The organism is Actinophytocola sp. (genome assembly GCF_036402745.1).
Taxonomy (GTDB): Bacteria; Actinomycetota; Actinomycetes; order Mycobacteriales; family Pseudonocardiaceae; genus Actinophytocola.
This window is the reverse complement of the sequence record NZ_DASWSJ010000408.1, coordinates 1-48,770: the sequence shown is the minus strand read 5'-3', so window position 1 is coordinate 48,770 and position 48,770 is coordinate 1. Positions and strand designations below refer to the sequence as shown.

Here is a 48,770-nt window from a genome sequence, read left to right as displayed (position 1 = left end):
ATTCTGAACTATGTAACGATGGCCGACAGCGCATTTCGGTCGGTTGAAGAAGGACGCCCGCTGACCGTCAGCATGCTGAGCGAACTGCAAGCCGTCCTAGTTCGCGGAACGCGAAGCGAGAACTCGTCTTCCGGCACCGTTCGAGACCATGTGGTTGTCGTGGGACAAAGAGAGGGCGCCAGTCCACGCGACCTTCCTATTCACTCGGCGCGCTTTGTCCCTCCGCCACCAGGCGCCGATCTTCGCGCCAACCTCCAGGACCTCCTCGACTGGATGAGTCGCAAGGGGGCCAACCGAGAGATCGACCCGGTAGTAGCTGCCGCACTCGCACACTATCAATTCGAAACTCTTCATCCGTTCAACGACGGAAATGGTCGAATTGGTCGCCTCTTGATTGTCGTGAACCTTCAACAGCAAGGAGTGCTCCTGGAGCCAACCTTGACGGTTTCACCTTGGTTTGAATCGCGGCGAAGTGACTACTACGACCGACTTCTTTCGGTTAGCACGAGCGGTGATTGGGACTCATACGTTCGCTTCTTCGCGAAAGGCCTGGAAGCGTCGGCTCAGACAACCCATGATCGTATGATCGCGCTGGTAAATGTCCAGTCATCCATGAAAGATACCGTGCGCGAATCCACACTCAGGGCCGACACTGCTCACGCGCTCGTTGATTTTGCGGTGGCAAATGTTTCTTTCACTGTTCGGCAAGTCGAGCGCGACCTGGCCGTATCGTATGGTCGAGCTAACGGACTAGTTAATCAGTTAGTACAGCTTGGAATACTTGAGTATCTCGAGGACAGCAGTGCCGGTGGGTCGAGGCGCTTCTTCGCACCGGCAGTGTATAAAGTCCTTGTAGGAGAACAGACCGGACTATGAGGTGCGGTAACCAAACCGGGCGATTCAGCGGCCCTTCGAGTTGTATTCCGTGGTCCGGGCGCGCTTTCTACGCAGGCCCCGCAGAGCACCTCAGTCGTTCGTCAGCACACCCACCGGCGACGCAGAATGACGACAAGCGACGAGGGTCGTTCGCACAGTTCAGCGCACAGGTCAGACTGTGCGCGGCCGTGGACCCCGCAGGTGGGCGCGACTTGATGATTCGTTCCGCTTCAACGTCTAGACCTCGCCCGGGAGGTGGCGTGACGAGCCTGGTGTCGTTCCTGTCCGCGGTGGTGCCCGCGGTCGTCACGTCGGTGCTGGGGCTTCCGTTCCCGATCGTCGTGCTGGCCACGGTCGTCGGTGGGGTGGTGGGCCTGCTGGTCGCCGGCTCGGCGCGGGTCGACGAGCGGCGCGACACCGACCGGGTCCAGGTGGCGGCCGTGACGCTCGCCGAGTGGGCGCACCGCAACGACGGCCGCTGCGAGACCGATCCCGACGCCCTGCTCGAGGACGGCTGGGAGCTGCCCACCACGTCGTGGTTCTACGGCTCGGTGCTCGCCGTCGGGCGCCGGGACGGCTTCGAGGTGGGCGTGACCTGCTTCCTCGAGGCCAACACGGAGGGCGCGACCACGCGCAACACCGGCCACCTCGTGCGCCTGCCCGAGCCCGTGCCGGAGCTCCGGCTCAGCCGCGGACAGCTGCGCCGGATCCGCCGCGGCTCGCCCCTGCGTGAGCCGATACCCGACGGGGTCCTCGAGCGGCTGGCCGCGGTGCCACCGGACACGGAGTCGCTGGACGTCGTCGACCAGGTGCTGTTCCTCGTCCGCCCCCGCTGGCCGGAGTTCAGCCGGCCGGACGAGTACGTCGACGCGGCGGTCGCCGTCGCGGCCGCCCTCGGGCGCGGCTAGCCCTTGTTCCTCAGCGGACGGCGCGGACCGGCTCCGTCGGGGTCGGGGCCATGCCGGCGGCGACGAGGGCCGCGGCCCGGATCGCCTCGTGCAGCTGCCAGATCGACTGCGGTGGCAGGTAGAAGCCCTCGCCGGGGGGCGGGAGAACGGCGACACGTCCTTCGGAGACGGTGACCACCAGACTCCGCTGCCGGTCCAGGCCATCGACCACGGGAACATCCCAGATCATCTGCGGCTCCATTGGCCACCTCCGAATTGCGCTGTGACGTTCGGAGGGTCGCCGGGAGGGCGGTCGGTGTTACGGGTCGCCGTCGAGCGTCACGCTGCGTCGACCCGCCACTCAGCGCAGGAGGGAGCGCGCGGTGGGTGTCAGGTGGAGCTGCTCGGGCGGCCGCGCGAGGTGCTTGGTGACCAGCGGCAGCAGGTCGTGGGTCCACCGGGTCGACCGGCCGAGCCCCCGGACGTGCTCGAGGTGCGCGTCCTGGTCGGCGAACGCGGCGACCCAGGCGAACACGTTCTCGCCCGCCCGGATCGGCAGCGCGGGGAAGTTGTTCTCCGCCGGGTCGGTGCGCAGGCACGCGAGCGGCGGGGCGCCGGTCTCGGCGAGCAGCGGCGCCACCTCGCCGAGGAAGAGGTCGGCGAACTCGTCGCCCGCCCGCGGCGGCAGGTGGTAGAGCGTCACGGTGACGAGCGAGGTCGCGTCCTGCGTCCGGCGCTCGGCCGGGACGTCGAAGCCGGACTCCGGGGTGGCCGGGCGCAGCAGCAGGACGTCGGCCGAGTCGATCATCGTGGCATTGGCCGCGTCGCGGTGTGCCTGCCACACCGGCCCGCCGTAGAACGCGCCGAGCGCGCCGGCCCGGCTGGCCAGGTCGGGGAACCCGCGCAACCACACGAAGCGGTCGTCGTCGTCGAGGTCCCGGAACTGCCCGTACACCCGCATGCCCACGGCCTCCTGCGGCTCGACGAGCTCGCGGTCGAAGAGGTCGATCAGCGTGTCTCGCCGGCCCGGATGCAGGGTGTACTGCCGGAGCTCGAGAACCTCGGTCATCGCGGCGCCGCTCCTTCTGCGATGGGAGAACTCGGGTGAGCGACACCCTATTGGGGGACACCGACAACAACGCGCGCGGAGGGCCGAACGGAGCAACCGGGTGCGCCGGACGAATCGCCGTGCTGTGCCGGTGGCGCCCGGGTGTTTGGATGACCGGGTGCCCGGACTGCTGCTCGGCCCCTTACTGAGACACGTCGACACCACGTCGGCGACGGTGTGGGTGGAGACGGACGCGCCGTGCGCGGTCGAGGTCGCGGGTACCGCCGCGCACACGTTCACCGTCGCCGGCCACCACTACGCGCTGGTCGTGATCACCGGGCTCGAGCCGGCCACGAGTACCCCGTACGAGGTTCACCTGGACGGTGACACGGTGTGGCCGCCGCCCGGCGGCGAGTACCCGCCGAGCCGGATCCGCACGTTCCCCGACGGCGGCGACCCCGCGTTCCGCATGGTGTTCGGCTCGTGCCGGATGCCGGACACCGACGACCCCGGGGAGCGGAAGGCGATGGGCACCGACGCCCTCGCCGCGTACGCCGTGCGCATGCACGACCAGGACGAGCGGGACTGGCCGGACTCGCTGATGCTGCTCGGCGACCAGATCTACGCCGACGAGCTCAGCAAGGCGACCCGCGAGTGGATCGCCGAGCGGCGCAGCCTCGACGAGCCGCCGGGCGCGGAGGTCGCGAACTTCGAGGAGTACACCCGGCTCTACCACGAGTCCTGGTCCACGCCGCTGGTCCGCTGGCTGATGTCGACCGTGCCGACGTCGATGATCTTCGACGACCACGACGTCCGGGACGACTGGAACACCTCGCAGGACTGGCGCGACGCGATCTCGGCGACGAGCTGGTGGCCCGAGCGCGAGCGCGGCGCCCTGGCCACGTACTGGATCTACCAGCACATCGGCAACCTCGCCCCGGCCGACCTCGCCGCGGACGAGATCTACGACAAGGTGCTCGCGACGGGACGCGACGGCGACGCGGCCGGCCTGCTGCGCGACTTCGCCGACCGGGCGGCGCAGGAGGTCAACGGGCGCAAGGGAACCCGGTGGAGCTACCGGCGCGACTTCGGCAACGTGCGGCTGCTGGTGATCGACACCCGGTCCGGCCGCATCCTCTCCGGCGGCGCCCGGTCCATGCTCGGCGACGGCGAGTTCGAGTGGATCGAGCAGCACGCCGACGGCGACTACGACCACCTGCTGATCGGCTCGTCGCTGCCGTGGCTGATGCCGCACGCGATCAACCACCTCCAGTCGATGAACGAGGTCGCGTGCCGGCGGCCGGGGTGGCGCGGCCGGCTCGCGGAGAAGCTGCGCCAGGCCGGCGACCTCGAGCACTGGCCGTCGTTCCGCGCGTCCTACGACCGGCTCAGCCGGCTGATCCTGCGCATCGCCAAGAGCGACGCGGCGACGGTGTGCGTGCTGTCCGGGGACGTGCACCACGTGTACGCCGCGCGGGCGTCGTTCCCGGAGCCGGTCAACGCGGCGGTGTTCCAGCTGACCTGCTCGCCGGTGCACAACAAGGTCGAGCAGGCGATGCGCCCGCTGTTCGTGATGGCCTGGTGGCGCCCGCTCGCGGCGGTGCTGCGCCTGCTGATGTTCCGCTCGCCGCGGATCGAGCCGCTGCCGGTGGAGTGGCGCAAGGTGTCCGGCCCGTACTTCGGCAACGCGGTCGCGACGCTGCGGACCGACGGCCGCAAGGCGGAGATGGTGGTGGAGCGAGCAGAGCCCGGCCCGCGCCTGGTCCCGCTGGCGACGGTGCCGCTGGCCCGCTGAGCCCCGGGCTGCCCTCCCGCCGGCCCCGGGCCAGAATGCTCACATGACTCAGCCGTACGGCTACCCGGCACCTGCGGGCCGGCTCGTGGTGGACAGCTCCTACGGGGCCGGCTCGTTCGTGCTGGCCCTCACCGGACCGAAGATCGAGATCAACGGCCAGCCGATCCGCGCGAAATGGGGCCAGTGGCCGGTCGACCTGCCGGCGGGCAACTACCACGTGCGGGTCAGCACGCGGTACCTCGGCGAGTTCGGCCCGGCCGAGCAGCCGGTCGCGGTGTACCCGGGCCAGCAGGTGGTCGTGTACTACCGAGCGCCGGCGACGGTGGGGATGGGCGGCTCGATCGGCTTCACCCCCCAGAAGACCCGCGGCCTGGGTGCCGTGGTGATCCTCTCCGTGCTCGCGTTCGTGCTCACCCTCGTGGTCGTGACCCTGGTCCTGGCCTGACCGGCGGTCACTCCGGCCCGGCGGCGATCGCGTCGACGGCGGCGTCGATCTCCTCGGCCAGCGTGACGTCGGCGGCGGTGATGCCGCCCTCGGAGTGGGTCGAGCAGCGGAAGGTCAGCGTCCGCCACCGGATGTCGATGTCCGGGTGGTGGTTCTCGCTCTCGGCGATCTCCGCCACCCGGTTCACCACCTGGATGGCCTGCGGGAAGCTCGCCAGCTCGACCGTGCGCACGAACGCACCCTCGTCCAGCCGCCAGTCGGTGAGGCGGCCGAGCGCCTTTCCCTTGTCTTCGTCACTGAGCAGTTCGGGCATACCCCCATGGTGGCCCCTGCCCGCCCGCGCCGCACCGGTAGGCTCTGCGTTCTCACGGGAGTCCGGTGCCGCCGGGCTGAGAGGAGGGCGCGCAGCCCTCGACCGTCGAACCTGATCCGGGTCATGCCGGCGCAGGGAGGAGGCTCGACATGCGCAAGCTCGCCAGCGTGCTGCTCACGGCCGCGGTGGCCGCGTCGCTCACCGGGTGCTCGCTGAGCAACGGCGGGGGCGGCGGGGCCAATGACAAGCGGGTGGTGCTCGTCACCCACGACTCCTTCGCCGCCCGTAAGGAGCTTCTCGACGACTTCAAGCGCCGCACCGGCATCACGATCGACGTCCGCAAGCTCGGCGACGCCGGCGCGCTGACCAACCAGCTGTTGCTCACCAAGGGCAACCCGGTCGGCGACCTCGCCTACGGGGTCGACACGACGTTCGCCTCCCGGGCGCTGAACGAGAACGTGTTCGCCGCGTACCGCGGCCCCGAGGCGGCCAAGGGCCCGCAGCGCTACGCCATCGACGACACGGGCCGGCTCACCGCGGTCGACGTCGGCGACGTGTGCGTCAACATCGACCCGGCCGCGCTCGCCGCGAAGGGCGTGCCGGAGCCCACGACCTACGCCGACCTCACCAAGCAGGCCTACCGGGACCTGCTGGTGGTCGAGAACCCGGCCACGTCCTCGCCCGGCCTGGCCTTCCTGCTCGGCACGATCGCCGCGCTCGGCGACGGCTGGCGCGAATACTGGATGGCGCTGAAGGGCAACGGGATGCAGGTGGTCAGCGGCTGGGAGGAGGCCTACACCCAGGCGTTCTCCGGCTCCTCCGGCAAGGGCCCGCGGCCGATCGTCGTGTCCTACGCCTCCTCCCCCTCCGCCGAGATCGGCGACGACGGCAAGCCCCGCACCAAGGCGATGCTCGACACCTGCTTCCGCCAGGTCGAGTACGCCGGCGTGCTGACCGGCGCCGCGCACCCCGACGACGCGAAGAAGGTGCTGGACTTCCTGCTGTCGGCGAAGTTCCAGGCCGAGGTGCCCGACCAGATGTACGTCTACCCGGCGCGGGAGGGCGTCGCGCTGCCCGAGACCTGGCAGCGGGCGGCGCCGCTGCCGGCCGAGGCGGGCTCGCTGCCGCCGGCCGAGGTGGCCAAGAACCGGGAGCGGTGGATCGACGAGTGGCGCGCGCTCGTTCAGGGCTAGCGCCTGGGCTGCTGCTGATCGCGCTGGTCCCGCTGGGGTTCCTCGCGGTCTTCTTCGTGTGGCCGGTGCTCGCGATCCTGCGGCTCGGCCTCGCCGAGGGCGGCGTGCTGTCCGTGCTGGCCCGGGCGGACACGTGGCAGCTGGTGGCGTTCACGGTCGGGCAGGCGGCCGCGTCGACCGCGCTGGCGCTCGTCGCCGGGCTGCCGGTGGCCTACCTGCTCGCGCGGACGTCGTTGCGCGGCCTGGGTTTCGTGCGGGTGGTGATCCTGGTGCCGTTCGTGCTGCCGACGGTGGTGGTCGGGCTCGCGTTCCGCACGCTGCTGCCCGACGGCGGGGTGCTCGCGATCGTGCTGGCCAACGCCTTCTTCAACGTCGCGGTCGTGGCCCGCACGGTCGCCGGGCTGTGGGCGCACCTCGACCGGCGGGCCGCCGACGCCGCGCGGTCGCTCGGCGCGGCACCGCTGCGGGCGTTCACGTCGGTGACGCTGCCCGCGCTGGCGCCGGCGATCGGCTCGGCCGCGGCGGTCGTGTTCCTCTTCTGCGCCACCAGTTTCGGCGTGGTGCTGATCCTCGGCGGCGCGCGGTTGCGGACCCTGGAGACGGAGATCTACCTGCGGACGGTCGAGCTGCTGGACCTCTCCGGGGCGGCCGCGCTGTCGCTGCTGCAGCTCGTCGCGGTGCTGGCGGCGCTGTCGGTCGGCGCGCTGGCCCGGCGCCGGCGCGAGACCGCGCTGCGGCTGCGGGGTCACGCGTCGGTGGCCCGCCGGCCCAGCGGCGGTCTGGAGTGGACGGTCGTCGGGCTGGCGGTGGCGGTCGTGGCCGCGCTGCTGGTGCCGGTGGTGGTGCTGGTCGCCCGGTCGCTCGACGGCGGGCTCGCGGGCTACCGGGCGCTGGCCGGCACCGGGTACGCGGGCTCGCTGCAGGTGTCCGGGGTCGAGGCGGCGCTGAACTCGGTGCGCGCGGCGACGGACGCGACGGTGCTGGCGGTGACGCTCGGGACGCTGGCGAGCGTGGTGCTGGTGTCGTTGTCGCGCAGCCGGGTCCGGCGCGGGCTCGTGGAGGCGATGGACACCGCGCTGATGCTGCCGCTGGGCGTGTCCGCGGTGACCGTGGGCTTCGGCTACCTGGTGACGCTGGACCTGCTGCCGGGCGACCTGCGGACGTCGGCGGTGCTGGTGCCGCTCGCGCAGGCGCTGGTGGTGACGCCGCTGGTGATCCGGATGCTGCTGCCGGTCCTGCGCTCGATCGACGTGCGGCTGCGCCAGGCGGCGGCCTCGCTGGGCGCGTCGCCGTGGCGGGTGTGGCGCGAGGTGGACGTGCCGCTGGCCGGCCGGTCGCTGCTCACCGCGTTCGCGTTCGGCTACGTGGTGGCGCTGGGCGAGTTCGGCGCGACGAGCTTCCTCGCCCGCCCGGACACCGCGACGCTGCCGGTGGCGATCGCGCGGCTGCTGTCGCGGCCGGGTGAGCTGAACAACCAGCTGGCCTACGCGGCGTGCACGCTGCTGATCCTGGTGACCGTGGCCGCGGTGGCGCTGGTGGAGTCGGTGCGCGTGCCCGGCCGCGCGGCGGTCGGGGAGTTCTGATGGCGCTCTCGGTGCACGACCTCACCGTCCGGTACGGCGACCTCGCCGCGGTGTCCGATGTGGACCTCACGGTCGCGGACGGCGAGGTCCTGGCCCTGCTGGGACCGTCCGGCTGCGGGAAGTCCACGCTGCTGCGCGCCGTCGCCGGGCTCGAGCCGGCGGCCGGGCGGGTGTGCTGGGACGGCGCCGACCTCGCCGGGGTGCCGGTGCACAGGCGCGAGTTCGGCCTCGTGTTCCAGGACGGGCAGCTGTTCCCGCACCGCGACGTCGCCGGGAACGTGGCGTTCGGGCTGCGGATGCGCCACCTCGGCCGCTCGCCGGAGCGCGTGGCCGAGCTGCTGGAGCTGGTCGGCCTGACGGGCTACGAGCACCGCAAGGTCACCGAGCTCTCCGGCGGCGAGCAGCAGCGCGTCGCCCTCGCGCGGGCCCTGGCGCCCCGGCCCCGCCTGTTGTTGCTGGACGAGCCCCTGTCGGCGCTGGACCGCGTGCTGCGCGAGCAGCTGGCCATGGACCTGGCGCGGGTGCTGCGCCTGGCCGGCAGCACGGCGCTGGTGGTGACCCACGACCACGACGAGGCGTTCACCCTCGCCGACCGGGTGGCTGTGATGCGGGCCGGCCGCATCCACCAGGTCGGCCCGCCCACCGAGGTCTGGCGCGAGCCCGTCGACGACGAGACCGCCCGGTTCCTGGGCTGCGGGCTCATCATCCCCGCGACCGTCCACAACGGACACGCCAGCTGCGAGCTGGGCGAGGTCGAGCTGCCCTGGGCGCCGGACGGCGCGGCCCGGCTGGGCCTGCGCCCCACCGCGCTGCGCCCGGCCGCGGAGGGCATCGAGGGCAAGGTGATCCAGCGCGTCCACCGCCGCGACCACGTCCGCCTGCAGGTGCGGCTGGCGAGCGGGCTGGTGGTGGACGCCGTGGCCGGCGTGCTCGACAGCCCGGACGACGAGCTCACCCTCGCGCTCGACCAGGACGGGATCGCGCTGATCAGCCGTCCCGGGTGACCATCCGGGCCAGGGCGAGCGAGTAGCCGATCACGATGTAGCAGGCCGCGCGCAGCACGCCCTGGGTGAGCGCGTCGGTGGGCATCGGGTCGCGGGCCACGTCGGCGAGCGACTCCCAGCCGTTGGTGATGAGCGCGGGGTGCAGCCAGTCGAGCGAGGAGATCGCGCCCAGCACGGTGAACACGATGATGCCGCCGAGCGTGGTGGCCAGCACCACGAGCGGATGGTCGGTGCAGGTCGAGATGGCGAGCGCGACCGCGGCGACACCCCACATCTGGATGGTGACGAGCACCGTCAGCAGCGCGATCCGGCCCAGCGACTGGCCGAACGGCAGCGACGAGCCGGACATCGTGAGCATGGTGTCGCCGCCGAGGATCGTCATCCCCGCGATGATCCCGACCACGGCCATCAGCGCGGCCGCCAGCAGGCACAGCGCCGCGACGCCGAACGCCTTGACCGCGAGCAGCCGGGCCCGGCCGACCGGGGCCAGCAGCAGGTTGCGCAACCCGCCCGTGGCCGCCTCGCCGGCGATCGTGTCGGCCGACCACATCGAGCCGAGCATCGGCAGCAGCATGGCCATCGACAGCAGCATCACGAACACCGGCAGGATGAGCCCGTTGTCCGCGACGATGGCCGCGATGCCCTGGAACGCCTGCTGGTTGGGGCCGCCGATGTCGGAGGTGGACGCCACCGAGATGCCGATCCCGGCGACCACCGGCACCAGGGCCACCAGCCCCAGCGCGATCATCGTCCGCGGCCGGCGGAGCATGAACCGCAGCTCGGCGCGCAACAGCCGGACGATCGGCGCCTTCGTCCTGGTGGCGGCCCGGGTGGCGGGCACGGCGAGCGCGGTCACCGCGGCACCTCCTCGTCGAGCAGCTCCCGGGTGTCCACATCGGACAGCCGGGCTTCGGTGGACTCGGCCTCGGTGAGCCTGGCGAACAGCTCCTCCAGGCCGGTGCGCTGCCGGCGCACCTCGTGCACGGCCACGTCGGCCCGCACCAGCGTGGCGACGACCTCGGGGGCCGTGGTGGCGGTGAGGTCGACGTGCACGCCGTCCGGGGTGACCCGGGCGGGCACCCGGTTGTCCCGCAACGCGTTGACCGCGACCGTGACGTCCGGGGTGGACACCAGCAGGCCGGAGTTGCCCGCGTCGAGCAGGTCGGCGAGCTCGCCCTGCGCCACCACGGATCCCTGGTGGAGCACGGCGACGTGGGTGCAGGTGGCCTCGACCTCGGCGAGCAGGTGTGAGGAGACCAGCACCGTGGTGCCGGCAGCGTGCAGGTCGGCGATGACCGCGCGGACCTCGCGGGTGCCGGCGGGGTCGAGCCCGTTGGTGGGCTCGTCGAGGACCACGAGCTTGCGGGGCAGCAGCAGCGCGGCGGCCAGGCCCAGGCGCTGCTTCATGCCGAGGGAGTAGCCGCGGTAGCGCCGGCCGGCCGCGGCGGCGAGCCCGACCCGCTCGAGCGCGTCGGCGACCGCGCGCGGGATGTCCGGCGTGGCCAGGTGCGGCTCGGCGGCCGCGCAGCGCAGGAGGTTCTCGCGGCCGGAGAGGAACGGGTGGAAGCCGGGGCTCTCGACGAGCGCGCCCACCTCGGGCAGCGCGTAGCCGAGGCCCGCCGGCAGCTGGTGGCCGAGCAGCTCGACCGACCCCGCGGTGGGCGTGACCAGGCCGAGCAGCATGCGGATGGTGGTGGTCTTGCCGGACCCGTTGGGCCCGAGCATGCCCAGCACCGATCCGACCGGGACATCGAGGTCCACGCGGTCGACCGCGACCGTCCGGCCGTAGACCTTGCGCAGGTTGCGGGTCCGGGCGGCCAGACGGGCGGGTGCCCCCGCGGTCGCTGCCGCGGGGGCCTCCTCCTGTCCGATAACCATGCCGGTCACGCTAGTCACTTACCGAGTGCCTCGGTGAGCACCTGCTGCGGCACGGCGCCGATCGCGACCCGGCCGTCCTCGGTGATCAGCGCGGTGCCGACCTTGGCGCTGATGACCCAGCCGGTGCCGAAGCTGCCGTGCACCTGCTTGCCGAACCTGCTGAGCAGCGCCAGCGGGTCGGCGTTGGCGTTGCCGTCGGACGGCGTGCTCAGCGCGCCGCTGGGCAGCTTGCCGGTGAGCACGGTGTCCCAGCCGGAGCCGGAGGTCTTGAGGTCCAGCTGGGAGAACAGCTGGTCCGGCGACTGGCCCTTGAGCTCGGTCTTCGCGTCGCGCTGGGTCACCTTCGCGCCGGCCGGCGGGGTGAACCGGAACAGGTTCGCGTCCTGCGGGCCGTCCTTGAACTCGGTGAAGCCGATCTTGAGCGCTGGGTCGGACTGGCCGTTGGCCAGCACCTCCAGCTGCAGCGGCACCCGCGTCGCGGAGTCGACCGACACCCGGATCTCGCGCAGCAGCGTGCGCTCGGAGGGCTTCGGCGCGAGCACGAGCTGGTAGACCGGCCGGCCGGCGACCCGCGCGGTGCCGTCGACGTCGACCGTGCTCTCGGCCCGCATGGCGTTGACGAGGTCACGCGCGGCGGTGGCCGGGTCGGCGAACTTGCCCTCGAGGGGGATGTTCTTCGCGTTGTCCGCGCCGTGCGGCATCTTCTGGACGGTCTTGTTCTGCGAGTCCCACACCCAGACGGTCGACCCGTCGTCGACGACGGTGGTCTCGCTGCCGCGGCTCGGCACGGAGATCCGGCCGCGCCCCTGGCCGTCGGTGTAGACCCGGATGCTGTCGCCGCCACCCATGGCCGACGGCAGACCGGGGACCGGAAGGCCGAGGTTGTTCTGCAGCTCGACCGAGCCACCCAGCGCCGGCACCTTGGTGGTGAGCACCGACTCGACCAGCGCGTCCGCACTGATCGACGGCAGCGCGGGCGGCGCCTCCCCCGCCCCGGCCGGCGACGCCAGCAGCACCAGGCCGGCGACACCCGCAGCGGTACCCACCGCCGCGAACGACAGCGCGGTCTTCTTGGAATTCATCACGCACCCCTTTTGTCAGCTCCATGACGTTCCCGTGACAGTGACATTGCCGTACCGCGACTGAGATGACGCTGAGAGTGAGTGCCGCACCCTGAGAGTCCGCTGAGAACCGGGACGCCCGCGAGCAAGCGCGCCGGAGCATTCGCCGTCTGGACCCGTGAGCGGGAGCGCCGGAGCGTTCGCCGTCTGGACGCGTGAGCGGGAGCGCCGGAGCGTTCGCAGTCTGGACGTAGGAGAAGCGCAGGCGCGCCAGCGCCGAGCATCGCACGGAGGAAGACGGCGAGTAGCGCAGGAGCGGAGCGAACCATTCAGCACCGTGAGCGAGAGCGCCGGAGCGTTCGCCGTCTGGACGTAGGAGAAGCGCAGGCGCGTCAGCGCCGAGCATCGCACGGAGGAAGACGGCGAGTAGCGGAGGAGCGAAGCGAACCATCCAACACAGGAGCGAACCATGACACAGTGAGCAACAATGGGCGCCGTGCAGTTGCCTGTGATGCCGCCCGTGCCGCCGATGCTGGCCAAGGCCGTGCCCGCCATTCCCGCCGACCAGTTCTACGAGCCCAAGTGGGACGGGTTCCGGTCGATCATCTTCCGGGACGGTGACGAGGTCGAGATCGGCAGCCGCAACGAGCGGCCGATGACCCGGTACTTCCCCGAGGTCGTCGAGGCCGTCAAGGCCAACCTGCCGCAGCGGTGCGTCGTCGACGGCGAGATCGTCGTCGCGAGCACCGAGAAGCAGGGGCTGGACTTCGACGCGCTCCAGCAGCGGATCCACCCCGCCGCCAGCCGGGTGAAGCTGCTCAGCGAGCAGACGCCGGCGAGCTTCATCGCGTTCGACCTGCTCGCGCTCGGGGACGAGTCGCTGATGGAGCGGCCGTTCGGCGAGCGCCGGGCCGCCTTGGAGAAGGCCCTGGCCTCGGCGAAGGCGCCGGTGCACCTGACGCTCGGCACCACCGACCAGAAGGTCGCCGCCGAGTGGTTCGAGCTGTTCGAGGGCGCCGGGCTGGACGGGCTGATCGCGAAGCAGCTGGACGAGCCCTACCAGCCGGACAAGCGGATCATGAAGAAGATCAAGCACGAGCGGACCGCGGACTGCGTGCTGGCCGGCTACCGGGTGCACAAGTCCGGGCCGGACGCGATCGGCTCGCTGCTGCTGGGTCTCTACGACGACGCGGGCAAGCTGGCGTCGGTCGGGGTGGTGGGCGCGTTCCCGATGGCGCGGCGCAAGGAGCTGATGGAGGAGCTGCAACCGCTGGTCACCTCCTTCGACGACCACCCGTGGGCGTGGGCGGCGCACGAGGCGGGTGAGCGGACGCCACGCAAGAACGAGGTCAGCCGGTGGAACGCGGGCAAGGACCTGTCGTTCATCCCGCTGCGGCCGGAGCGGGTGCTCGAGGTGCGTTACGACCACATGGAGGGCCCGCGGTTCCGGCACACGACGCAGTTCGTGCGCTGGCGGCCGGACCGGGAGCCGACGTCGTGCACCTACGAGCAGCTCGAGCAGCCGGTGCGGTTCGACATCGCGGACATCCTCAAGCCTTCCGGTACCTGAGCATCAGGAACCCGTCCTCGGTGAGCACCGAGGCGAGCCGCAGCTCGCGTGGCTCGGGGGACGGGACGCCCTCGGCGATCCGGGGCGCGCCCGCGCCGGTGAGCAGCGGGGACACCGTGAGGCAGAGCTGGTCGACCAGGTCGAGTGCGATGAGCTCGGCGAACAGGTGCGGGCCGCCCTCGCAGCAGACCCGCCGGAGCCCGCGCTCGGCGAGCGCGTCGAGCGCCCTGCGCGGGTCGACGGTGTCCTCGCCCGCGAGGACGACGTCGACGCCCGCGGCCTTCAGCGCGTCGCGCCGGTCCCTCGGCGCGCTCGCGCAGGTGAGGATGATCGGCGGCACGTGCGTGTCGGTGACGAGCGGCGACTCGGGCCCGACCGAGCAGCGCCGGGTGACGACGGCGATCGGCGGGACGTCGGACAGCCCGAGCCGGTGGCGGCGCTCGGCCCGCAGCTCGGTGCGCTTGACCCCGCGGTAGCCCTCGACGACGGCCGTCCCGGCGCCCACCAGCACGACGTCGGCGAGGTCGCGCCCCAGCGCGAAGATCTTCTTGTCGGCTGGGCTCGACAGGCCGTGCGACCGCCCGCCCGCGGTGGCCGCCCCGTCGGCGCTGCTGACGAAGTTGACCTGCACCCATGGCCGGTCGAGGTCGGCCGGGTAGGCGTAGAGGTCCTCGAGCTCGCGGTCGCTCAGGTCGGCGGCAGGCGCGGCCAGCGGCAGCAGGTGCATTGGATCATCCCAGCACGCGGGCCGGGCGCACGCGCGGTCGGCTCAGCGGCGTTTGCCCGCGCGGTGCTGGTTCACCAGCGACCACACCGAAACCGACTCGCTGGACTCGTCGGCGGACCGTGATCGTCGTGCGGTGAACGGCTCGGCTCGGCCGGCGCCGGCCTCGAGCTCCTGGCGGATCTGGTCGTAGATCGGAGTGTCGGTCAACCCAATCCCTTCCCGTCGCAGCAGCCCTCGCAGGCTACGGAGCGTACCTCCTCGCCTCCGCAGCGCGGCAAGGCCTCCCCCTTACCACGAAACAGAAAACCGTTCGCATCAAACGGAGTGATGCCGGACGATTTGCGAAATGGGCGCGGGATTTCTCGAGGCGAACGGGCTGGCTCACCGGCTCGACGACGGCCGTCAACTCTTCGATGACGTGTCGTTCCGGGTGAGCACCGGTCAGGTCGTGGCGCTCGTCGGCGCGAACGGCGCGGGCAAGACGACGCTGCTGCGGATCCTGTCCGGCGAGCTCACCCCGCGCGCGGGCGGCGTCACCGTCCACGGTGGACTCGGGGTGATGCCGCAGTTCATCGGCTCGGTGCGGGACGACCGGACCGTGCGCGACCTGCTGCTCGCCGTCGCGCCGCTGGCCGTGCGGGCCGCGGCCGAGGCGCTCGACACCGTCGAGCTGGCGCTCATGGAGACCGACGACGAGCCGACCCAGCTGCGCTACGCCGACGCGCTGCACGCGTGGGGCGAGGCCGGCGGCTACCAGATCGAGGTCCTCTGGGACACCGTCACCGTGGCCGCGCTCGGCGTGCCGTTCGACCGGGCGCGGTTCCGCGAGGTGCGCACGCTGTCCGGCGGCGAGCAGAAGCGGCTCGTGCTCGAGGCGCTGCTGTCCGGCGCGGAGCAGGTGCTGCTGCTCGACGAGCCGGACAACTACCTCGACGTGCCGGGCAAGCGCTGGCTCGAGGGCCGGCTGGCCGAGTGCGGCAAGGCGGTGCTGCTCGTCAGCCACGACCGGGAGCTGCTCGCGTCCGCGGCCACCCAGGTCGTGGCGCTGGAGGGCGGGACGACGTGGGTGCACGGCGGCGGGTTCGGCACGTGGCACCCGGCGCGGCTGGCCCGGTGGGAGCGGATGGCCGAGCTGCGCCGGCGCTGGGACGAGGAGCACGAGAAGCTGCGTGAGCTGGTGCGCAACCTCCAGCAGGCGGCCATGAACAGCGACGCGCTGACCTCGCGGTACAGGGCGGCGCAGACCCGGCTGCGCAAGTTCGAGGAGGCCGGGGCGCCACCGCTGCCGCCGCGGGAGCCGCCGGTGCGGCCGCGGCTGCGCGGCGGGCGGACCGGCCTGCGGGCCGTCACCTGCGCCGGGCTGGAGCTGACGGGCCTGATGAAGCCGTTCGACCTGGAGGTGTTCTTCGCCGACCGGGTGTGCGTGCTGGGCTCGAACGGCTCGGGCAAGAGCCATTTCCTGCGGCTGCTCGCCGGCGACGACGTCGCCCACGAGGGGTCGGCGCGGCTGGGCGCCCGGGTGGTGCCGGGGCTGTTCGCGCAGACCCACCAGCATCCGGAGTGGGTCGGCCGGACCTTGACGGACATCCTGTGGCACGGCGACGGCGACCGGCGGGGCATGGACCAGGGCACCGCGTCGGCGGCGCTGTCCCGGTACGGCCTGGCGCCGGCGCGCGAGCAGCGGTTCGAGACGTTGTCCGGCGGGCAGCAGGCGCGGTTCCAGATCCTGCTGCTGGAGCTGTCCGGCGCCACGCTGCTGCTGCTCGACGAGCCGACGGACAACCTCGACCTCACGTCGGCGGAGGCGTTGCAGGACGCGCTGGAGGAGTTCACCGGCACGGTCCTCGCGGTCACCCACGACCGGTGGTTCGCCCGCTCGTTCGACCGGTTCCTGGTGTTCCGCTCGGACGGTGTGGTGTCCGAAGTGGATGGTCCGGTGTGGGACGAGGGGCGGGTCCAGCGCGCCCACTAGTCCGCCTCCCCGGGATTTAAAGTGTGCGTTGCGTTCCGGCGAATGGTGCGGGTATCGGGGTGGGTGGTGGCTGGGTGCCGTCACGGTCCCCTGAGGTTCCGGTGGTCGGCGCAGGACTTCACCCGATGATCTACGAGACAGGCCTTAGTCGCTGGTGGCGGCGCTGGCACCGACAGCTCCGGGCGTGTGGTCGGGTTGTCCTCGGCGGCGGAGGCGGGTTGTCAGCCGGCCAGTACGTCGGCGATCGTGTCGATGCCGTGGTCCAGGTCGGCCCGCGAGACGACCAGCGGCGGCGCCACCCGCAGCGTCGTGTCGTGCGTCTCCTTGCACAGCACGCCGCGCGCCATCAGCGTCTCGCTGATCTGCCGCGCGTGCCGGCCCGGCGCGATCTCGACGCCGGCCCACAGGCCGCGGCCGCGGACCTCGGCGACCCCGCGGCCGACGAGCTCGCCGAGGCGGCGGTGCAGGTGGGCGCCGAGGTCACGGGACCGCTCCTGGAACTCGCCGGTGGCGAGCAACCTGATGACCGCCCGGCCGACGGCGCAGGCCAGCGGGTTGCCGCCGAAGGTTGAGCCGTGCTCGCCCGGCTTGAGGACGCCCAGGACGTCGCGCCGGCCGACCACCGCGGACACCGGCAGGATGCCGCCGCCGAGTGCCTTGCCGAGCGTGTAGAGGTCGGCCCGGATGCCGTGGTGCTCCGAGGCGAACAGCGTGCCGGTGCGGGCGAGCCCGGACTGGATCTCGTCGGCGATCAGCAGCACGTCGTGGTCGTCGCACAGCTGACGGACCTCGCGCAGGTATCCGGCCGGCGGCACGAGCACCCCGGCCTCACCCTGCACCGGCTCGACCAGCACGGCCGCGGTGCGCGGCGACAGGGCGGCCTCGAGGGCCTGCGTGTCGCCGTACTTCACGACCTGGAAGCCGGGGGTGAACGGGCCGAAGTCGTTGCGGGCCACCGAGTCCGTGGAGAACGAGATGATCGTGGTGGTCCGCCCGTGGAAGTTGGAGCCGGCCACGATGATCTCCGCGGTGCCGTCCGGCACGCCCTTGACCTGGTAGGCCCACTTGCGCGCGACCTTGATCGCCGACTCGACGGCCTCCGCGCCCGAGTTCATCGGCAGCACCATCTCGGTGCCGGTGAGCTCGGCCAGCTCCTGGCAGAACAGCCCGAGCTGGTCGTGGTGGAACGCCCGGCTGGTGAGCGTGACCCGGCCGAGCTGCTCGACCGCCGCGGCGACCAGCGCCGGGTGCCGGTGCCCGAAGTTGAGCGCCGAGTACCCGGCGAGGAAGTCGAGGTAGCGCTTGCCGGCCACGTCGGTGACCCACGCGCCCTCGGCTTCGGCGATCACCACGGGCAGCGGGTGGTAGTTGTGCGTGCTCCACTGTTCGTCGAGCGCGATGAGGTCGGCAGCAGTCATCGACATATGAACAGGTTAAGGCCCGAGGGCGGCGGTTTCATCCGCAGACCGTTGCGCGCAACGCGCCTTCGTTGCGTCGATGGATCCGGCCGCAACGCTTCGTTGCGTTCGGCCGGACCCAGGTCAGCTCAGCGGTCGGCGCGCAGTGCGGCGCGGGTCGGCGGCGTGCCGCCCACAGCACCGCGAGCCCGTCGATCTGCGTCTCGCGCCTGGGCGGACGAAGCCGAGGCGCGGCCCGGTCAGGCGGTGCGTGTCAGGCGGTGAGTTTGGGGATGATCTCGTTGCCGTAGGCGGCCAGGGTCTGCTCCTTCGCGTCGTGCATGAGGTAGATGGCGAACTGGTCGACGCCTAGGTCGGCCAGCTCGGTGAGCCGGTCGACGTGCGCGGCCGCGGGGCCGACCAGGCAGAACCGGTCGACGATCGAGTCCGGCACGAAGTCCGTGGACGGGTTGCCCGCCTTGCCGTGGTGGGCGTAGTCGTAGCCCTCGCGGTCGCGGATGTAGTCGGTGAGCTCGTGCGGCACCGGGCCGGACTCGCCGTAGCGCGACACGAGGTCGGCCACGTGGTTGCCGACCATGCCGCCGAACCAGCGCAGCTGATTGCGCTGGTGCGGCAGGTCGTCACCGACGTAGGCCGGCGCGGCGACGCACATGGTGATGCCGCCCGGGTCGCGCCCGGCGTCGCGGGCGGCCGCGCGGACCGACTCTATGGTCCACTTGGTAATCGCGGGATCGGCCGTCTGCAGGATGAACCCGTCGGCGTGCTCGCCGACCAGCTTGAGTGCCTTCGGCCCGTAGGCGGCCATCCAGATCTCCAGCCGCCCGTCGCGCACCCACGGAATACGCACCGGTGCCCCATGCAGCTCAGCCTCCCGTCCCTCGGCCAGTTCCCGGATCACGTGCATGGAATCACGGAGCACCGACAAAGAAGCGGGCTGCTGACCGATCACCCGGCGTGCCGAGTCGCCGCGCCCGATCCCGCACACCGTGCGGTTGCCGAACATGTCGTTCAGCGTGGCGAACAGCGACGCGGTGACCGACCAGTCCCGGGTGGACGGGTTGGTGACCATCGGCCCGACGATCAGCGACGACGTGTTCGCCAGGATCTGCGAGTAGATGACGAACGGCTCCTGCCACAGCACGGCCGAGTCGAACGTCCAGCCGTAGGAGAACCCGAGCCCCTCGGCCGCCTTCATCAGCCGGACGACCTCGCTCGCGGGCGGATCCGTCTGCAGCACGACACCGAAGTCCATTGTGGACCCTCCCAGGTCAGACGAGGTACTGCGACAGCTCGCGGGACAGGAACCGGCCGTGCCCCTCGGCACCGTGGAACGCGCCGTCGGCGATCACCACCGAGCCGCGGGACAGCACGGTCTCGACCTTGCCGGTGATCGACATGCCCTCGTAGGCCGAGTAGTCCACGTTCATGTGGTGCGTCTCGACGGACAGCGTCTGCCGCGCGGCCGGGTCGTACACCACGATGTCCGCGTCCGCACCCGGCGCGAGGACGCCCTTGCGCGGGTAGAGGCCGAACATCCGGGCCGGCGTGGTCGAGCAGACCTCCACCCACCGGGCCAGCGTGATCTCCCCGGCGACGACCCCCTGGTGCAGCAGGTCCATCCGGTGCTCCACGCCCGGCATCCCGTTGGGGATCTTGGCGAAGTCGCCGCGGCCCAGCTGCTTCTGGTCCACGAAACAGAAGGGGCAGTGGTCGGTGGACACCACGGACAGGTCGTTGGTCCGCAGGCCCCGCCACAGGTCCGCCTGGTGGTCCTTGGGCCGCAGCGGCGGCGACGCCACGTACTTCGCGCCCTCGAAGTCCGGCTTCGCCAGGTCCTCGATGGACAGGTAGAGGTACTGCGGGCACGTCTCCGCGAACACGTTCTGCCCGGTGTCGCGCGCGGCCGCCACCGCCTCCAGCGCCTGCCGGGCGGACAGGTGCACGACGTAGAGCGGCGCGCCGGTCACCTTGGCCAGCTGGATGGCCCGCGAGGTGGCCTCGCCCTCCAGCTCCGGCGGCCGGGTGATGCCGTGCTCGACCGGGTCGGTGCGGCCGGCCGCGACGGCCTGGGCCACCAGCTCGTCGATCGCGATGCCGTTCTCGGCGTGCATCATGATCATCGAGCCGGTGTCGGTGGCCTTCTGCATCGCGCGCAGGATCTCGCCGTCGGTCGCGTAGAACACGCCCGGGTAGGCCATGAACATCTTGAAGCTGTTGACCCCGGCCGCGATGCAGGACTCCATCTCCTTCAACGACTGGTCGTTGACGTCGGAGACGATCATGTGGAACCCGTAGTCGACCGCGCAGTGCGAGTCGGCCTTCTCGTGCCACTTGTCCAGCGTGGCCAGCAGCGACGTGCCCTTGGCCTGCACCGCGAAGTCGATGATCGTCGTGGTGCCGCCCCACGCGGCCGCCGTGGTGCCGGTGGCGAACGTGTCGGCGGAGAACGTGCCGCCGAAGGGCATCTCCATGTGCGTGTGCGCGTCGATGCCGCCGGGCAGCACGTACCTGCCGTCCGCCTCGATGATGTTCTCGGCCGTGTCGAACACGCCCGGCGCGGTCACCGCGGCGATCGTCTCGCCGTCGACGAGCACGTCGGCCCGCAGGGCGCCGCCGGCGTTGACGACCGTCCCGTTGCGAATGAGAGTGCGCATTCCTGCCTTCTTCGTGTGCGGAGTGTCAGGCGCTGGTGAGGGAGTCGTAGCTGTCCGGCCGGCGGTCGCGGTAGAACGCCCACAGGTCTCGGACCTCGGTCAGCAGGCCCATGTCCAGGTCGCGCACGAGGACCTCCTCGTCGCTGTCCGACGCGGCGTCGCCGACGAGCTGCCCGCGCGGGTCGGCGAAGTAGGACTGGCCGTAGAAGTCGTTGTCGCCCAGCGGCTCCACGCCGACCCGGTTGATCGTGGCGACGTAGTACTCGTTGGCCACGGCCGCGGCCGGCTGCTCGAGCCGCCACAGGTACTCCGACAGCCCGCGGCTGGTGGCCGACGGGTTGAACACGATCCGCGCCCCACCCAGGCCCAGCGCGCGCCAGCCCTCCGGGAAGTGGCGCTCGTAGCAGATGTAGACGCCGATCTTGCCGACCGCGGTGTCGAACACCGGGTAGCCCAGGTTGCCGGGCCGGAAGTAGAACTTCTCCCAGAAGCCCTTGACCTGCGGGATGTGGTTCTTGCGGTGCTTGCCGAGGTAGGTGCCGTCGGCGTCGATCACGGCCGCGGTGTTGTAGTAGACGCCCGGCTGCTCCTGCTCGTACATCGGCACGATGAGCACCATGTTGTGCTGGTCGGCGAGCTCGCACATCAGCTGCGTGGTGGGGCCGTCGGGGATCTGCTCGGTGTAGGAGTAGTAGTCGGCGTCCTGCACCTGGCAGAAGTACGGGCCGTAGAACAGCTCCTGCAGGCACACCACCTGGGCGCCCTGCGAGGCCGCGGTGCCGATGGCCGAGACCGCGTTGGCGATCATCGACTCCTTGTCCCCGGTCCAGCGCTGCTGGACCAGCCCAGCCCTGACGATCTCAGACACTGACCTCTCCCTCCGGTAGGCGAGCGGGGGCGCTCGCCGTGGTCGGTCGCACGAGCGACAGCGCCCAGTAAACCGCGAATGCGACCACCAGACCGGCCACCCAGCTGTAGTCGTAGAAGTCCCGCAGGAACGGGATCAGGCCGTCCCGCGGGAACGGGCCCGCGCCCGGGTTGGAGTACGCGCCGCCGACCGCGACCAGGGCGCCCACCACCGTCGCGATCAGGGCCTTCCAGTTCCAGCCGCCGCTGTACCAGTACCGGCCGCGCTCGGCGTAGAGGTCCTCCAGGTCGAGCTCGGTGCGGTACTGGAACCAGTAGCCGGCCACCAGCACGCCGGCCACCGCGGCGAGCACGCCGCCGTAGAACTGCAGCCAGGCGAAGATGTAGATGTTGGGGTCGGAGATCAGGTTCCACGGCATGATCACCACGCCGACCACGCCGGTGATCAGCCCGCCGAGCCGGAAGTTGAGGTACTTCGGCGCGGCGTTGGAGAAGTCGTAGGACGGGCTCACGACGTTGGCCGCGAGGTTGCACGACACGGTGGCCAGCACCAGCGCGACCAGCGCGATCACCACGACGACGGGGCTGGAGAACCGCGCGGCGAGCAGGGCCGGGTCCCAGATCGCCTCGCCGTAGAGGGCGACCCCGCCCGAGGTGGTGAGGATGGCGATGATCGCGATGAACGACATGGTCGTCGGCAGGCCGAGGATCTGGCCGCGGAGCTGCTTGCGCTGAGAACCACCGAATCGGGTGAAGTCCGGCATGTTCAGCGACAGGGTCGCCCAGAAGGCGATCATGGCCATCAGCGACGGCGCGAACACCTTCCAGAAGTCCGCGCCCCAGCCCAGCTTCGACGGCTGGGACAGGATCGGGCCGAAGCCGCCGGCCTTGATCACGACGTAGGCGAGCAGGATCAGGAAGCCGACCGACACCAGCGGCGCGGTCCAGTTCTCGAACTTGCGCACGGCCTCCATGCCGCGCCAGATGATCAGCATCTGGACCACCCAGAACACCAGGAAGCACAGCCACAGCGTCCACGGCTTGCCGAACAGCGTGCTCGCCCCGGTCCACCCGTCCCCGGTGAGCTTGCCGACGATGACGAACATCGCCTCGCCGCCGACCCAGGTCTGGATGCCGAACCACCCGCAGGCGACGAACGCCCGCAGCAGGGCGGCGAGGTTGGCGCCGCGCAGCCCGTAGAACGCTCGCGAGAACACCGGGAACGGGATGCCGAACTTGGTGCCCGCGTGGCTGTTGAGCAGCATGGGGACCAGGACGATCAGGTTGCCGATGGTGATCGTGAGGAAGGCCTGGAGCCAGTCCATGCCCAGGGCGATCAGCGAGGCGGCGAGCGTGTAGCTGGGGATGTTGTGCGCCATCCCCATCCACAGGGCGAAGTAGTTGTAGGTCGTCCAGGTGCGCCGCTCGACCGGCACCGGGGCGAGCTCCTCGTTGTAGAAGCGGCTGTCGCGGATCGCGGCGTGGTCGTCGAGGTCGACCCGGCCGTCCGGGAGGGTGCTCTGCGCCATCCCGGCATCGTGGGCGTACCGGCCGGTGGGGGGCAGTGCCACTGTGTACACCGTTGGCGCACACAGTGGACACTCTGCCAATTGCGGCGGTCGCGCCGCCCATGCCCGGTCCGTCCGGGTTACGGGCATGTCACGACCTGGTCAGCCAGGGGTGTCGACGGCCTTGGGGGCGATCTGGTTCAGGAGCCAGCGGGGGCCGGTGACCTCGGCGCCCACGGCCACGCAGCGGCGGCGCAGCTCGCGGTCCGCGGTGACCACCAGGCACAGCACGTCCGGGCCCTCGGCCACGATCGAGGCCGCCGTCTCGACGATCTTGTCGTCGCCGTCGGCCTCGGCCGAGACCACCCGGACGTCGGTGTCGCCGGGGCCGATGTTGCGCGCCTTGCCCTCCACGACCAGGACCTTCTCCGGGATCGCCACGTCGAAGGGGGCGATCCCGGTGTACCGGTCGACCGCGCCCAGCTGGTCGCGCAGCCTCGCCGAGGCGCCGGCCCGGTCGCGCCACCAGCCGTCCGCGCGGGAGCCCATCACGTTGGCCCCGTCGACCACGAGCACCGGGCGGCGCAGGGCCTGCCGCAGCCGCGGCCACGCTTTGGCGAACGGCTCGAACAGGTTGTGCTCGGCCACCTCGTCGACCGGCACCCACGCCGCGCCCTTGCTCTCCCACGACGCCGGCCGCACCTCGAGCAGCGCGGGCGCCGTGGCGATGACCGTGTCGTAGGACCAGCCGCCGTGGTCCTCGTGCATCAGCCCGCGCAGGGTGACCTCGCTGGCGTCCAGCGTGGACTCCTCGGCGGTCTCGCGCAGCGCCGCGGCCACCGGGTCCTCCCCGCGTCTGCGCGCGCCGCCGAACGCCCCCCACGTGCCGCCGCCGATGGTGACCTTGGCCCGGTGCTGCAGCAGCACGTACCCGTCGTGATAAGGCAGCAGGCCCGCCGCCCCGTACCGCCCCCAGTGCTTGTGCCCGAGCTCGCACGTGACGAACCCGTCACCGTCTCCCCACGTCATCCGGCCATCATCCGCCACCCCACCGACACCCGGCCCGACGAGTCAGCCGATCTCGGTCACCAGCAGGGCCACGTGCAGCGACAACACGGACTCCGGGTCGTCCAGCGACACGCCCAGCACCTGCTCGATCCGGGACAGCTGCTGGTAGTACGCGGTCCGCGACATGTGCGCCGCCGACGCCGCCGCGGACTTGTTGCCGCCGTGCTCGCAGAAGTGCCGCAGCGCCTCGAGCAGCCGGCTCGCGTGCGCCGCGTCCCTGGCCAGGAGTGGTCCGAGCTCCCGCGAGGCGAACGCCGTCACCCGGTCGTCGTCGGCCAGCAGGTGCACGAGACCGCGCAGCCGGACGTCGTCGAGCCGGTGGTAAGGGCGGCCGTCCGGGGTGCGGAGCGCGGCCTTCGCCACGTGCGCGGCCTCGACGAGGCTGCGGCGGGCCTCGGACACGCTCTCGACGGTCGTGCCGACCGCGATCACCACCGGCAGGGCCTTCGGCGCGGTGGCCGCGGCCTGGTGGATCTCCTTCGCGAGCCGGCGGACCACGGTGGCCGCGTCGGCCTGCGGGGTGAGCGACAGCAAGGCCCGCACGGAGATGTCGTCGACCACGCCGACCAGCGCGGCGACCCGGGCCCGGCGCGCGGCGAGCGCGGTGGCCTCGGCCAGGTCACGCAGCACCTCCTGGGTCGCCATCGTCGGCGCCGGCCGGGCCGAGGCCACCGCCGACGGGCGCACGGACACGCCGAGCAGGTGCCGGCGTTGCAGCGGCACCCCGAGCGCGCTCGACCGCGCGGTGAGGTCGGCCGGCGTGGTCGACGACGCCAGCAGCTCGGTCAGCAGCGTCCGGTGCGCGTGCCGCTCCAGGCCCTCGCGGTCCCGGGCGACCAGCCGGTGCACGGCCAGCGCGGAGGCGGCCCGCTCGGCGATCACCACCTGCCGGTGCGCCGGCTCGCCCCGGCAGACCAGCACCAGCCGGCCCCAGTCGTTGCCCCGCGCGCCGACCACGGTGACGAGCCAGCCCGTGTCGGCGTGGTAGCTCGTCCGCGCGGTGCCGGTGACCGCCCGCGACCGCGCCGCCCAGTCCGCGACCAGCTCACCCGGGTCGGCGCCGGCCGCGTCGTAGGCCAGCACGTCGTGGCCCAGCGTCTCCAGCACCACCGGCAGCCCGGACGCCCGCGCCACCTCGCGCAGGACCTCCGCCGGCTCCGCGCCCGCCACGGTGAGCGCGGTGAACGTCTCGTGCACCCGCTCCGCCGCCCGCAGCTCCGCCACCTGTGCTTCGACGATCAGCCCGACCACCGCCTCGGTGACCGCGACGAACCGGGTCTCGCGCGACAGCGTGACCAGCGGCAGCGCGTGCTCCTCGGCGGCGGCCACCAGCGCGGCCGGCAGCTCGCGGCTCCAGTGCCGGACCAGCTCGACGACCACGCCGACGACCCCCGCCCTGGCGAGCTCGCCGACGTAGCGGGTGAGCGCGGCCGGGTCGTCCGGCAGCGCGATGCCGGTGGTGAGCACCAGTTCGCCGCCGCGCAGCAGCGGCGCGATGTCGGCGATCTCCGCGATGTGCACCCAGCGCACCGGCCGGTCCAGCCCGCCGGCGCCGGCGACCACCGTGGCGCGGCCCTGCTGGATCACCGGCAGCGCGAGCACATCGGACACGGTCGGGTACATGTTGTGCACACTGTACGGCCGGCCAGGGGGCGCCGATACACACTGTCCATGGCGCGCGCCCGGGTGCGCGGCCACACTCGGGGGCATGGGTGAACCGCGTCTGATCGATCGCCATCGTGCCGTCCTGCCGAGCTGGATGGCGCTGTTCTACGACGACCCGATCGAGATCGTGCACGGGCACGGCCGCCGGGTGACCGACTCGAACGGCAAGACCTACCTCGACTTCTTCGCCGGCATCCTCACCAACGCGATCGGCTACGACGTCGCCGAGATCAGCGACGCCGTGCGCAAGCAGCTCGACACCGGCATCCTGCACACCTCGACGCTGTACCTGATCCGCAGCCAGGTCGAGCTCGCCGAGCGGATCGCCCGGCTGTCCGGGATCCCCGACGCCAAGGTGTTCTTCACCAACTCCGGCACCGAGGCCAACGAGACCGCGCTGATGCTCGCCACCCAGTACCGGCGCAGCAACCAGGTGCTGGCGCTGCGCAACTCCTACCACGGCCGCGCGTTCGCGACGGTCGGCGTCACCGGCAACCGCGGCTGGTCCGCGTCCTCGCTGTCGCCGGTCAAGGTGTCCTATGTGCACGGTGGGTACCGGTACCGCAGCCCGTTCGCCGCGCTGTCGGACGCCGACTACATCGCCGCGTGCACCGACGACCTGCGCGACGTGCTGCAGACCGGCACCTCCGGCGACGTGGCGTGCATGATCGCCGAGCCGATCCAGGGTGTCGGCGGGTTCTCGCTGCCGCCGGACGGGTTGTTCGGCAGCTTCGCGGAAGTCCTTGCCGAGCACGGGATCCTGTTCATCTCCGACGAGGTGCAGACCGGCTGGGGCCGCACCGGCGGCGACTTCTGGGGCATCCAGGCGCACGGCGTGACGCCGGACCTGATGACCTTCGCCAAGGGGCTGGGCAACGGCCTCGCGATCGGCGGCGTGGTGGCCCGCGGCGAGATCATGGACTCGCTCGGCGCCAGCTCGATCTCCACGTTCGGCGGCAACCCGGTGTCCACGGTGGGCGCGCGGGCGGTGCTGGACTACCTGCTGGACCACGACCTGCAGGCCAACGCCGCGACGCTGGGCGCGAAGCTGATCGACGGCCTGCGGGCGGTCGCGGCGAAGCACCCCGTGGTCGGCGACGTGCGCGGCAAGGGCCTCATGGTCGGCATCGAGCTGGTCGAGCCGGGCGGCATGACGCCGTCGCCCGCGGCGGCCATGACGGTGCTCGAGGAGACCCGCCGGCACGGCCTGCTCGTCGGCAAGGGCGGGCTGCACAACAACGTCATCCGGCTGGCGCCGCCGATGACGCTGACGGCCGAGGAGCTGGCCGAGGCGCTCGACATCCTGGCCGCGGCCGTCGCCGCCGCCGACGGGACCACGCGGGACGGGGCGAAGTGATGGCGGGCCGGATCAGCCACTGGATCGACGGCAAGCCGTGGGCCGGGGTCGCCGAGCGCAGGGGTGAGGTGTTCGACCCGGCCACCGGCGAGGTCGCCGCGCACGTCGACTTCGCCGCTCAGTCCGAAGTGGACGAAGCGGTGCAGGCGGCCGCGCGGGCGTTCCCCGCGTGGCGCGACACCTCGCTCGCGGGCCGGTCGAAGGTGCTGTTCGCGTTCCGCGAGCTGCTCAACCAGCACAAGGACGAGCTCGCCGCCATCGTCACCGCCGAGCACGGCAAGGTGCTCGACGACGCGGCCGGCGAGGTGGCGCGGGCGCTGGAGAACGTCGAGTTCGCCTGCGGGATCCCGGCGCTGCTCAAGGGCGGGTTCAGCGAGAACGTCTCGACCAGGGTGGACGTGTACTCGATGCGCCAGCCGCTGGGCGTGGTCGGGGTGATCTCGCCGTTCAACTTCCCCGCGATGGTGCCGCTGTGGTTCGTGCCCAACGCGATCGCCTGCGGCAACACGGTCGTGCTCAAGCCCTCGGAGAAGGACCCGTCCGCGTCGAACTTCGTGGCCGAGCTGTGGGCCCGCGCCGGCCTGCCCGACGGCGTGCTCAACGTGCTGCACGGCGACAAGGTCGCGGTCGACGGGCTGCTGTCGCACCCGGCCGTGCGCGGCATCTCGTTCGTCGGCTCCACGCCGATCGCGCGCTACGTCTACGATACCGGCACCAGCCACGGCAAGCGGGTCCAGGCGCTCGGCGGGGCGAAGAACCACATGGTCGTGCTGCCCGACGCCGACCTCGACCTCGCCGCGGACGCCGCGGTGTCGGCCGGGTTCGGCTCGGCGGGGGAGCGGTGCATGGCCGTGTCCGTCGTCGTCGCGGTGGACCCGGTCGGCGACGAGCTCGTGGCGAAGATCCGCGAGCGGATGGCCGGGCTGCGCGTGGGCGACGGCCGCCGGCCGGGCTGCGAGATGGGCCCGCTGGTCACCGGCGCGCACCGGGACCGCGTGACGTCCTATGTGGACGCCGGGCTGTCGGCGGGCGCCTCGCTGGTGGTGGACGGCCGCGACCACGAGATCGACGGCGCCGCCGGGGGCTTCTGGCTCGGCCCCACGCTGTTCGACCACGTCGGCCCGGACATGTCGATCTACACCGACGAGATCTTCGGCCCGGTGCTGTCCGTGGTCCGCTCGGACACCTACGAGTCGGCGGTGACGCTGGTCAACGACAACCCGTACGGCAACGGCGTCGCGATCTTCACCAACGACGGCGGCGCCGCGCGGCGGTTCCAGAACGAGATCGAGGTCGGCATGGTCGGGGTCAACGTGCCGATCCCGGTGCCCGTCGGCTACTACTCCTTCGGCGGCTGGAAGTCCTCGCTGTTCGGCGACACGCACGCCTACGGCCCGGACGGGCTGCACTTCTTCACCCGCACCAAGGTGGTCACCTCGCGCTGGCTCGACCCGTCGCACGGTGGGGTGAATCTGGGCTTCCCGCGCAATGACTGACGGGGTTGAATCGGGCGGTGTTCGACAACTTCGCGCTGGAGGGCATCGACGCCGGTGAGGTGACGCTGCGGGTGCGGCACGGCGGCCGCGGGCCGGCGGTGCTGTTGCTGCACGGCCACCCGCGCACGCACACCACCTGGTACCGGGTCGCCCCCGTGCTCGCCACGAGGTACACCGTCGTGTGCCCTGACCTGCGTGGCTACGGCCGGTCGGACAAGCCGCCGACCACGCCGGACCACGCGCCCTACTCGAAGCGGGCGATGGCGGCCGACTGCGTCGAGCTGATGCGGGTGCTCGGCCACGAGCGGTTCGCGGTCGTCGGCCACGACCGAGGCAGCTACGTCGCGTTCCGGCTGGCGATGGACCGCCCGGAGGTGGTCACCGCGCTGGCCGTGCTGGACAGCGTGCCGATCGGCGAGGCGCTGGCCCGCTGCGACGCCAGGTTCGCCCAGGCGTGGGCGCACTGGTTCTTCTTCGGGCTGCCGGACAAGCCCGAGCGCGCGATCAACGCCGACCCGGACGAGTGGTACCGGGTCGGCGACCGCAACACCCCGCAGCGGCTCGGCGCGGAGAACTTCGCCGACTTCCGGCACGCGATCCGCGACCCGGACACGGTCAAGGCGATGCTGGAGGACTACCGGGCGGGCCTCGGCGTCGACCGCGCGGCCGACGACGCGGACCGGGCGGCCGGCCGCACGCTGGCCTGCCCGACGCTCGTGCTGTGGTCGGCCCACGACGACCTGGCGGAGCTGTACGGCGACGTGCTCGAGGTCTGGCGGCCATGGGCCGCTGACCTGCGGGGCGGCGTGATCGACTCGGGTCACCACATGGCTGAGGAGGCGCCCGGGGAGCTCGCGAAGGCCCTGCTCGACTTCCTGCCGTGATTTCTTGACCGAATGGCCAGCGACCGTCGGCGCCGTGTCGTATGGTCTGGCCGCCGGGACGTGGTGCGGGGCCGGTACACGACTGCCCACGTCCCAATCCCCGGGTGTCCGGCCTGGTCACAGGCGGTAAGCTCAGGGATCGATCATGGTGAACGGCGGGACGAGGGGTGTGGTGGGCGTGCCTGACGGTGCAACCGCTGAGCAACAGAACCGGGGCGGTGCGCAGCAGGACGCGGGCACGCCCGCGGACCAGATCAACCAGGAGATCGCCGCCACGAAGGTCACCGGCTGGGTCTCTGCGCTGCTGGGCGCCGACTGGAAGACGTCCGCCGGGGGCGGTGGCTCGGGCGGCAAGTTCATGTTCGCGAGCCTGCCCGAGCTCGACGCCGTCATCGGGGCGTGGCGCCAGGAGATCACCTCGATCATGGGCGACCGCGACCAGATCCTGTCCACCGCCGACGTCGTCAACCAGCCGGCCGGCGACCCGATGAGCCTCATGCAGGCCGACGCGGCCCGCGAGTCGCTGCGGGTCATGTGGAAGCACAGCGTCGAGATGCTGAAGTACGCCGAGACCTTCCTCGCCAACCTCGAGAAGGCCCGGGCGCAGATGCAGACCACGGAGGACGCGGCCCACACCAGCATGCGCCGCGTCTACCCGACGTGACCAGGTCGCCGCAGCGAAGGGAGTCCCTGCACTCAGGGGGTATGGCATGAGCGTTTTCGACAGCAGTGTCTTCGGTGGCGGGGGCGCGTTCGGCTGGAGCGGTGAGGAGATCTACCGCAACTTCCACGGCGGCACCGGCGACGACGGCCGCGGGCTCACCCACGCCTCGACGAGCGTGCAGCAGTTGGTCGACCACTACAAGGGCCGGGTCGACTCGATCGTCCGGCTCACCAACATGATGGAGTCGGCCTGGCAGGGCGACGCGGCGGGCGCGGCCCGACGCGGCGCGGCCCCGCTCGCCGTCGAGCACGGCACCGCACAGGACTCGATGACCGCCGCGCAGATGGTGATGACCGACCAGACCGACGTGTTCTCCTCGGCCAAGAGCTCGGTGCGGGAGATCCCGCCGACGCCGGACAAGCCGGGCATCTGGGACAACGTCACCACCCTCGGCAGCGCCGGCCGCAACTACGAGCGCCGGATGACCGAGGTCAACGCGGCCAACGAGATGAACGTCGCGGTCATGGAGGCCTACGAGGGCGCCACCGAGAACAACGCCAACCGCATGCCCACCTCCTACGGCTCGATCGCGGCGGACAAGTCGGAGATCGGCGTGCGCAAGCCAGTCGTGTGGCCGCCCGGGCCGATCCGGCCGATCCGCCCGCCGCAGCCCGGTGACCCGTCGAAACGCAACGGCACCGACAACTCGCGCAACACCTCCCTTCCGCAGACGCACGACCAGACCCTCACCAGCCAGACCCGGCCGGACGTGGGCAACCGGCCGCCGGGTGAGCTGAACCAGACCCGGCCCGAGCAGTACACCCCGCCGCGCTCGCTCGACCCGTGGCGCGTCCCGGTCCCGCCGGGCGGCCCGCCGAACGGCCCGGGTGGCCAGAACCTGCCGGGCGTCGTCCCAGGCGGCACCTTCGGCCCGGGCGGTGGCGCCGGCGGCGGACCCGGGGGTCGCGGTCCGGGCGGGTTCGGCCCGCGTGGTGGCGGTTTCGGTCCCGGTGGCTCCGGCGGCGCCGGCGGTGGCGCGGGCGGGGCGGGTGCCGGGCGTGGTCCCGGTGGCGGCTTCGGCCCGGGTGGTGCCGGTGCGGCGGCGGCCGCGGAAGGCGCGGCCGGTCGAGGCGGGGCCGGTGGCTCCGGCGGCCGCGGCGGCATGGGCGGCATGGGCGGCGGCGGTCGCGGTCAGAACAGCGAGGACGGCGAGCACGAGCGGCCGTCGTTCCTGGTCGAGCCCGACCCGGACGAGACGTTCGGCTCCGACGAGGTCACCGCGCCGCCGGTGATCGGCGAGTAGGGCGCCGTGGTACTCGCGAGCCCGCTGACGATGCCGGCCGAGGCGCTGGTCCGCCTGGTGCGGCTGGAGAACCTCGGCGAGCTGCACGTCACGCTGGCGCCGCCGGCGAAGTGGCGGCCGAAGGCGTTCCAGCACCAGCTCGAGACGCAGACCCGCCAGGAGTTCATCCGGCTGGGGCTGCTCGACAACCGCGGCCGGCTGGACGTCGAGCTGGTCGCGTCGCTCACCGTGCTGTGCCGGGCGGGCGCGGAGTTCTACGGCTGGGTCAACGAGGGCGACACCACCCGGGCGGTGCTCGCCGCCGCCATCGGCCGCGAGGCCGTCCTCGCCGTCCGCGACGGCGACACGGTCACGCTGAACCAGATCCGGCCGGAGTCGCTGCCGCAGGTGCTGGTGGCGCAGACCCCCGAGGTCCCCCCGGCCCGCGGTGAGGCGCACAGCATCCTGCGCTCGGAGGCGCTGGCCGCGGTGGGCGGCCGGCACCGCACCGAGGCCGGGGTGGGCAGCCGGCCCGCGCCGCCGGACGTGCGGGCCGTCCAGCAGATCGCCGCCCAGCCCACCACCGGCGGCGGCGAGCTGTACGTGGCCGTACGCGACCGGATGGCCAGACGCCGCGCCGTCCCGTACCCGCTGCGCTACGCCGACACCCCCACCGGCCGCTGGCTCAACCACATGACCGACGCCGGCGACGGCGAGCACCGGGTCCTGGTCGCCCCGGCGTCCCGGACCGACCTGGTCCGCCGCCTGCAGGAGATGCACCGCTCCCTGCTCGGCTGAGGTGTGGCCGACATCCGGGGCCGGGTGGCGGTTCGGTGGGTGGTACCGGGTCCGTAGCGTTGTCGCGCGGAGGTGGGCCTGATGTCGGTCGTTGGGCTGGTGCTCGTTCTCGTCGGAGTCGGGGTGCTCGGGCTCGCGGTGCGGGAGCTGCGGGTGCTCCGGTCGGACGTCGGGCTGCTGGGGGAGCGGGTCGACGAGCTGGTCGACGAGATCGACGCGCTGCCGCCGGAGCTGTCGCGGACCTTCGGGGTCGGCGCCAGGCACGTCGTCGCGGTCGAGATCCTCAACCTCTTCGAGCTGGCGCACAAGGAAAGCGCGCTCACCCGCCCGCTCACCGTCCTCACCCCGCGGCTCCTGCGCGACGTCGTCCACCGGCGGCTCATCGGCAAGGTGCGGCAGAGCCTCACCGACCAGGGCGTGCGGGCCGACGTGAGGTTGCACCGTGCTCGCTGAGCTGACCGTCCTCGCCGGGGTCGTCCTCACCGTGGGCGCCGCCGCGCTGCTGGTCGCGGCGCGGCGGGAGCGGCGGCGGGTGCGGAAGGCCGGGTGGCTGCTCACCCGCGCGTCCCTGGCGGTGGCCGAGGCGCGGCGGGCGAGCATCACGGTCGGTGGCTCAGAACTGGTTGATCACCTTCTGGGCATCGTTGCTCGGGATGGCGAACCCGATCCCGACGCTGCCCGCTGACCCGTTCGGGCCCGAGACGGGCGAGTACATCGCCGAGTTGATGCCGACGACCTCGCCGGCGGTGTTGAAGAGCGGTCCCCCGGAGTTCCCCTGGTTGATCGACGCGTCGGTCTGGATCGCGTGGTAGGTGACGGTGCCGCCGGAGCCCGAGCTCGAGCCCGGCACGCCGAAGGGCAGGCCCTGCGGGGTCTGCTGCTGGTCGGCGGGCACGTTGACCTCGCGGTTGAGCGCGCTGACGATCCCCGTCGTCACCGTGCCCTGCAGGCCGCCGGGCGACCCGATCGCGATGACCTCGTCGCCGACGTGCACCGCGGCGGAGTCGCCGAACTTCGCGGCGGTCAGGCCGGACACCCCCTGGGCCTGGATCACCGCCAGGTCGCTCGCCGGGTCGGTGCCGACGACGGTCGCGGGCACCGTGCGGCCGTCGGCCAGCGTGACGGTCACCTGGTCGGCGCCGGCGACGACGTGGTTGTTCGTGAGGATCCGGCCGCCGGCGCTGAGGATCACGCCGGAGCCGATGCCCTGCGAGTTCGGCGACTGCACGTTCACCTGGACCACGCTGTTCTTGACCTTGTCGACCACCGAGCTGACGTCCACCGGCGAGGTGTTCGACGTGGTGGACGCGCTCGCGGCGGCCGGCGCGGGCGCGGTGCCGTTGTCTCCCCCGAGCAGCGCGCCGACCGTGCCGCCGATACCGCCCGCGGCGAGCGTGGCGGCCGCGAGGAGCGCGATCGTGTTGCGCTGGAAGCGGTTCCTCGGCGGCTGCGGTCCCGGCTGCGGTCCGGACTCCGGCGGGGCCGGCGGGACCGGGGGCTGCGGCGGGAGGTAGGACGGGCTCGGGTAGGTCCATGGGGGCACCGGAGGCTGGCGCGGTGGCTGGTAGGTCTCGGTCATGACTCCACGGTGAGCCCGCTGCCTGGGAGGAGCCTGTGAGAGCGCGAAGTGTCGGCCAAGAAGTCGCTTGACGAATCCGGCGGTAAGTCGTAACTTACGGTTCGTGTCGACTTACCAAATGGCGGCGCTCGGCGCGCTCGGCGATCCCACTCGCCGGGCGATCTTCGAGCTGCTGGCCGACCGGCCGCGGGCCGTCGGTGAGTTGGCACGCGAGCTGCCGGTGAGCCGCCCGGCCGTGTCGCAGCACCTCAGGGTGCTCAAGGAGGTCGAGCTGGTCCTCGACCACGCCGAGGGCACCCGGCGGCTCTACCGGGTCGACCCGCGTGGCGTGGCGGCGCTGCGCGACTACCTGGACCAGCTCTGGGACAACGCACTCGCCGCGTTCGCCGCGGCGGCGGAGGAGGACACATGAGCACGACCCTCGCTGTGGTGAGGTCGGTGACCGTGCGGGCCGCCCGGGAGCACGCCTTCACCGTGTTCACCGAGCGGTTCTTCACCTGGTGGCCGAAGGGCCACCACATCGGCATGGCCGAATTGGCCGACGCGGTCATCGAGCCGCACCGGGGCGGCCGCTGGTACGAGCGCGGCGCGGACGGCAGCGAGTGCGACTGGGGCCGGGTGCTGGCCTGGGAGCCGCCGGGCCGGGTGGTGCTGTCCTGGCACCTGCAGGCCGACTGGAGCTACGACCCGAACCCGGCGATGGCGAGCGAGATCGAGGTCCGCTTCATCGCGGAGGCACCCGACCGTACCCGGGTCGACCTGGAGCACCGGCACATCGAGCGCCACGACAAGCCCGAGCAGGTCCTGCGCGGCATCGACTCGCCGGGTGGGTGGGCGGGCATTCTGGCGGCTTACGCCGAGCAGATCTAACCCGACGACATAGGGTCTGGGGGTGACCAACGAGAGCTCATTCCTCCGCCTCCAGGCCAGGACCCAGCGGTTCACCCTCGGGACGCCGCGCGGGTTCCAGGTGTCGCCGGACGGCTCACGCGTCCTGTTCCTGCGCTCGGCGTCCGGCGCGGACCGCCAGCACATCCTGTGGCGGCTCGACCTCGCCACGGGCACCGAGAGCCGGCTCGCCGACCCGGACGTGCTCCTCGGCGGGGGCGGCTCCGGCTACACCGAGGACCTGCCGCCGGAGGAGCGGGCCCGCCGCGAGCGCAGCCGCGAGCAGGCCGGCGGCGTCGTCGGCAACGCCACCGACGCCGACGTGCGGATCGCCGCGTTCGCGTTGTCCGGCAAGCTCTTCGTGGCGGACGCGGTCACCGGCGAGACCCGGGAGCTCGACACCGCGCCCGGCGTCATCGACCCGCGGCCCGACCCCACCGGCCGGCACGTCGCCTACGTCTCGGGCGGCGCGCTGCGCGTGGTCGGCGTCGACGGCACCGGCGACCGGGCGCTCGCCGAGCCGGAGGGGCCGGACCAGGCGTGCGGCGTGGCCGAGTTCATCGCGGCCGAGGAGATGGGCCGCTCGCGCGGGTACTGGTGGTCCCCCGACGGCACCCGGCTGCTCGTCGCGTTCACCGACAAGAGCCCGGTGCGCCGCTGGCACATCGCCGACCCGGCCAACCCCGAGGTGGCGCCCAACGTCGTGTCCTACCCGGCCGCCGGCACGGACAACGTCGAGGTCCGGCTCGCGGTCCTGAGCCTGGACCGGGACCGGAGCTCCCGGGTGGACGTCGACTGGCCCGGTGGCGAGCTGCCCTACCTGGTCACCGCGCACTGGAGCGCCGGCGGCCCGCCGCTGATCGCCCTGCAGACCCGCGACCAGCGGCGCATGGAGACCCGCGCGGTCGACCCGGACACCGGCGCCACCGAGCTGCTCGCCACCGACACCGACGAGCACTGGGTCGAGATCACCCCCGGCGTGCCGGCCTGGACGCCCGACGGCCGGCTCGTGCGGGTCGCGGTGAGCCAGGGCGGCTACCGGCTCCTCGTCGACGACAAGGAGGTCACCCCGCCGTCGACGCAGGTGCGCGCGGTCCTCGACGTCGGCGCGGACATCCTCTTCTCCGCCACCGAGTCCGACCCCACGCAGGTGCACGTCCACCGGGTCGACGACGCGGGCGTCACCCGAATGTCCACTTCGGACGGCGTGCACGGCGCGACGCGGGGCGGCGACGTGACCGTGCTGACCTCGTGGTCGCTGGAGCGGTCCGGCCCGGTGATCGACGTGCTGCGCGGGGACGAGCGGATCGCCGGGATCGCCTCGCACGCGGTCGATCCGGGCATCACGCCGAACCTGCGGCTGCTCACCCTCGGCGAGCGCGCGCTGCGGGCCGCGCTGGTGCTCCCCACCGGGTACGAGCCGGGCGGCGGGCCGCTGCCGGTGCTGCTCGACCCGTACGGCGGGCCGCACGCGCAGCGGGTCATGGCCAGCCGCAACGCCTACCTCGGCCCGCAGTGGCTCGCCGACCAGGGCTTCGCCGTGCTCATCGCGGACGGCCGCGGCACACCCGGGCGCGGGCCGGCCTGGGACCGGCAGGTGGCGTTCGACTTCGCCGGCGTCACGCTCACCGACCAGGTCGACGCGCTGGCGGCGGCCGCCGAGGCGTTCCCCGAGCTCGACCTGTCCACTGTGGCCATCCGCGGCTGGTCCTACGGCGGCTACCTGTCCGCGCTGGCGGTGCTGCGCCGGCCGGACGTGTTCCACGCGGCGATCGCGGGCGCGCCGGTCACCGACTGGCGGCTCTACGACACGCACTACACCGAGCGGTATCTCGGCCATCCCGAGGAGAAACCGGAGGTCTACGACCGCAACTCGCTGATCGACGACGCACCGAAGCTCGAGCGGCCGCTGCTGGTCATCCACGGGCTCGCCGACGACAACGTGGTGGTGGCGCACTCGGTGCGGCTGTCCGCCGCACTGGTGGCCGCCGGCCGCCCGCACGCGCTGCTGCCGCTGCCCGGCGTCACGCACATGACCCCGCAGGACGACGAGGTGGCGGAGAACTTCATGCTGATGCAGGTGCGGTGGCTGCGCTCCGCGCTGGGCCTGGACGCGGAGGTGGCGCAGTGAACCGCTGGGGAATCACGCTGCCGCTGACCGGGGTGCCGCTCACCGCGCACCGCGAGCTCGTCCGCGAGCTGCCCGACCTGGGCTACACCGACGTGTGGTCGGCCGAGACCGCCGGCACGGACGCGTTCACCCCGCTGGCGCTGGCCGCCGAGTGGGCGCCCGGGCTCCGGCTCGGCACCGCGATCGCACCCGTCTACACGCGCGGGCCTGGCCTGCTGGCGATGCAGGCGGCGACCATCGCCGAGCTCGCGCCCGGCCGGTTCGTGCTGGGCGTGGGCACGTCGACGCCGACGATCGTCACCGGGTGGAACGCCGTGCCGTTCGACGCGCCCTACGCGCGGGCCCGGGACACGGTGCGGTTCCTGCGGGCGGCGCTGGTCGGGGACAAGATCACCGAGGAGTACGAGACGTTCGCGGTCTCGAAGTTCCGGCTGGAGCGCCCGCCGACCCCGCCGCCGCCGATCGTGCTGGCGGCGCTGCGTCCGGGGATGCTGCGGCTGGCCGCGCGCGAGGCGGACGGGGCGATCACGAACTGGCTGGCACCGTCGGACGTCCCGAAGGTCCGCGGCGAGCTGGGCGCCGACGGCGAGCTCGTGGCCCGGATCTTCGTGTGCCCCACCGAGGACGCCGACGCCGCGCGGGGCCTGGGCCGCATGCTGATCAGCAGCTACCTCACGGTGCCGGTGTACGCGGCGTTCCACGAGTGGCTGGGCCGCGGCGACGCGCTGGCGCCGATGCACGAGGCGTGGGCGGCGGGCGAGCGCGCGGCGGCGAACGCGGCCATCCCGGACGCGGTGGTGGACGACCTGATCGTGCACGGCCCCGTCGAGCACTGCCGGGAGCGGGTGGCCGAGTACGTCGAGTCCGGTTTGGACACCCCGGTCATCTCGGTCCTGCCCACCGGCGCGGACCCGCAGCAGCTGGTCCGGTCGCTGGCCCCGGCCTGAACCCGATAGTGCGCCGGCGGGCGGCGGCCGTATTGTGGCCCTCAGGTTAGGTTCACCTAAGAATGGGGTCAGATTGCGGGCTTCGCCAGACGCCTCCGACGAGCCGCGGCTGTCCGCCGGCACCGCGGGCGCGGACCGGGTGCGTGCCCTGGTGACGGTCGCCCTGGACGCGATGTCCGAGACGGCCGCGACACGTACCGGTCCGATCCCGGCCGGCGGCCCGGCCGCGGTGGCCGCCGCCCTGGACGGGCTCGACCTGCTGCCACCCCAGGGCGTCGGGGAGGCGGTCGCGCTCGACGAGCTCACCCGGCTCCTCACCGCCGGGTCGGTCGACCCCGCGCACCCGTGGTGTGCCGCCCACCTGCACGGGCCCACGCTCGCCGTCGCGGCCGCGGCGGACCTCGTGGGCAGCGTGCTCAACCCCTCGATGGACTCCTGGGACCAGGCACCCGTCGCGAGCGAGCTGGAGCGGGAGCTCACCGCCACGCTGGCCCGGCTGTGCTTCCCCGCGCAGGAGCGGCCCGACGCGGTGATCACCAGCGGTGGCACGGAGTCCAACCTCCTCGGGCTGCTGCTCGCGCGCGAGCACGGGCGCACCCGGCTCGTCTGCGGGGGCAACGCCCACCACAGCGTCGCCCGCGCGGCCTGGCTCCTCGGGCTGCCCGCCCCGCGGCTGGTCGACACCGACGCCGGCCGGCTGCGGGCCGACGGGCTCGACCTGGCAGCCGACGAGGTCGTCGTCGCCACCGCCGGAACGACGGACACGGGGGCAATCGACCCGCTCGCCGAGGTCGGCGTGGCGGCGCGGCAGGCCGGCGCGTGGCTGCACGTGGACGCCGCCTACGGGGGCGCCGCCCTGTTCAGCGACCGGCTCGCGCCGCGGCTCGCCGGCCTCGAGCACGCCGACTCGGTGGCGCTGGACCTGCACAAGTTCGGCTGGCAGCCCATCGCCGCCGGCATCCTCGCCACCCGCGCACCCTGCACCGCGCTCCACGTCCGCGCCGACTACCTCAACGCCGGCGACGACACCGAGGCCGGCATCCCCGACCTCCTCGGCCGCTCCATCCGCACCTCCCGCCGGCCGGACTGCCTCAAGATCGCCGTCACCCTCCGCGCGCTGGGCCGGCAGGGGATCGCCGGGCTCGTCGAGCACTGCTGCACCCTCGCCGGGCAGGTCGCGCGCGAGGTCGAGCGGCACCCGGGCCTGGAGCTGTGGGGCGAGCCGACCCTGTCCACCGTCCTGGTCCGACCGGTCAGCCACGACGCCGACGCCGACGCCGACGTCGCGGCCGTGCGGCGGCGCCTCCTCGACGACGGCACCGCCGTGCTCGGCCGCGCCACGGTCGACGGCCGGGTGTGGCTCAAGCTCACCCTGCTGAACCCGCGCGCCACCCTCGTGGACTACCGCGGCCTGCTCGACCTCGTCGACGCGACCGCGCGGACCCTCGCGCCATGACCGGCCCGCTGGACATCGCGGGGGTCGGCATCGGCCCGTTCAACCTGTCCCTCGCCGCGCTCGCCGAGCCGGTCGAGGGCCTGCGCACGGCGTTCTTCGAGCGCGAGCCCGAGTTCCACTGGCACCCCGGCCTCATGATCGACGGCGCCGCGCTGCAGGTGCCCTTCCTCGCCGACCTGGTCTCGCTCGTCGAGCCCGCGCACCCGCTGTCGTTCCTCAGCTACCTGCGCGACCGCGGCCGGCTGTTCCCCTTCTACTTCGCCGAGCGGTTCCACATCCCGCGCGCGGAGTACGAGGACTACTGCGGCTGGGCCGTCGGCAAGCTCACGAGCACCCGGTTCGGCCGGCACGTGCGGGCCGTCCGCTGGTCGGGCAGCGCGTTCGAGCTCGACGTCGAGCCGGGCGGCACGGTCGAGGCACGCAACGTCGTGCTCGGCGTGGGCACCGAGCCCGTCCTGCCCGACCCGCTGGAGCACCTGGCGGGCGAGCGGATCCTGCACTCGGCCGACTACCTGCCCGCCCGGCGCCGGCTCGTCGAGGCGGCGGACGTCACGGTCGTCGGATCCGGGCAGTCCGGCGCCGAGGTGTTCCTCGACCTCCTGCGGGCCCGCCCACCCGGCCGCGGCACGCTGCGCTGGCTCACCCGCACCCAGGCGTTCGCGCCGATGGAGTATTCCAAGCTCGGGCTCGAGCAGTTCACCCCGGACTACGTGCGCTTCTTCCACGGCCTCGACGAGCACACCCGGGACCGGCTCGTGCCCGCGCAGTGGCAGCTCTACAAGGCGATCAGCGCGGACACGATCGCCGACATCTACGACGAGCTCTACGAGCGCACGGTCGGCGGCGGCTGGCCGGACGTCTCGCTCGCGCCCGGCGTCGAGGTCACCGCCGCCGCCGAGCGGGCCGGCCGGGTGGAGCTGGAGCTGCGGCACGTCCAGCAGGACCGCAAGGCCACCGTCACCACCGACGCGGTCGTGTGCGCCACCGGCTACCGCGAGCGCGACCTCGGCGAGCTCATCGGCCCGCTCGCCGACCGGGTCGAGCGCGACGCCGCCGGCCGGCTCGTGGTCGACGCCGACTACCGGGTCCACCTGGACGCCGGGGGGTCGCTGTTCGTGCAGAACGCCGAGCGGCACACGCACGGCGTCGGCGCGCCGGACCTCGGCCTCGCCGCGTGGCGCTCCGCCCGCATCCTCAACGCGGTGTGCGGCCGGCCGGTCTACCCGCTGCCGGACCGGACCGCGTTCACCACGTTCGGCCTGGAGGGGACATGAACACCTGGGGGGCGGCCGGGTCGCTGGTCGTGCACAAGATGCTCGGCGAGCTGAGCTACGAGGGGCTGCTCGAGCCCGCGGCGGACGGCGACGGCTGGGTGCTGTCGCTGCCCGGCGGGGTCGAGTACCGGTTCCGGGCCCGGCGCGGCGCGTTCGAGTCCTGGCACGTCGAGCCGGGCAGCGCCACCCGCGACGGCGAGCCGGCCACCGACCCGCGCACGCTGGTCGTCGACGCGCGGGAACGGTTGGGGCTCACCGGGTTGCGGCTCGCCGACGTGCTCTCCGAGCTGACCGCCACCGTCGCCAACGAGGCCACCCGGCTCGGCCGCGCGCCCACCGCGGCCCAGCTGTCCACAATGGACTACGATCGCGCCGACGGGCACCTCACCGGTCACCCTCGGCTGGTGCTCAACAAGGGCCGGGTCGGCTTCTCCGCGCCCGACCGCGAGCGCTACGCCCCCGAGGCCGGGCCGGAGTTCCCGCTGCGCTGGTTCGGCGTGCACCGCGACCACGCGTCGTTCCGCTGCGTCGCCGAGCTCAGCGAGGAGCGGCTGCTCACCGAGGAGCTCGGCGACCGGCTGCCCGTTCTCCGCGAGAAGCTGCCCGCGCCCGAGGAGTTCGTGCTCGTGCCGGTGCACCCGTGGCAGGCCGACGAGATCATCGGCACCCTGTACGCAGCCGAGCTGGCCGAAGGGGTCGTCGTGCCGCTCGGCGAAAGCGCCGACCGCTACCGGCCGCACCAGACCGTCCGCACGCTCGCCAACGCCAGCCACCCCACCCGCCGCGACGTCAAGACCGCGGTGTCCGTGCGCAACACGCTCGTCTACAGAGGACTCGCGGCCGCCGCCACGCTGGCCGCGCCCGCGGTCACCACGTGGCTGCGCGACATCGGCGCCGCTGACCCGTTGTTGACCGAGAAGTACCGGTTCGAGCTGCTCGGCGAGGTCGCCAGCGTGTCCGTGCGGCACCCGCTGCTGGGCAACCTGGCCGAGCTGCCCTACCGGTTCCACGAGACGCTCGGCGCGCTGTGGCGCGAGCCGATCCGGGCCCGTCTCGGGCCGGGCGAGCGGGCGCTGTCGTTCGCCGCGCTGCCCTACCGCGGGCCGGACGGCGAGTCGGTGCTCGCCCGGCTCATCCGTTCCTCCGGGGTGGACGCCGACGCGTGGCTCGACCGGCTGCTCGACCTCGTGCTGACCCCGCTGCTGCACTGGCTGCTGCGCTACGGCGTCGGGTTCTGCCCGCACGGCCAGAACCTGATCCTCATCGTGGACGAGCACGGCCTGCCGGTGCGGGCCGCGATCAAGGACTTCGCGCAGGGCGTCGACCTGCTCGACGAGGAGCTGCCGGAGTACGCGCTGCTCGCCGCCGAGGCCAACGCGGACATGCTGCGCTGGGCGCCGCACCTGCTCGCCCAGTCGCTGTTCAGCTCGGTGTTCGCGGGCCAGCTCCGGTTCTGGGCGGAGGTCCTGCTCGACGACCTCGGCCACCCGCGGGCCCGGCTGTGGGCGCGGGTCCGGGAGATCGTCGGCCGCTACCGCGACGAGCACCCGGACACCGCGCGCCGGTTCGACGCCTGCCAGCTGTTCGCGCCCGACGTGGAGCGGGTGACGCTGAACCGCGAGCACCTGGCCGGCCAGGGCTTCGACAAGGTCGACCGGGACGACGAGTTCGACGTGCGCTTCGGCCGGGCGCGCAACCCGCTCGCCGGTCCCGCCGCGGACGGCGCGTGGTGATCACGCACCACCGTCCCGGCGGCCCGCGAACGCTTGCGGCCCGGGCCGCGGCGGCCGCGTCGCTCGAGGCCGCGCTCCGGTCCGAAGTGGACGCCGGGGCGGTGGCCGCGGTGGTGCTGCTCGTGCCCGACCCGCATGCCCGGTTCGCCGCGGTCGAGGTTGGCGCCCGGTTCTTCGTCGACACCGTGCTGGAGCGTGGTTACGGCGTGTGCAGCTACGTGTTCGCGTGGACGCCGGAGCGCGCGGCGGTCGCGGCGCCCGTGTTCGAGCCGTACACCGACACCTACGGCGACCTGCGGCTGCGGCCGGACCTCGCGACGCTCGCGCCGCTGCCGGGTGAGCCGGGCACGTGGCTCGTGGTGTGCGGCGTCGAGTGGCCGGACGGCCGGCCGGTGCCGATCGCGCCGCGGACCGGGCTGGGGGACCAGCTGCGTGCGCTGGAGGCGGCGGGGCTGGTGCCGTCGGTGGGGCTGGAGCACGAGGTCACGTTCACCGGTGCCGACGGCACACCGCTCGTGCCGGACGGCCTGGACTACGCGGCGGGTGGGCTGGACCCGCTCCGCCCGCTGCTCGCCGCCGTCCGGTCCGATGTGGACGCTCTGGGGCTCGGGGTGGAGTCCCGGCGCGGCGAGTGCCACCCCGGGCAGTACGAGAGCGTCCTGCGCCACCGCGACGCCCTCGCCGCCTGCGACGACGCGATGCTGCAGCAGCTCGTGGTCCGGCGGGCCGCCGCCGCGCGGGGCGTGCGGGCCGGCTACCTCGCCGCCGAGCGGGCGGGAGCGGGCAGCTCGTGTCACGTGCACCTGTCGCTGTCCGATGTGGACGGCCAGCCGCGGTTTCCCGCCCTCCTCGACCAGTTCGTCGCCGGGGTGCTGACCGCGGCCCCGGACCTGACCGCGATCTGGGCGCCCACCTGGAACTCCTACGTCAGGCTGCGCACCGCCCCCTTCGCCCCGACGGACCTGCGGGCGGGAACCGACGACCGCACGGCGGCGGTCCGCATCGCCGGCGCGGGCGACTCCCTGCGCATCGAGGCCCGCTTCGCCGGCGCCGACGCGCAGCCGCACCTCGTGGTGGCCGCCCTGCTGGCCGCGGGCCGGTGGGGCATCGAGTCCGGCCTGCGGTCGCCGCGGCCCGGGCGCCTGCACGACACCCCGTGGGCGGCGCGCCGCGCCCTGGACGAGTCGGCCTTGGCCCGCAAGCTCCTCGGCGACGGGCTGGTCGACGCGCGGGTCGCCCTGCTCGACGAGGAGCTGACCAGCGGCCTGGAGACGGTCACCGACTGGCAGCGGCGTCGCGGAGACAGGAGAGCGTGACCCTCGAGGGTCACAGAAAAAAACAAGCACGCATGCTTGAAATGGCGGCCGGCGCCGTGCCATCGTGGACCCGTGGTTGAGCTTCAACAGCTGGTCGCTGACCTCCTGGACGAGAGTGCCGAGATAGACGCCCTGGTCAGCGGGCTTCCCGACGAGGCGTGGGCGACGCAGACACCCGCGCCCGGGTGGACCGTCGCGCATCAGGTGGCGCACCTCGCGTGGACCGACCAGCGGGCGTTGCTCGCGGCCACCGACGGCGACGCGTTCCAGGCAGAGCTCGCCGAGGCCGCGGCCACCGCGCCGCTGGACCAGCTCGGCACGTTCGTCGACGAGGCCGCCGGGCAAGGGGCCGAGGAACCACCCGCCGAGCTGCTGGCGACCTGGCGGCGCGGCCGGGAGGACCTGGTGGACGCGCTGCAAGGCGTGCCCGACGGCACCAAGCTTCCCTGGTACGGCCCGCCGATGTCGGCCGGGTCGATGGCCACCGCCCGGATGATGGAGACCTGGGCGCACGGCTACGACATCGCCGACGCGCTCGGCGTGCGCCGGGAGCCCACCGGGCGGCTGCGGCACGTCGCGCACCTCGGGGTGCGGACCCGCGACTTCGCCTACGTCGTCCGGCACCGCGTCCCGCCCACCGAGGAGTTCCGCGTCGAGCTGACCGGCCCGGCCGGCGAGGTGTGGACGTGGGGTCCGGCCGAGGCGCGGCAGCGGGTCACCGGGCCGGCCCTCGACTTCTGCCTCCTGGTGACCCAGCGCGTCCACCGCGCCGACACCGCCCTCACCGCCACCGGCCCGGACGCCGACAGCTGGCTCGACATCGCGCAAGCGTTCGCGGGCGGCCCCGGCGACGGACGGGCGCCCCGCTCATGATCCGCATCGGCAACGCGTCGGGGTTCTACGGCGACAGGTTCGCCGCGGTGAAGGAGATGCTCACCGGGGGCCGGCTCGACGTCCTCACCGGGGACTACCTCGCCGAGCTGACGATGCTCATCCTCGGCCGGGACCGGCTGAAGGCCCCGGACCGCGGCTACGCGCGCACTTTCCTCAGCCAGCTCGAGGAGGGCCTCGGGCTGGCCGTGGACAACGGCGTCAAGATCGTCACCAACGCGGGCGGGCTCAACCCGGCCGGCCTCGCGCAGGCGATCCGGGAGCTGGCCACCAGGACCGGCGTCGACGTCAAGGTGTCCCATGTGGAGGGTGACGACCTGCTGGGGCACGGCTTCCCCGGCGCGCTCACCGCCAACGCCTACCTCGGCTGCTGGGGCATCGTCGAGTGCCTCAATGCCGGTGCCGACGTCGTGGTCACCGGCCGGGTCACTGACGCCTCGCTCGTGGCCGGGCCGGCCGCCGCGCACTTCGGCTGGGACAGGACGGACCTCGACCAGCTCGCCGGCGCCACCGTCGCCGGGCACGTCATCGAGTGCGGCACGCAGGCCACCGGCGGCAACTTCGCGTTCTTCACCGAGGTCCCGGACCTCACCCACCCCGGCTTCCCGATCGCCGAGATCGACGCACGCGGCGACGCGGTCGTCACCAAGCACCCCGGCACCGGCGGCGTGGTCACCGTCGACACCGTCAAGGCCCAGCTGCTGTACGAGATCGGCGGCCCGCGCTACCTCGGCCCGGACGTCACCAGCCGCTTCGACACGATCACCCTGGCCCAGCGGGGACCGGACCGGGTCGCGATCACCGGCACGAAGGGCGAGGCCCCGCCGGAGACCGTCAAGGTCTGCGTCAACACCCTCGACGGGTTCCGCAACAGCATGACGTTCGTCCTGTGTGGACTCGACATCGAGGACAAGGCCGCGCTGGCCCGCCGCCAGCTCACCGCCGCGGTCGGCGACGAGGGCCTGCACTGGACACTCGCCCGCACCGACCACGACGACGCGGACACCGAGGAGGCGGCGAGCGCACTCCTGCACGTCACCATCAAGACCCCGGACCCCAAGCGCGCCAAGGCGTTCTCCCGCGCGTCGGTCGAGCTGGCGCTGGCCTCCTACCCCGGCTGCACGCTCACCTCGCCACCCGCCGACGGCACCCCGGTCGGCGTGTACCGGCCGGAGTACGTGCCCCAGCAGGCGGTCGAGCAGGTCGCCGTGCTGCCCGGCGGCGAGCGCCGCCCGATCGCCCCGCCGACCGTGTTCGGCACAGGCACCGGCACCGGCATGGGCACGGGCGAGCCGCCGCCCGGCCCGGAGTACCACGGCGGACCGACCCGCCGGGTGCCGCTCGGCACGGTCGTCGGCGCGCGCTCGGGCGACAAGGGCGGCGACGCCAACCTCGGCGTGTGGGTCCGCGACCCGGCCGCCTACCCGTGGCTCGCGCACGAGCTGACCACCGACCGGCTCCGCGAGCTGCTGCCGGAGGTCAAGGACCTCGACATCGAGCGGCACCCGCTGCCCAACCTCAACGCGGTCAACTTCGTGCTGCACGGCCTGCTCGGCCAGGGCGTGGCCGCGTCCACCCGGTTCGACCCGCAGGCCAAGTCGCTCGGCGAGTGGCTGCGCTCCCGGCACGCCGACATCCCGGAGGTCTTCCTGTGAGCGATCCATTCAGGACACCCGAGCGGGTCGCGCTGCGGGAGACGACCAGGCGGTTCGTCGAGAAGGAGGTTCTCCCACACCTCGACGAGTGGGAGCGCGACGGCGACCTGCCGCGCGACCTGCACCGCAAGGCCGGCGCGCTCGGCCTGCTCGGCGTCGCGTTCCCCGAGGCGGTGGGCGGCGGGGGCGGCGACGTCATCGACGCCATGACCGTCACCGAGGAGGTCCACTACGCGGGCGGGTCCGGCGGCGTGGTGGCGGGCCTGTTCACCTCCGGCATCGCGTTGCCGCACATCGCGCACGCGGGTGCCGCGGCACAGATCGACCGCTGGGTCCGGCCGACGCTGGCCGGCGAGAAGATCGGCTCGCTCGCGGTCACCGAGCCCGACGGCGGCTCCGACGTCGCCAACGTGCGCACCAGTGCCAAGCGGGACGGCGACCACTACGTCGTCAACGGCGCCAAGACCTTCATCACCTCCGGCTGCCGCGCCGACTTCGTGACCACGGTCGTCCGCACCGGCGACGCGGGCGCGCACGGCCTGTCGCTGCTGGTGGTCGAGCGCGGCACGCCGGGCTTCACGGTCACCCGCAAACTCGACAAGATGGGCTGGCTCTGCTCGGACACCGCCGATCTGTCCTATGTGGACGTCCGAGTCCCCGCGGTGAACCTCGTCGGCCAGGAGGGCAGCGGGTTCGCCCAGGTGGCCACCCACTTCGTCACCGAGCGGCTCGCGCTCGCCGTGCAGGCCTACGCCACCGCGCAACGCGCGCTCGACCTCACCGTCGAGTGGTGCCGGCTGCGCGAGACGTTCGGCCGGCCGCTGATCTCCCGCCAGGTCGTGCAGCACAAGCTCACCGAGATGGCCCGCCGGGTCGACGTGGCCCGCGCCTACACCCGCGGTGTCGCCATGCGATATGCCGAGGGCGAGCCCACGGTCGCCGAGGCGTGCTTCGCCAAGAACACCGCGGTCGAGGCCGGCGAGTGGGTCGTCAACGAGGCGGTCCAGCTGCACGGGGGGCTCGGCTATATGCGCGAGTCCGAGGTGGAGCGCCACTACCGGGACGTCCGGATCCTCGGCATCGGCGGCGGCACCACCGAGATCCTCACCGGCCTGGCCGCGAAGGTACTGGGGTACACCTCATGACCGTTCCGCCTCCCCGCGTTTCCGACGGTTGGTCGCGTTCTGTTGGACCGTCTCGTTGGTCTCGTACTTGTGGCTGGGTTGCGTCACGTTCCCCTGAGGTGCGGTTGGGCAGGGCGCGGTCCGCGTTGACGCGAGGAGTCTCATGACCCACCTTCGTTCTACTGTGGACACCAGGGCCGCCGAGCACGCGGCCAACCGCGAGGCGATGCTCGCCAAGCTGGCCGAGCTGGCGGCCGAGCACGCCAAGGCGGTCGCGGGCGGCGGGGACAAGTACGTCGAGCGGCACCGCAAGCGCGGCAAGCTGCTGGTGCGCGAGCGGATCGAGCTGCTGCTCGACCCCGACTCGCCGTTCCTGGAGCTCTCCCCGCTCGCCGCGTGGGGCAGCGACTACAAGGTCGGCGCCAGCGTGGTCACCGGGATCGGCGTGGTCGAGGGCGTCGAGTGCCTGGTCTGCGGCAGCGACCCCACGGTCAAGGGCGGCGCGAGCAACCCGTGGACGGCCAAGAAGTCCTACCGGGCCGCGGACATCGCCGCGCAGAACCGGCTCCCGACGATCAACCTCGTCGAGTCCGGCGGCGCGGACCTGCCGACCCAGAAGGAGATCTTCATCCCGGGTGGCCGGATCTTCCGCGACCTCACCCGAGCCTCGGCCGCGGGGACGCCGACCGTCGCGCTGGTGTTCGGCAACTCCACCGCGGGTGGCGCGTACCTGCCGGGCATGTCGGACCACGTGGTGATGGTCAAGGAGCGCGCCAAGGTCTTCCTCGGCGGCCCGCCGCTGGTGAAGATGGCCACCGGCGAGGAGTCCGACGACGAGTCGCTCGGTGGCGCGGAGATGCACGCCCGCACCTCCGGCCTCGCCGACTACCTCGCCGTCGACGAGGAGGACGCGATCCGCATCGGCCGGCGGATCGTGGCCCGGCTCAACTGGCGCAAGCAGGGACCGGAGCCCGCCGCGGACTACGCCGAGCCCGAGTACGACCCTGAGGACCTGCTCGGCATCGTGCCGGCCGACCTCAAGGTGCCGTTCGACCCGCGCGAGGTCATCGCCCGGGTGGTCGACGGGTCGGACTTCGACGAGTTCAAGCCGCTGTACGGCACGAGCCTCGTCACCGGCTGGGCGCGGGTCCACGGCTACCCGGTCGGCATCCTGGCCAACGCGCGGGGCGTGCTGTTCAGCGAGGAGTCGCAGAAGGCCGCGCAGTTCATCCAGCTGGCCAACCAGGTCGACACGCCGCTGCTGTTCCTGCACAACACCACCGGCTACATGGTGGGCAGGGAGTACGAGCAGGGCGGCATCATCAAGCACGGCGCCATGATGATCAACGCGGTGTCGAACTCGAAGGTCCCGCACATCTCGATCCTCATGGGCGCCTCCTACGGCGCCGGGCACTACGGCATGTGCGGCCGGGCCTACGACCCGCGGTTCCTGTTCGCCTGGCCCAGCGCCAAGTCCGCGGTGATGGGCCCGCAGCAGCTGGCCGGCGTGCTGTCCATTGTGGCCAGACAGGCGGCGGCGGGCCGCGGCCAGGAGTACAGCGAGGAGCACGACGCGGCCATGCGCACCATGGTGGAGAGCCAGATCGAGGCGGAGTCGCTGCCGATGTTCCTGTCCGGCATGCTCTACGACGACGGCATCATCGACCCGAGGGACACCCGGACCGTGCTCGGCATCTGCCTCTCGACCATCCACAACGGACCGATCAGCGGCGCCGCCGGCTTCGGCGTCTTCCGGATGTGAC

Annotated in this window: 45 protein-coding genes and 1 riboswitch; of the genes, 29 read left to right on the top strand and 16 right to left on the bottom strand. The window is 72.6% G+C overall.

Annotated elements, in window-relative coordinates; translation table 11 throughout:
- A partial coding sequence (locus tag VGD70_RS36010; RefSeq protein WP_331089492.1) for a Fic family protein occupies window positions 1-876 on the top strand: 876 nt, incomplete at its 5' end.
- A 260-nt stretch (window positions 877-1,136) separates the two neighbouring features.
- Window positions 1,137-1,784 (top strand): hypothetical protein, encoded by a 648-nt coding sequence (locus VGD70_RS36005; protein ID WP_331089491.1) that lies wholly within the window; start codon window positions 1,137-1,139, stop codon window positions 1,782-1,784.
- Between the two features lie 10 nt (window positions 1,785-1,794).
- On the opposite strand, the gene VGD70_RS36000 is transcribed toward VGD70_RS36005, so the two are convergent.
- Both VGD70_RS36000 and VGD70_RS35995 read right to left on the bottom strand, forming a co-directional pair.
- The gene (locus VGD70_RS36000) at window positions 1,795-2,013 is read right to left on the bottom strand and encodes a hypothetical protein (RefSeq protein ID WP_331089489.1); all 219 of its coding nucleotides are present in this window, start codon (window positions 2,011-2,013) and stop codon (window positions 1,795-1,797) included.
- 111 nt (window positions 2,014-2,124) lie between these two features.
- Window positions 2,125-2,832 (bottom strand): NIPSNAP family protein, encoded by a 708-nt coding sequence (locus tag VGD70_RS35995; RefSeq protein ID WP_331089487.1) that lies wholly within the window; start codon window positions 2,830-2,832, stop codon window positions 2,125-2,127.
- Between the two features lie 157 nt (window positions 2,833-2,989).
- On the opposite strand from VGD70_RS35995, the gene VGD70_RS35990 reads away from it, so the two are divergent.
- Entirely contained in the window at window positions 2,990-4,606 is a 1,617-nt protein-coding gene (locus VGD70_RS35990) for an alkaline phosphatase D family protein (RefSeq protein ID WP_331089485.1), read from the top strand.
- A gap of 43 nt (window positions 4,607-4,649) precedes the next feature.
- Window positions 4,650-5,051: a hypothetical protein gene (locus tag VGD70_RS35985; protein ID WP_331089483.1), complete on the top strand. Its 402-nt coding sequence runs from the start codon at window positions 4,650-4,652 to the stop codon at window positions 5,049-5,051.
- A gap of 7 nt (window positions 5,052-5,058) precedes the next feature.
- Here the strand turns inward: VGD70_RS35985 and VGD70_RS35980 are convergent, their stop codons facing one another.
- Window positions 5,059-5,364, bottom strand: a complete 306-nt coding sequence (locus VGD70_RS35980; RefSeq protein ID WP_331089481.1) for a 4a-hydroxytetrahydrobiopterin dehydratase — start codon at window positions 5,362-5,364, stop codon at window positions 5,059-5,061.
- Window positions 5,365-5,408: 44 nt separating this feature from the next.
- Window positions 5,409-5,520: riboswitch (TPP riboswitch) on the top strand.
- Here VGD70_RS35980 and VGD70_RS35975 point away from each other — a divergent pair.
- From VGD70_RS35975 to VGD70_RS35965, 3 genes are all read left to right on the top strand, one after another.
- Complete coding sequence (locus VGD70_RS35975; RefSeq protein ID WP_331089479.1) at window positions 5,514-6,557, top strand: thiamine ABC transporter substrate-binding protein; 1,044 nt, start codon at window positions 5,514-5,516, stop codon at window positions 6,555-6,557. It overlaps the preceding riboswitch by 7 nt.
- The gene (locus VGD70_RS35970) at window positions 6,533-8,140 is read left to right on the top strand and encodes an iron ABC transporter permease (protein ID WP_331089477.1); all 1,608 of its coding nucleotides are present in this window, start codon (window positions 6,533-6,535) and stop codon (window positions 8,138-8,140) included. The genes VGD70_RS35975 and VGD70_RS35970 overlap by 25 nt, the downstream gene beginning before the upstream one ends.
- Window positions 8,140-9,144 carry an ABC transporter ATP-binding protein gene (locus tag VGD70_RS35965; protein WP_331089476.1) on the top strand — a complete coding sequence of 335 codons (1,005 nt, stop codon included), beginning with the start codon at window positions 8,140-8,142 and terminating at the stop codon, window positions 9,142-9,144. The genes VGD70_RS35970 and VGD70_RS35965 overlap by 1 nt, the downstream gene beginning before the upstream one ends.
- On the opposite strand, the gene VGD70_RS35960 is transcribed toward VGD70_RS35965, so the two are convergent.
- The 3 genes from VGD70_RS35960 to VGD70_RS35950 are packed head-to-tail and all read right to left on the bottom strand — an operon-like array spanning window position 9,128 to window position 12,104.
- Window positions 9,128-10,000 (bottom strand): ABC transporter permease, encoded by an 873-nt coding sequence (locus tag VGD70_RS35960; protein ID WP_331089474.1) that lies wholly within the window; start codon window positions 9,998-10,000, stop codon window positions 9,128-9,130. The two genes, VGD70_RS35965 and VGD70_RS35960, sit on opposite strands and share 17 nt — an antisense overlap.
- Window positions 9,997-11,022, bottom strand: coding sequence for an ABC transporter ATP-binding protein (locus tag VGD70_RS35955; RefSeq protein ID WP_331089472.1), 1,026 nt, complete (start codon window positions 11,020-11,022; stop codon window positions 9,997-9,999). The genes VGD70_RS35960 and VGD70_RS35955 overlap by 4 nt, the downstream gene beginning before the upstream one ends.
- Window positions 11,023-11,036: 14 nt before the next feature.
- Window positions 11,037-12,104, bottom strand: coding sequence for an outer membrane lipoprotein carrier protein LolA (locus VGD70_RS35950; RefSeq protein ID WP_331089470.1), 1,068 nt, complete (start codon window positions 12,102-12,104; stop codon window positions 11,037-11,039).
- Between the two features lie 475 nt (window positions 12,105-12,579).
- On the opposite strand from VGD70_RS35950, the gene VGD70_RS35945 reads away from it, so the two are divergent.
- Complete coding sequence (locus VGD70_RS35945) at window positions 12,580-13,653, top strand: ATP-dependent DNA ligase (RefSeq protein ID WP_331089469.1); 1,074 nt, start codon at window positions 12,580-12,582, stop codon at window positions 13,651-13,653.
- Here VGD70_RS35945 and VGD70_RS35940 read toward each other — a convergent pair.
- Together VGD70_RS35940 and VGD70_RS35935 are read right to left on the bottom strand one after the other, a co-directional pair.
- On the bottom strand, window positions 13,634-14,380 hold the full coding sequence (locus VGD70_RS35940) for a pyrimidine reductase family protein (RefSeq protein ID WP_331089467.1): 747 nt from the start codon (window positions 14,378-14,380) through the stop codon (window positions 13,634-13,636). The two genes, VGD70_RS35945 and VGD70_RS35940, sit on opposite strands and share 20 nt — an antisense overlap.
- Window positions 14,381-14,422: 42 nt before the next feature.
- Complete coding sequence (locus VGD70_RS35935; RefSeq protein WP_331089466.1) at window positions 14,423-14,587, bottom strand: hypothetical protein; 165 nt, start codon at window positions 14,585-14,587, stop codon at window positions 14,423-14,425.
- 139 nt (window positions 14,588-14,726) lie between these two features.
- Between VGD70_RS35935 and VGD70_RS35930 the strand changes: the two genes are divergently transcribed.
- The gene (locus tag VGD70_RS35930) at window positions 14,727-16,352 is read left to right on the top strand and encodes an ABC-F family ATP-binding cassette domain-containing protein (protein WP_331089464.1); all 1,626 of its coding nucleotides are present in this window, start codon (window positions 14,727-14,729) and stop codon (window positions 16,350-16,352) included.
- 221 nt (window positions 16,353-16,573) lie between these two features.
- On the opposite strand, the gene rocD is transcribed toward VGD70_RS35930, so the two are convergent.
- The 7 genes from rocD to VGD70_RS35895 all read right to left on the bottom strand — a co-directional run bounded on the left by rocD (window position 16,574) and on the right by VGD70_RS35895 (window position 25,490).
- Window positions 16,574-17,770 carry an ornithine--oxo-acid transaminase gene (gene rocD / locus VGD70_RS35925; RefSeq protein WP_331089496.1) on the bottom strand — a complete coding sequence of 399 codons (1,197 nt, stop codon included), beginning with the start codon at window positions 17,768-17,770 and terminating at the stop codon, window positions 16,574-16,576.
- A 253-nt stretch (window positions 17,771-18,023) separates the two neighbouring features.
- Window positions 18,024-19,022, bottom strand: a complete 999-nt coding sequence (locus tag VGD70_RS35920; protein WP_331089463.1) for a TIGR03842 family LLM class F420-dependent oxidoreductase — start codon at window positions 19,020-19,022, stop codon at window positions 18,024-18,026.
- Window positions 19,023-19,038: 16 nt separating this feature from the next.
- Window positions 19,039-20,424 carry a dihydropyrimidinase gene (gene hydA, locus VGD70_RS35915; protein ID WP_331089461.1) on the bottom strand — a complete coding sequence of 462 codons (1,386 nt, stop codon included), beginning with the start codon at window positions 20,422-20,424 and terminating at the stop codon, window positions 19,039-19,041.
- A 25-nt stretch (window positions 20,425-20,449) separates the two neighbouring features.
- Complete coding sequence (locus VGD70_RS35910) at window positions 20,450-21,292, bottom strand: nitrilase-related carbon-nitrogen hydrolase (RefSeq protein ID WP_331089459.1); 843 nt, start codon at window positions 21,290-21,292, stop codon at window positions 20,450-20,452.
- Window positions 21,285-22,820: an NCS1 family nucleobase:cation symporter-1 gene (locus VGD70_RS35905; protein WP_331089494.1), complete on the bottom strand. Its 1,536-nt coding sequence runs from the start codon at window positions 22,818-22,820 to the stop codon at window positions 21,285-21,287. Before VGD70_RS35905 ends, VGD70_RS35910 begins: the two co-directional genes overlap by 8 nt.
- Before the next feature lie 141 nt (window positions 22,821-22,961).
- Complete coding sequence (locus tag VGD70_RS35900) at window positions 22,962-23,828, bottom strand: NUDIX domain-containing protein (protein ID WP_331089457.1); 867 nt, start codon at window positions 23,826-23,828, stop codon at window positions 22,962-22,964.
- A 42-nt stretch (window positions 23,829-23,870) separates the two neighbouring features.
- Window positions 23,871-25,490: a PucR family transcriptional regulator gene (locus VGD70_RS35895; protein WP_331089455.1), complete on the bottom strand. Its 1,620-nt coding sequence runs from the start codon at window positions 25,488-25,490 to the stop codon at window positions 23,871-23,873.
- A gap of 85 nt (window positions 25,491-25,575) precedes the next feature.
- Here VGD70_RS35895 and VGD70_RS35890 point away from each other — a divergent pair, with 85 nt between their 5' ends.
- The 8 genes from VGD70_RS35890 (at window position 25,576) to VGD70_RS35855 (ending at window position 32,698) form a co-directional block, all read left to right on the top strand.
- Complete coding sequence (locus VGD70_RS35890; protein ID WP_331089453.1) at window positions 25,576-26,889, top strand: aspartate aminotransferase family protein; 1,314 nt, start codon at window positions 25,576-25,578, stop codon at window positions 26,887-26,889.
- Complete coding sequence (locus VGD70_RS35885) at window positions 26,889-28,385, top strand: CoA-acylating methylmalonate-semialdehyde dehydrogenase (protein ID WP_331089451.1); 1,497 nt, start codon at window positions 26,889-26,891, stop codon at window positions 28,383-28,385. Before VGD70_RS35890 ends, VGD70_RS35885 begins: the two co-directional genes overlap by 1 nt.
- Window positions 28,386-28,402: 17 nt before the next feature.
- Window positions 28,403-29,269, top strand: a complete 867-nt coding sequence (locus VGD70_RS35880) for an alpha/beta hydrolase (RefSeq protein ID WP_331089449.1) — start codon at window positions 28,403-28,405, stop codon at window positions 29,267-29,269.
- A 178-nt stretch (window positions 29,270-29,447) separates the two neighbouring features.
- The gene (locus tag VGD70_RS35875) at window positions 29,448-29,933 is read left to right on the top strand and encodes a hypothetical protein (protein WP_331089447.1); all 486 of its coding nucleotides are present in this window, start codon (window positions 29,448-29,450) and stop codon (window positions 29,931-29,933) included.
- Window positions 29,934-29,979: 46 nt separating this feature from the next.
- Window positions 29,980-31,236, top strand: a complete 1,257-nt coding sequence (locus VGD70_RS35870; protein ID WP_331089445.1) for a hypothetical protein — start codon at window positions 29,980-29,982, stop codon at window positions 31,234-31,236.
- 6 nt (window positions 31,237-31,242) lie between these two features.
- On the top strand, window positions 31,243-32,013 hold the full coding sequence (locus VGD70_RS35865; RefSeq protein WP_331089443.1) for an ESX secretion-associated protein EspG: 771 nt from the start codon (window positions 31,243-31,245) through the stop codon (window positions 32,011-32,013).
- Window positions 32,014-32,094: 81 nt separating this feature from the next.
- Window positions 32,095-32,466 (top strand): hypothetical protein, encoded by a 372-nt coding sequence (locus VGD70_RS35860; RefSeq protein ID WP_331089441.1) that lies wholly within the window; start codon window positions 32,095-32,097, stop codon window positions 32,464-32,466.
- Window positions 32,456-32,698: a hypothetical protein gene (locus VGD70_RS35855; protein ID WP_331089439.1), complete on the top strand. Its 243-nt coding sequence runs from the start codon at window positions 32,456-32,458 to the stop codon at window positions 32,696-32,698. Before VGD70_RS35860 ends, VGD70_RS35855 begins: the two co-directional genes overlap by 11 nt.
- Here VGD70_RS35855 and VGD70_RS35850 read toward each other — a convergent pair.
- On the bottom strand, window positions 32,627-33,592 hold the full coding sequence (locus tag VGD70_RS35850; RefSeq protein WP_331089437.1) for a S1C family serine protease: 966 nt from the start codon (window positions 33,590-33,592) through the stop codon (window positions 32,627-32,629). The genes VGD70_RS35855 and VGD70_RS35850 overlap by 72 nt on opposite strands.
- Before the next feature lie 103 nt (window positions 33,593-33,695).
- Between VGD70_RS35850 and VGD70_RS35845 the strand changes: the two genes are divergently transcribed.
- The 12 genes from VGD70_RS35845 (at window position 33,696) to VGD70_RS35790 (ending at window position 48,769) form a co-directional block, all read left to right on the top strand.
- Window positions 33,696-34,004, top strand: a complete 309-nt coding sequence (locus VGD70_RS35845; RefSeq protein ID WP_331089435.1) for a metalloregulator ArsR/SmtB family transcription factor — start codon at window positions 33,696-33,698, stop codon at window positions 34,002-34,004.
- Entirely contained in the window at window positions 34,001-34,462 is a 462-nt protein-coding gene (locus VGD70_RS35840; protein ID WP_331089433.1) for an SRPBCC family protein, read from the top strand. The genes VGD70_RS35845 and VGD70_RS35840 overlap by 4 nt, the downstream gene beginning before the upstream one ends.
- A gap of 22 nt (window positions 34,463-34,484) precedes the next feature.
- Window positions 34,485-36,611 (top strand): S9 family peptidase, encoded by a 2,127-nt coding sequence (locus VGD70_RS35835; protein ID WP_331089431.1) that lies wholly within the window; start codon window positions 34,485-34,487, stop codon window positions 36,609-36,611.
- Window positions 36,608-37,558 (top strand): LLM class F420-dependent oxidoreductase, encoded by a 951-nt coding sequence (locus VGD70_RS35830; RefSeq protein ID WP_331089429.1) that lies wholly within the window; start codon window positions 36,608-36,610, stop codon window positions 37,556-37,558. The genes VGD70_RS35835 and VGD70_RS35830 overlap by 4 nt, the downstream gene beginning before the upstream one ends.
- Before the next feature lie 73 nt (window positions 37,559-37,631).
- Complete coding sequence (locus tag VGD70_RS35825; protein ID WP_331089427.1) at window positions 37,632-39,014, top strand: pyridoxal phosphate-dependent decarboxylase family protein; 1,383 nt, start codon at window positions 37,632-37,634, stop codon at window positions 39,012-39,014.
- Window positions 39,011-40,288, top strand: a complete 1,278-nt coding sequence (locus tag VGD70_RS35820; RefSeq protein ID WP_331089426.1) for a lysine N(6)-hydroxylase/L-ornithine N(5)-oxygenase family protein — start codon at window positions 39,011-39,013, stop codon at window positions 40,286-40,288. Before VGD70_RS35825 ends, VGD70_RS35820 begins: the two co-directional genes overlap by 4 nt.
- Complete coding sequence (locus tag VGD70_RS35815; protein ID WP_331089424.1) at window positions 40,285-42,021, top strand: IucA/IucC family protein; 1,737 nt, start codon at window positions 40,285-40,287, stop codon at window positions 42,019-42,021. Before VGD70_RS35820 ends, VGD70_RS35815 begins: the two co-directional genes overlap by 4 nt.
- Window positions 42,018-43,337, top strand: a complete 1,320-nt coding sequence (locus VGD70_RS35810) for a glutamine synthetase (protein ID WP_414638138.1) — start codon at window positions 42,018-42,020, stop codon at window positions 43,335-43,337. The genes VGD70_RS35815 and VGD70_RS35810 overlap by 4 nt, the downstream gene beginning before the upstream one ends.
- 72 nt (window positions 43,338-43,409) lie before the next feature.
- Window positions 43,410-44,210, top strand: coding sequence for a TIGR03084 family metal-binding protein (locus VGD70_RS35805; protein ID WP_331089420.1), 801 nt, complete (start codon window positions 43,410-43,412; stop codon window positions 44,208-44,210).
- A complete protein-coding gene (locus tag VGD70_RS35800; protein WP_331089418.1) occupies window positions 44,207-45,883 on the top strand; it encodes an acyclic terpene utilization AtuA family protein in 1,677 nt (558 codons plus the stop codon). Before VGD70_RS35805 ends, VGD70_RS35800 begins: the two co-directional genes overlap by 4 nt.
- On the top strand, window positions 45,880-47,028 hold the full coding sequence (locus tag VGD70_RS35795; protein ID WP_331089416.1) for an acyl-CoA dehydrogenase family protein: 1,149 nt from the start codon (window positions 45,880-45,882) through the stop codon (window positions 47,026-47,028). The genes VGD70_RS35800 and VGD70_RS35795 overlap by 4 nt, the downstream gene beginning before the upstream one ends.
- 142 nt (window positions 47,029-47,170) lie before the next feature.
- Window positions 47,171-48,769, top strand: coding sequence for an acyl-CoA carboxylase subunit beta (locus VGD70_RS35790; protein WP_331089414.1), 1,599 nt, complete (start codon window positions 47,171-47,173; stop codon window positions 48,767-48,769).
- The last annotated feature ends 1 nt before the right edge of the window (window position 48,770 follow it).

Bases quoted from the DNA above. Each gene is read 5' to 3' on its own strand.
- VGD70_RS35975 (WP_331089479.1), top strand. From the start codon at position 5,514: ATGCGCAAGCTCGCCAGCGTGCTGCTCACGGCCGCGGTGGCCGCGTCG.
- VGD70_RS35885 (WP_331089451.1), top strand. From the start codon at position 26,889: ATGGCGGGCCGGATCAGCCACTGGATCGACGGCAAGCCGTGGGCCGGG.
- VGD70_RS35995 (WP_331089487.1), bottom strand. From the start codon at position 2,832: ATGACCGAGGTTCTCGAGCTCCGGCAGTACACCCTGCATCCGGGCCGG.
- VGD70_RS35985 (WP_331089483.1), top strand. From the start codon at position 4,650: ATGACTCAGCCGTACGGCTACCCGGCACCTGCGGGCCGGCTCGTGGTG.
- VGD70_RS35950 (WP_331089470.1), bottom strand. From the start codon at position 12,104: ATGAATTCCAAGAAGACCGCGCTGTCGTTCGCGGCGGTGGGTACCGCT.
- VGD70_RS35930 (WP_331089464.1), top strand. From the start codon at position 14,727: ATGGGCGCGGGATTTCTCGAGGCGAACGGGCTGGCTCACCGGCTCGAC.
- VGD70_RS36000 (WP_331089489.1), bottom strand. From the start codon at position 2,013: ATGATCTGGGATGTTCCCGTGGTCGATGGCCTGGACCGGCAGCGGAGT.
- VGD70_RS35790 (WP_331089414.1), top strand. From the start codon at position 47,171: ATGACCCACCTTCGTTCTACTGTGGACACCAGGGCCGCCGAGCACGCG.
- VGD70_RS35800 (WP_331089418.1), top strand. From the start codon at position 44,207: ATGATCCGCATCGGCAACGCGTCGGGGTTCTACGGCGACAGGTTCGCC.
- VGD70_RS35820 (WP_331089426.1), top strand. From the start codon at position 39,011: ATGACCGGCCCGCTGGACATCGCGGGGGTCGGCATCGGCCCGTTCAAC.
- VGD70_RS35900 (WP_331089457.1), bottom strand. From the start codon at position 23,828: ATGACGTGGGGAGACGGTGACGGGTTCGTCACGTGCGAGCTCGGGCAC.
- VGD70_RS35940 (WP_331089467.1), bottom strand. From the start codon at position 14,380: ATGCACCTGCTGCCGCTGGCCGCGCCTGCCGCCGACCTGAGCGACCGC.
- VGD70_RS35815 (WP_331089424.1), top strand. From the start codon at position 40,285: ATGAACACCTGGGGGGCGGCCGGGTCGCTGGTCGTGCACAAGATGCTC.
- VGD70_RS35965 (WP_331089476.1), top strand. From the start codon at position 8,140: ATGGCGCTCTCGGTGCACGACCTCACCGTCCGGTACGGCGACCTCGCC.
- VGD70_RS35850 (WP_331089437.1), bottom strand. From the start codon at position 33,592: ATGACCGAGACCTACCAGCCACCGCGCCAGCCTCCGGTGCCCCCATGG.
- VGD70_RS35890 (WP_331089453.1), top strand. From the start codon at position 25,576: ATGGGTGAACCGCGTCTGATCGATCGCCATCGTGCCGTCCTGCCGAGC.
- VGD70_RS35860 (WP_331089441.1), top strand. From the start codon at position 32,095: ATGTCGGTCGTTGGGCTGGTGCTCGTTCTCGTCGGAGTCGGGGTGCTC.
- VGD70_RS35895 (WP_331089455.1), bottom strand. From the start codon at position 25,490: ATGTACCCGACCGTGTCCGATGTGCTCGCGCTGCCGGTGATCCAGCAG.
- VGD70_RS35980 (WP_331089481.1), bottom strand. From the start codon at position 5,364: ATGCCCGAACTGCTCAGTGACGAAGACAAGGGAAAGGCGCTCGGCCGC.
- rocD (WP_331089496.1), bottom strand. From the start codon at position 17,770: ATGACTGCTGCCGACCTCATCGCGCTCGACGAACAGTGGAGCACGCAC.
- VGD70_RS35955 (WP_331089472.1), bottom strand. From the start codon at position 11,022: ATGGTTATCGGACAGGAGGAGGCCCCCGCGGCAGCGACCGCGGGGGCA.
- hydA (WP_331089461.1), bottom strand. From the start codon at position 20,424: ATGCGCACTCTCATTCGCAACGGGACGGTCGTCAACGCCGGCGGCGCC.
- VGD70_RS35920 (WP_331089463.1), bottom strand. From the start codon at position 19,022: ATGGACTTCGGTGTCGTGCTGCAGACGGATCCGCCCGCGAGCGAGGTC.
- VGD70_RS35905 (WP_331089494.1), bottom strand. From the start codon at position 22,820: ATGGCGCAGAGCACCCTCCCGGACGGCCGGGTCGACCTCGACGACCAC.
- VGD70_RS35870 (WP_331089445.1), top strand. From the start codon at position 29,980: ATGAGCGTTTTCGACAGCAGTGTCTTCGGTGGCGGGGGCGCGTTCGGC.
- VGD70_RS35840 (WP_331089433.1), top strand. From the start codon at position 34,001: ATGAGCACGACCCTCGCTGTGGTGAGGTCGGTGACCGTGCGGGCCGCC.